The organism is uncultured Aliivibrio sp., assembly GCF_946479765.1.
Taxonomy (GTDB): domain Bacteria; phylum Pseudomonadota; class Gammaproteobacteria; order Enterobacterales; family Vibrionaceae; genus Aliivibrio.
Genome location: NZ_CAMLHO010000017.1, coordinates 1 through 57671 on the forward strand (window position 1 = coordinate 1; position 57671 = coordinate 57671).

Consider the following 57671-nt stretch of genomic DNA (forward strand, 5'->3'; position numbering starts at 1 on the left):
CGTCCACTCCGCCACTATTTTAAAAAGCCCTAATCGAAAGATTAGGGCTTTTTTACGCCTATAGAAAAGTGGATTATGTTGAGTAGACACTGCTAAATTATAGGTAAGCGTCAGGGCAACGACACCTAGCTGCGCTTAATATTCCATGGCAGCAACGCGTCAATATCATTTGGTTTTTCAGCAATCTGCTGCAAGCAGGTTACGATATAATCATGAACAATAAGATTATTCGCTTTTGCTGTTTCAACCAAACTGTATAAAATCGCACTCGCACCGTTATTGCAGGTAAACTGACGTTTGCCTTACCAACCGTGAATGTGATGGATGTTTGCTCTTCCAAGAGCTTAATTTGCCATGTCACTTTAGCGCGAACAAAACTGTTAGATGTTAATCCCAGTTTTTTCTTGAAAGCGTAGAAGCTAGACGTAGGCAATTATGCTGTTGGCAGTAATTTGAAATAGATGACAATGAAATATTCATAATCTGAAAAGTTAAGAGTTTTAGTTTAATCCCTAGAGAAGATCTTAGCTGTAATCAGTTAAACTTTGATTATGAAATAGAGTGATACCGTATCTAATGATAAATCTGTTTAATAGGATTAGTTTTAATTGCATCTAACCTCAATTTATAAGTATAAAAAATGGAGATACATTTTCATGCACCTCCATTTACGATTTAGTCAGGTATTGATTAACTATTTTTCTCTAGTTTTTTTGCTTTTTCAATCATAGTCGTAATTGTTGAGCCTTGAACTAGAATAGAAAAGACAACGACAGAGTAAGTCATAACTAATATGATCTCTCGTACATCGATATTTTTATCTGGAATAACTAAAATACCCGATGGAATTGCTAAAGCCATAGCTAAAGCCAATCCTCCTCGAAGCCCCCCCCAAGTTAATATATTGACTGATAATGGGTTATACGTTCTGAATCGTTTAAAACCAATGTATGAAATAAACACACTTAAATAACGACTTGCGAGTACCAGTGGGATAGATATGATCATTAAAATCCAATCTTCTTGATGGAATTGGAACAGTAACATTGACATACCAATAAGAAGAAATAATACGCCATTTAAAAACTCATCAATTAATTCCCAGAAGTGGTCTAAATGATCCTCACTTTCTTTTGAAAAACCAATATAGCGAGTCCAGTTACCAATCATGATACCTGATACAACCATCGCTAATGGACCTGAAACATGAATAACTTCAGCAAATGCATAACCAGATGTTGGAATCCCGATCGTTAATAATAACTCCATCGAGTGGTCATCGGTTGAACTGATTAAGTAATGGAAAATCAGACCTAAAACTAAACCATAAATTATGCCACCGATAGCTTCTTGCAAAAATAGGGCACTAACACTGCCAACCGTTGGCGTTTCTGAACCGAAAGCAACAGTAAATAGAGTGACAAAAATGACCAAACCAAAACCATCATTGAACAGTGATTCACCTTCAATTTGAGTTGAGATACGTTGTGGTGCATTTAATTTTTTTACAATCGCGAGAACTGCAATTGGATCGGTTGGTGAAATAAGAGCACCAAATAATAGGCAGTAGATTAAATCGAAATTAATGCCAATTAGGTTACATATTCCCCATAGAGCAAAACCTATAAAGAAGGTAGAGAATAAGGTCGCGCCTAAAGCAAGTACGGTAATTTCCCATTTTTGGTCTTTGAGGTTTTGTAACTTTATGCCTAAACCGCCAGCAAACAGTAAGAAACCTAATATTCCTTTTAATAGAAAATCTTCGAAATTTATGTCTGTTAGTGTTTCGGTTGCAATCTCTCTAAGATTAAACCAACCATTATGGCCCGCAACAATTATCCCTAGTGACAGCATCATTGAGCCTGCGGTGATTGCGATAGTTGTTTGCATCTTTCCTATTTTACTATTAAAAAATGCGATTAACATAGCAGCAGCTGCAAGAAAGCAGAGAGTGTTATATACGGACATTGTTTAACCTCTATATATGTTATTAATGTAACAAAATGTGATGAAGGTCATTTTCCACTCAATTTGATAAATATCAAACTTTATTTTTAATTTGTGAAAACAAAACCATTTTGGACGTCTAGAATTCGATTCAATATGTGATAGGATTGTGAGAGGAATGTATTATGGATGAGGCAGTATCGTGGCAGGAAGCAATATAAAAACTCAAATAGAGAAGCAGCTTTTAGAACGAATTCTTTTAATTGATGGTGGCATGGGCACCATGATTCAAGATTATAAATTTGAAGAAAATGATTACCGTGGCGATCGCTTTAGTGATTGGCATTGCGACTTGAAAGGTAACAACGATTTATTAGTTCTTTCTCAACCTCACATTATTAGAGATATCCATTCTGCTTATTTAGAAGCGGGTGCAGATATTTTAGAAACCAACACATTTAATGCGACAACCATTGCAATGGCTGACTATGATATGGAAAGCCTAAGCGAAGAAATTAACTTTGAAGCGGCGAAATTAGCTAGAAAAGTAGCAGATGAATGGACAATAAAAACACCTCATAAACCTCGTTATGTCGCTGGAGTTCTAGGGCCAACAAATAGAACCTGTACGCTTTCACCTGATGTTAATGACCCTGGTTTTCGTAATGTCACATTTGATGGATTAGTGAAAGCATATTCTGAATCTACTCGCGCTCTTATTAAAGGTGGATCTGATTTAATTCTTATCGAAACTATTTTTGATACCTTGAATGCGAAGGCCTGTTCATTTGCTGTTGAATCTGTTTTTGAAGAAATGGGTATTACATTACCCGTTATGATTTCGGGAACAATTACGGATGCCTCTGGCCGTACATTATCAGGTCAAACTACAGAAGCTTTCTATAATGCACTCCGTCATGTAAAACCAATCTCATTTGGTCTTAATTGTGCTTTAGGCCCTGACGAGTTGCGTGAATATGTTGGAGAATTATCTCGAATTTCTGAATGCAGTGTTTCGGCTCACCCAAATGCTGGCTTGCCTAATGCGTTTGGTGAATATGATCTTTCTCCAGAAGATATGGCTGAGCACGTAGCCGAATGGGCTCGAAGCGGCTTCTTAAATTTAATCGGGGGTTGTTGTGGTACAACGCCAGAACATATTCGTCAAATGGCTGCGGCAGTTGAAGGTGTGAAGCCTCGTGTTTTACCTGATATTCCTGTTGCTTGTCGTTTGTCTGGTTTAGAGCCTCTAACCATTTCTAAAGAGTCGTTGTTTGTAAATGTTGGAGAAAGAACTAACGTAACAGGTTCTGCTCGTTTTAAACGTTTGATTAAAGAAGAGTTATACGATGAAGCGTTAAGTGTTGCCCGTGAACAAGTAGAAAATGGTGCACAAATTATCGATATAAATATGGATGAAGGAATGTTGGAATCAGAAGCCTGTATGGTTCGCTTCCTTAATTTATGTGCAGCAGAGCCTGAAATATCAAAAGTTCCAGTGATGGTCGATTCCTCTAAATGGGAAGTTATCGAAGCTGGCTTAAAGTGTATTCAGGGTAAAGGTATCGTTAACTCCATTTCACTGAAAGAAGGCAAAGAAAAATTTGTAGAACAAGCTAAATTAGTTCGCCGTTATGGCGCAGCAGTAATCGTAATGGCCTTTGATGAGAAAGGGCAAGCGGATACTCGAGAGAGAAAGATCGAAATATGTACCAATGCTTATAATATTTTAGTTAATGAAGTTGGTTTCCCTCCTGAAGATATCATTTTTGATCCAAATATCTTTGCTATTGCGACTGGTATTGATGAACACAACAATTATGCTGTCGATTTCATAGAAGCCGTTGCCGATATTAAAAGAACATTACCTCACGCTATGATTTCAGGTGGAGTTTCTAATGTGTCGTTCTCATTCCGTGGTAATAATTACGTTCGTGAAGCGATTCATGCCGTTTTCCTATATCACTGTTTTAAAAATGGTATGGACATGGGTATTGTTAATGCAGGTCAATTAGAGATCTACGATAACGTACCAGAAGAATTACGTGAAGCAGTTGAAGATGTGGTGTTAAATCGTAGAGATGATTCCACGGAACGCTTGCTTGATATAGCGACTGCTTATTTAGAAAAAGCAGTGGGTAAAGTTGAAGATAAATCCGCTTTAGAATGGAGAACGTGGCCAGTAGAGAAGCGCTTAGAGCATTCTCTAGTTAAAGGTATTACAGACTTTATTGTAGAAGATACGGAAGAAGCTCGTGTTAATTCTGAACGTCCAATTCATGTCATTGAAGGACCATTAATGGATGGTATGAACGTGGTTGGTGACTTGTTTGGTGAGGGAAAAATGTTCCTTCCACAAGTGGTTAAATCAGCACGAGTAATGAAGCAAGCGGTAGCGCATTTAGAACCATTTATTGATGCAACTAAAGATGTGGGTTCTACTAACGGAAAAATTCTTTTAGCAACTGTAAAAGGTGATGTTCACGATATCGGAAAGAACATCGTAGGCGTAGTACTACAATGTAATAATTATGAGATCATTGATCTTGGTGTAATGGTGTCATGTGAAAAAATTCTTAAAGTAGCCAAAGAAGAAAATGTGGATATTATTGGCTTATCAGGACTTATAACCCCATCTCTTGATGAAATGGTTCATGTAGCTAAAGAGATGGAACGACTTGGTTTTGATTTACCTTTGTTGATTGGTGGCGCGACCACATCCAAAGCTCATACCGCAGTGAAGATAGAACAACATTACTCTCAACCAGTCGTGTATGTGAATAATGCCTCTCGTGCTGTAGGTGTGTGTACATCATTGCTTTCTAATGAATTAAAACCAGCGTTTGTTGAAAAGTTAGATATTGATTATGAACGAGTACGTGATCAACATAATCGTAAAACACCACGAACTAAACCAGTTTCTTTAGAGCGAGCTCGTGCAAATAAAGTCGATATTGATTGGGTAAGTTACACCCCTCCAGCACCACATAAGCCTGGCATTCATATTTTTGATAACTTTAATATATCAGAACTACGTGAATACATTGATTGGACTCCGTTCTTTATGACTTGGTCACTAATGGGGAAATACCCTGCGATTCTAGAACATGAGGAAGTAGGAGAAGAGGCTAAACGTCTTTATAAAGATGCGAATGATTTATTAGATCGTGTTGAAAAAGAAAAATTATTAGAAGCTCGTGGTATGTGTGCTTTGTTCCCTGCGAATAGCGTAGGCGATGACATCGAAGTTTATACGGATGAGTCTCGTACAGAAGTTCTTAAAGTTATTCATAACTTACGTCAGCAAACGGATAAACCAAAAGGCTTTAACTACTGCCTTTCTGATTATATAGCACCAAAGGAAAGTGGAAAGGCGGATTGGATTGGTGGCTTTGCGGTTACAGGTGGTATTGGTGAGCGTAAACTAGCTGATGAATATAAGGCCAATGGTGATGATTATAATGCCATTATGATCCAAGCGGTAGCTGACCGTTTAGCAGAAGCTTTTGCCGAGTATTTGCATAAAGAAGTTCGCAAAGATATTTGGGGTTATTCACCAGAAGAAGATCTAACGAATGATGATCTAATCCGTGAAAAGTACCAAGGTATCCGCCCTGCTCCTGGCTACCCAGCGTGTCCTGAACATACAGAAAAAGGTACGTTATGGGAGTTAATGAATGTTGAGGAAGCAATTGATATGACGTTAACATCAAGCTATGCAATGTGGCCGGGTGCATCCGTTTCAGGTATGTATTTTTCTCACCCTGATTCTCGTTATTTTGCTATTGCTCAGATCCAAAAAGACCAGGCAGAAAGTTACGCTGAGCGTAAAGGTTGGGATATGTTAGAAGCTGAGAAGTGGTTAGGTCCAAATTTAAATTAATCCTCTTAAATAAATAAAGAAAGTTAGAACACAAAGCCCACTCACTTAATTAGTGATTGGGCTTTTTTAGGTTATTTAGAATAGAGGTTTATTTTTCGAAGAGTTCTTTATGCAAGACTTTTACTGCTTGTTTTGCTTCTGACTCATGAAGTAAAAAACATAAATTATGTTGGCTTGCGCCATAACAAATCATACGTAAGTTGAAATCTTCTAGGGCACCAAAAACTTGCTTAGCATACCCTTTAGAGTTGCTCATTTGATTACCAATAAGTGCGACTAAACACAAATCATGTTCGATTTCGACGGTACATAGCTCTTCTAATTCTTGTTGTGCCTCTGGTGGCAATTCAGGTGCTTTACCATTGGTATTAGTTTGATCTAATGTTAATGCAACACTAACTTCAGAAGTCGTTATTAAATCAACAGAGATTTGATATTTCGCTAATATTTTAAATACTTCAGCAAGAAAACCATAAGCATGAAACATATTGGTACTATGCAGAGTCACCATAGTTTGGTTGCAACGTAAGGTTAAGGCTCTAAATAATGGCGAACTATTTACCTGTTGTTTAATCCATGTACCGCCTTTTTCTGGTTCTTTTGATGAGCCAACAAACACGGGGATCTGATGACGAAGCGCTGGAAGTAAGGTTGATGGGTGTAATATTTTAGCCCCATAATTTGCCATTTCAGAGGCTTCACTAAAACTGATTTCTGGGATGGGTGATGCCTTTGATGCGATTCGAGGGTCAGTTGTGTAAATACCTGGAACGTCAGTCCAAATTTCAAGGCCACTCGCCTTTACAGACTCTGCAATTAAGGCGGCACTGTAATCACTGCCGCCACGGCCTAGAGTAGTTGTATTTCCTTCATCATCAGAGCCAATAAAGCCTTGGGTGATCACAATATACTTTTGACATAAAGGTGACAGTTTTTCTTGAGCTAAACGACAGATTTCATCTAGTTGAGGCTCACCTTTACCAAACTGAGAGTTGGTACGTAGAACACTTCTGATATCAAATCGAACCGCAGAATTACCACGCTCAATAAGAAGTTGAGTAAAGAGATGTGTAGACATTAACTCACCACAAGAAACGAGGTGATCGGTTAGTTTGTCACTAGACTGGAATGAAGCGTCGCCTGCTGCTTTTCTAACATCGGTAAGGATATCTAAAATGGCTTTTTCAGGAATGATAGGATCAGAGAGTTGATCTAATACAGAGAAATGAATCGCTTTCAATTCCTCAATGATGACATTTTTACGCGGGCTATCTTGTACGCCATTTGCTAATTCAACCAATAAATTAGTTACGCCTGAACAGGCACTGATGACAACAAGATGAGTATCTTTATTTTGTTCGATAACATAAGCACTGCGGCTCATTGATTCAAAATTAGCAACGCTGGTGCCACCAAATTTAGCTACATTAATAGGGTTCACTATCCTGTCTCCCGACTACATCCAATGTGGAAATAAATGTGAAGAGCCATAGCAAAAAATAAATAGCTGCTAGAAGCCCTCCACTTAAAATTAAGTGGCAATCGTAAGGATTCAGCCAATACGATCGATAATCTCTTCCCAATTAAGATTATCTCGGCACAACTCTCCCTCACTTATTTGTTTGGGAGTTTGGGCTCCACAAATAAAGCTACCTAGGCAGTGCTCCTCTTCTGTGTATGTTTTATACAACAAAACATATGTTAACAATGTGCTTTTTTATGAATCAAATGTCAATTAATAGTAATGACTTTATTTGTATTTCACCGATTTAAAGTGAATATAAGTATTTTATGGTTATTTTGTATAGTTAAGTCACTCTAATTACTTCGTCTAATTGAGTTTAATTATTATTGTGTCTATTCTTTAAACACCCTATATTTCAAGGAGTGAATGATGCAAAGTTTTATCCCACCAAAAAGAACCCTTATGGGACCGGGTCCTTCTGATATATCGCCACAAGTATTACAAGCGCTAAGTCGGCCAACGATTGGGCACTTAGACCCATTGTTTATTAAAATGATGGATGAAGTAAAAGAGTTATTGAAGTACGCATTTCAAACAAAAAATGAATTTACTATTGCAGTGTCTGCCCCTGGAAGCGCTGGAATGGAGACGTGTTTTGTTAATTTAGTTGAAGCTGGTGAAAAGGTACTTGTTTGCCGCAATGGCGTCTTTGGTGAACGTATGCGTCAGAACGTTGAACGATGTGGTGGAATTGCGATTGTCATTGATGATAAGTGGGGTGAGCCAGTTTCATTAAATAAAGTTGAAGAGGCTCTGCAGCAACATTCAGATATTAAGATAGTCGCGTTTGTTCATGCTGAAACATCTACCGGCGTTTTAAGTGATGCAAAAGGGATTTCAGAAATAGCGAGAAAGTACGGTTGCTTAACGATTGTTGATGCAGTGACCTCATTAGGAGGAGTCCAATTGCTTGTTGATGAGTGGCAATTAGATGCGGTGTATTCCGGTTCTCAAAAGTGCTTATCATGTACGCCTGGCTTATCACCAGTCACCTTTTCGGAAAAAGCGATTGAGAAGATGCAATCACGGACTCAAGTCGTTCAAAGCTGGTTTTTAGATCAAAGCTTAGTTCTTAGTTACTGGAGTGGTGAAGGTAAGCGCAGTTATCATCATACTGCCCCCGTTAACAGTTTATATGCATTACATGAATCTTTATTAATGTTGAAAAATGAAGGTATTGAAAACGCATGGAAGCGACATGCGGTATACCATCAAGAACTTAAGCAAGGTTTAGAAGAGTTAGGGATAAAATTTATTGTTGATGAAGAGTATCGGTTACCACAGCTTAATGCGGTCTATATCCCTGAAGGGGTTAATGATGCAGAAGTTAGAAACCGATTATTAGAAGAGTATAATTTAGAAATTGGTGCCGGGTTAGGAAGTCTAGCAGGAAAAGCGTGGCGTATTGGTTTGATGGGCTATGCGGCTAAAAAAGAGAATGTCGCATTATGTTTAAAAGCGTTATCCGATGTTCTTTAGGTTATAAATTAAAGCCGCTGAAAATACAGCGGCCTTTTATAGTTTACTTTATTTATTTTTGACGTAATTTTTCGTCTAGCTGCACTAATTCAAATTTGTTATTTGGAAAAAGAAAAACGGCTTCCCTTCTTATGTCTTCCGCTTTTTTTTCCTCACCTAAAGCTTGATAAGCAATGATTAGGTTTTTATAAAATGCAGGCCTTGGTTTTGTTTTAATCAGTTCTTTAGACCAAGTGATATAAGGGGTGATTAACTCTGGTTTTTTATTGATGATCCCAATGGATAATTGAGCGGATAATACATCCCAATTAAATCGGTCTTCCCAGATCACAGGATTAGTTATTTGATTTAAGATATCAGGATTCATTGGACGAGTCGTTTCAAACTTAGTTAGCACCCAGTTAGTATGCAGTGTCGAAAGCATATAAAAAGCGATGACAATTGGCAGCACTAATGAGCTGACTCGTAGTGTTATTTTGCTGATATCGCTAATGCGGTGCTTTTTATACTTACAACTAAGTTGGTCTATCCAAAAAAGCAGAATAATGAAAGTAAACCAATGCAGCATAGAATGATAAAACGGATACTCTAATTGACTATGAATAAAAATAGGTGCGATTAGGGCCAATAAGGCAAACTGCGTATCTAGTTTACTTTTTCGGATCTTGAGTAAAACCCCGCCCGCGGCAATTAATAAACCTAGAATAGCAACGACGCCACCCTCAACTCCCCAGTATAAAACTTCATTGTGAGGGTGATCCATCGAGGGTAAACCTGATTTGTAACTTGATGATATTTGGTGCTGTTTTGCGGTATATAAGGTGTAGTCTGCTTCGAAATTCCCATAGCCATAACCTGTAATTGGTTTTTCTAAAAACATATCTAGAGCTTGTGGGAAGGTATATCGTCTTGGGCTTTCTAAGTCAGCTTTTTGGCTAATTAATGACACTTTAGATAAGTTATCTTGAGATAAGTTAAATAGAACAAAACTACCACTAAAGCCAATAATTAATGCGAGTACCCAAGAAAAGAAACGTTGTTTAGTACAATATTTCCACATGTATGGGGTTAATAAGACGAGACTAAAAATAGTAGCAAGCCAACCAGTACGAGACGCTAGAACAATAAGTAGCGGTAAGGTAAATAGGATAGTGGCGTAAAGTAGCGTTAGCGCAATGACATTTTCACGGTATTTTATGGGCTGTCGAGCAAGAAAATAAGAGGCGATAGCAAGACCAGTTGCTAAAAAACTCGCCATAACATTAGGCTGCTGAAAGATACCATAAGGTCGATTTGCTATAACGTTATAGCCAAAGCTGTTACCTTCTTTTAGAAAAAGATATTGGATATAGCCAAAAATAGCCTCGATTAATACAGAGCCGATAATGCACCACAAGAGCCATTGTTTTTGTTTGTTTGAAAAGGTGAATTGTTGCAAAGTAATAAAGAAAAGTAACCCTGCCCATAAGCCTAAGAATTTACCTAGCGCTAATTGGGGTGAAGAGTCATGATAAAATAGGGGGATTGAAAGTAAGCTAACGGCGAATAATAAAACCAAAGTTAAGGTTGAATATTTAATTAGACCTTGTTTTGCTATATGGAATAAGGCTATCGCGATAGCAATGCTTGCTGGTATCCAAGAGGCCGCATTAAACGCAAGATGTAATCCAGATCCGCCCGGATTAGGTTGAAAAAAGTGTGCACAAACAAAGAAAAGAATACTAAGGCTAAATAGGTACGATTTGGTTAGTGGTTTTCTTATTTTTTTTGCTTCTAATTGTGTTCCTTGCGTCAATAGCGTTGCCATGTTTCATTAGTTCCTTGTTACGAGCATGAGATAAAAGTAAAGCCAACAAAATGCTGGCTTTATTCTATCTGATCCAAGTGATAAAAGGCTTAATTTTATTACGTTAACATTGGTTTTAAGAAGCGTGCTGTATGAGACCCCTCGACTAATGCAACGTCTTCAGGGGTTCCTTCTGCGATGATCTCACCACCACCTTGTCCACCTTCTGGTCCTAAATCGATAATCCAGTCTGCTGTTTTTATTACATCAAGATTGTGCTCGATAACCACTATCGTATTACCTCGTTCTCGTAACCGGTGAAGAACATTCAGTAATTGCTGAATATCATGAAAATGCAAACCCGTTGTTGGTTCATCTAAGATATACAGTGTTTTTCCTGTGTCTCGTTTAGAGAGTTCACGTGCTAATTTAACTCGTTGAGCTTCACCACCTGAGAGCGTTGTTGCGGCTTGGCCTAAGCGAATATAAGACAAACCGACATCCATTAAGGTTTGCAGTTTTCTTGCTATGACAGGCACTGGTTGGAAGAAGGTATGAGCATCTTCAATTGTCATTTGAAGTACTTCATCAATACTCTTGCCTTTATATTTTACCTCTAGTGTTTCGCGATTATAACGTTTACTACTACATATATCACAAGGAACATAAACATCAGGTAAAAAATGCATTTCAACTTTAATGACACCATCGCCTTGGCATGCCTCACAACGGCCACCACGAACGTTAAAGCTGAATCGTCCTGGCTTATAACCACGCGAGCGTGACTCTGGAGTTCCAGAAAATAGCTCACGAATAGGGGTGAAAATTCCTGTATAAGTTGCAGGATTGGAACGAGGTGTTCGCCCAATCGGGCTTTGATCAATGTCGATCACCTTATCAAAATGCTCAATCCCTTTGATTTTCTTATATGGTGCAGGTTCTGATGTGGTGGCACCATTTAATTGTGTATGAGCAATCTTAAAGAAAGTATCGTTAATCAGAGTAGATTTACCTGAGCCAGAAACCCCAGTCACACAGGTAAATAACCCGACAGGTAATTTCAAAGTGACATTTTTTAAGTTATTGCCAGTCGCACCAATGAGTTCGACTTGCTTCTTAGGGTCAGCTTTTACTCGTTCGTTAGGCAACGAGATCTTTTTTACACCACTAAGATATTGGCCAGTCAATGAGTTTGGATTTGAAATGATGGCTTGATAGTCCCCCTCTGCGACAATGTATCCTCCATGGATACCAGCTCCTGGGCCAATATCAATAATGTGATCAGCACTTCTTATTGCTTCTTCATCATGCTCTACTACAATGACTGTATTGCCCAAATCGCGAAGGTGGTTCAACGTTTTTAATAGTCGTTCGTTATCTCGTTGATGAAGGCCAATGGATGGTTCATCAAGGACATACATCACGCCAACTAAACCCGCACCAATTTGACTGGCTAAACGAATTCGCTGTGCTTCACCGCCTGAAAGGGTATCAGCTCCACGCGATAAGTTAAGGTAATTTAAGCCAACATTAATAAGGAAATGTAAGCGTTCATTGATCTCTTTCATTATCTTATCGGCAATCTGAGCTTTTTGCCCTTTAAGTTCTAATGAACTAAAGAATGTCACTGAATCTTGAATGCTCATTTCACAAATTTCAGGCAATGTAGTATCGGCAACAAATACATTACGTGCTTCTAAACGTAGACGTGTACCGTGACAGCTTGAACAAGACTGAGTAGAAATGTATTTAGATAAATCATCACGAACAGCGCTTGATTCGGTTTCTTTATAACGGCGATCGAGTGTATTTAAAATTCCTTCAAAAGGGTGACGTTTTACTCGAAGATCACCACGGTCATTACTGTATTGAAACTCAACTTCTTCCGAACCAGAGCCATTAAGAATGATCTTTTGAAATTTCTTAGATAGCGATTTAAATGGAGTGAAAAGATCGAACCCATAATGGTTTGCTAATGAAGTTAGCATTTGGAAATAGTAGTAGTTTTTTTGATCCCAACCTTTAATCGCACCTTCAGCAATACTGAGTTTATTGTCTAAAACAATTCGATCAGCATCAAAATATTGTTGAACACCCAAACCATCACAAGTACCACAAGCACCAGCAGGGTTGTTGAATGAGAATAAGCGAGGTTCAAGCTCTGACATGCTATAGCCACAATGTGGACAGGCGAAGTTAGCAGAGAAAATCAGAGGTTCATTCTTGGTGTCATCCATATAATCGACAACAGCAATACCTCCAGTGAGTTCTAAAGCGGTTTCAAATGACTCTGCTAGACGTTGTTTTAAATCGTCTCTCACTTTAAAGCGGTCAACAACCACTTCAATGGTGTGCTTTTTATGCAGTTCAAGAGTTGGAGGATCGGATAGATCGCAAACATCACCATCAATACGAGCGCGAATAAACCCTTGTGCGGCTAAATTTTCCAATGTTTTAACATGCTCGCCTTTTCGTTCTTTAACGATTGGGGCTAACAGCATGAGTTTTGTGCCTTCAGGTAACTCTAATGCTTTATCCACCATTTGGCTGATGGTTTGGGCGGTTAATTCAACGTGATGTTCAGGACAACGAGGCTCCCCAATACGGGCATAAAGTAATCGTAGATAATCATAAATTTCAGTTGTTGTACCGACAGTTGATCTTGGGTTGTGGGACGTTGACTTTTGTTCGATAGAAATAGCAGGAGAAAGCCCTTCAATGTGGTCTACATCGGGTTTTTCCATAAGCGATAAGAATTGACGGGCATAGGCAGATAAGGATTCTACATAGCGTCGCTGACCTTCAGCATATAAGGTATCAAAGGCTAAAGAGGACTTTCCTGAGCCAGATAAACCGGTAATAACCGTTAGTTTGTCTCGTGGAATAGTTAAACTAATGTCTTTTAGGTTATGGGTTCTTGCCCCTCTAACTTCAATCTTATCCATGGAACGCTCTCTGCTTTAAAGAATAACTAAGTGATAAGTATTGCACAGAGTATTAAAACAGCAAAGAGGCACTGGATAAAAAAACAGGTATAAAAACAATAAAAAATGCCCCATGAAAAACATGAGGCATTATCGTTGTTTGAGGTTATTTAAAAAATTACTTTTTACCCGTAATTTGTTTTGCCAATTCTGCTGATTTTTTATCTTTTAAATAAACATTTTCATAGCAGTAGTTGGTTGCTTCGATGTAACCCTCAACGCTACCACAGTCAAAACGCTTACCTTTGAATTTATACGCAAGAACACAACCAGATTGAGCTTGCTTCAACAGCGCATCGGTAATTTGGATCTCACCACCTTTACCTGGTTCTGTTGTTTCTAGAATTTCAAAAATATCAGGGGTTAAAATGTAACGACCAATAATGGCAAGGTTACTTGGTGCTGTGCCTGGTTCTGGCTTTTCTACCATATTATCAACGCGATATAGGTCGTCTTTGATCATTTCACCAGCAATAACACCGTACTTATGAGTTTCGTTATCTGGTACTTCTTCTACCGCAACAATAGAACAGCGAAATTGCTTATAAAGTGCGACCATTTGTGAAAGAACGCCTTGTTGTTCATTAACGCATAAGTCATCAGCAAGTACCACAGCAAAAGGTTCGTCGCCGACTAGCTCGCGGCCAGTCAGAATGGCATGACCTAAGCCTTTCATCTCACGTTGGCGAATATAGGTAAAGTTAGCTGAGTCAATCAGTTCACGAACGTCTACAAGTAACTCTTCTTTGTTGGTGCCACTGATTTGATGTTCTAGTTCGTAGTTTTTATCAAAATGGTCCATTAATGAATGCTTGCCACGACCCGTAACGACACAGATGCCGTCCATCCCCGCATTAATAGCTTCTTCTACACCGTATTCAATCAACGGCTTGTTTACTATTGGCATCATTTCTTTTGGCATAGATTTGGTCGCTGGTAAAAAGCGAGTGCCGTAGCCTGCGGCAGGGAAGAGACATTTTTTGATCATAACTGAGTCCTAGATAGACAATAATTTTAAAATTAGTAGAAAGGCTCTTACTTGAGCATCATCGTTATTCAGGTAGTTTAGCGATTAAGCTTACTTAAATGAAGTGCTTTAAATGAAAAGAGAGCTCGGTATCATTATTGCTTAGGTAATGTGCATCAATTCTTTAAGTCAGTCTCAATACTAAATGAAAAATTGTGAAAGATAGTTATCCATAGGGCTTAGGGATGAGTTGCGCATTATAAAGAACATAGACGTGCGTCGCATATATCTGATGATGTTAAAAATAGAGAAGATAAAGTCGTGAAGTCGCCTCTAAACCTTTCTTTATTTTAGGACGTTATGAAACGGATCCCAAGTTTAGGGCTATCAGAAATTACCTTGAACGTGTTAGACTGAAGATTATTGTATATAAAACCGGGTGACATAAAGTTCACCTCTAATTCTATCTGGAGCAAACTATGGCCAGCCGTGGTGTTAATAAAGTTATCCTTGTTGGTAACTTAGGGCAAGATCCTGAAATCCGTTACATGCCAAGTGGTGGTGCGGTAGCAAATATTACAATTGCAACGTCTGAATCATGGCGTGACAAAGCAACTGGCGAACAGCGTGAAAAAACAGAATGGCACCGTGTGTCTTTGTTTGGAAAGCTGGCTGAAGTTGCAGGTGAATACTTACGCAAAGGCTCTCAAGTTTACGTTGAAGGTCAACTTCAAACTCGTAAATGGCAAGATCAAAGTGGTCAAGACCGTTTTACAACAGAAGTTGTTGTTCAAGGTTTTAACGGCGTAATGCAAATGCTTGGTGGTCGTGGTCAAGGTCAAGGCGCACCAGCTGGTGGTCAACAACAGCAACAGCAAGGTAATTGGGGTCAGCCTCAACAACCTGCTCAGCAAAATAATTTTGCACCACAGCAGCAGCAACAACAAGCTCCTCAACAACAAGCACCACAGGCGGCTCAGCCTCAATATAATGAGCCACCAATGGACTTTGATGACGATATTCCGTTCTAGCTCCTGCTTTTAAGAGCTAGAGTCTTATCGTTATAAAAAAAACCTCGACATTATCGAGGTTTTTTTATGCCTAAATTATAACGGTATTATTCTGTTATTAACTTTCGGCATGGTATAGAGAAATTAGTGAAATATTTGTACTATATCTAGTGCGTATTTAGAGATGGTTCTAAATTTTATTTATTGAATTGTGTAATGATCCACGATCTGTTTTTTTCAAGGAAGAAGCGTTTAATGAGAAAAACCCCAAGTTTACGTTTAAGTAACCGCCTTATTTCATTTGTTACTTTAATGGTATCTGCCGCGATCTTTATTTTATTTATTGGTGGAGCGATTTCGTTTAAACAAATAGGTAATGAATATCTTGAACATTACCTCGCTGGTGTTGTAAATGTGGTGGATGAAGAGTTATCAGCTCCTGAAGAAGCCGACTCGATGGCTAAATGGTTGCCTAAACTATTAAAAGCAAGCAGTGTGGTGAGTATGGAACTCTCATCCCCAACAGGATTAGTCTATTCTTTTCAAACATTAGCGGCTATGCCTGATGATAGTTTGCTATATCAAAAAACGTTACCCCTTCAAATGAATAAAGGGTATTCAATTACCTTTAAGTCGATACCTCCGTATAGCGCTTTCACCTACTCTTTAGGTGCTTTGTTTTCTATTACAGCGGCTATTGCCGTCATCATTGTTTCATTATTGTGGGGCGTAGTTTGGTTGAGGAAGCAGCTTCATGGTTCAGAATTATTAGAAGAACGTGGACGAATGTTACTTGCGGGAAAACTTGATGATTACGCAGTAGGCAATGACGAAGAGTGGCCAGCAACAGCAAGTTTAGCTCTTGATAGTGTCATTACAGAGCTAAAAGATGCACGAAAAGAACGCAGTCGTTTTGATACCTTTATTCGTACACATACCTTTTTAGATCAGCTGACGGGGTCTGCAAATAGAGTGTTATTTGATAGTAAATTAGAATCAACATTACAAGAGTCTCAGAGCCAAGGGGTTCTATTATTATTACGAATTAATGGATGGGATGAACTCGTTGAAGAGCAAGGGAAATCCGTCGGCGACGAGTTCATTGTTGAGATAGGAAAGCAACTAAACAATTTGATACAGCGTTATAGTGATAGTGTGTTGTCTCGTTATTACCAGTCAGACTTTGCTTTACTTATTCCTCAGCAGTCATTAAAAGAAGCAAAAACCATTGCCTCTCAGTGTTTAAAAATAATAGAGAAAATAACACCACCTAAAAGCCTTGATAGTGATAATTGGTGCCATATTGGCGTTAGCATGTACGTCAGTGGAGAGCGACGAGGTCGTTTGATGGATGAGTTAGATATGGCTCATCGCAGTGCACTACTACAAAATAATAACAGTTGGTCGTTGTTTAAAAAGCAACAGCAATTGACGGAAAGCTTAGGTAGTGTTCGATGGAGAACGTTATTTGATGCAATTTTTGAACAAGAACAATTACTTCTCTATAAACAGTCAACGTTTCTATTTAAAGGTAATGAATTTGAGCCTCTTCATTTGGAGATATTTTCTCGCATTAGAGATGAGAATGGTGTGCAAATTAAAGCCTCTCGTTTTTTACCTGCGATTAAGCAAGTGGGTTACCAAATCAAACTAGACAGTGCAGTGTTAAAGCAAGTATTTCCTTTATTGAGTGATCCTGAATTTTCACAGCATACATTTTCAGTACACCTGCAAGTAAAGAGCTTACAAAATGCAGACTTTATTCGACAACTAAGAAACCGATTATTACAAACACCAAGAGCTCAACTTAAACGACTTAGTTTTGAGTTAATAGAAGGGCAAGTTGTGACGTATTTAGATGCCGTCAGACCGATTGCTAAATTGCTAAAAATCTTTGGTTGTCAGCTGATAGTTGAACAGGCAGGAAGAACAATAGTGAGCACTCACTATATTAAAGATATCAATGTTGATTATATTAAACTGCATCGTAGTTTAATGAAGGACATTCATCTGAGATATGAAAATCAACTGTTTGTAAGAAGCTTACTAGGGGCTTGTGAAAATACGGGCTCTCAGGTGTTAGCGGTAGGCATTGAAAATAAAAAAGAACTTAAGGTATTGAAAGAACTAGGTGTCGAGGGCGGACAAGGTCGCTTTTTTGAAGTTGAGACTGCGTTATTCCACCATAAAGAAAAGCTCTCGATACCGAAGAGAAGAAGTCGTTGGGGAAAATAAAAAGTGTTACATTTTATTTGTTCATGAGTATCAGTAAAAAATAGAATGTTGTATGATTGCGCGCGAGGTACTCTTCTTTGGGAGTATTGTAAATAAAGTAAGAAATTAGACATTCCGCGATAAATGAGAATCGAGCAATAAATGAAGATGATGGATGTATTTAGAAAACTAAAACTATCTCGTTCAGTGAAAGTCACAACATCAATTGTGATATTGCAAGGTGGTATTTATATTGCGAAAACTGACGATGGTAAGCAACTTACAAAGCAAAGCTTCACCCCTATCGATCAGCCTCAGGCGTGGAAAAGTGAGCTTGTAAAAGCGTGTCAAAAAATGGGCTTGTCTGATTGCAACGCGAATGTTGTTATCGGCTCTCATTTATATCAATCTTTTCAAATCGATAACCCTAATCTTCCTAAAGAAGAGCTTATCGGTGCATTGCCATTTTTAGTTAAAGATCTTATTAGTGATCGCGTTTCGGATATCGTTGCAGATGGTATCGAAAGTACTAAAGGCAAGATGCAAGTCTATATCTCTCAAGTAGCGACAATAAAAACGATTATTGAGCTATTAGGCTCCCTGTCGATTCAAATTGTTAACGTCACTCCTGATGAATTAGTATGGAAATACTCAAAGCCGAAGGATAATAGCTTCATGCTATTGAGCCATAGTAGCTCTGCTGAGTTTAAGTTATTGGCTTTTAGTGAAAGACATTTACTGCTTAACCGCTCATTACGTGGCATAAGTGCACCACTAACGGGGGGAATATCAGATAACTTTCAGTTAGATAGTTTAGCGCTAGAGCTACAGCGTTCATTAGATTATTTGAGCGCTCAACTTCATGGCGTGAATATTAATCACCTTTATTTTTGTTGTGATGATGAAGATGATGCACTTTTAGCATTAGAGTTAAAAAATAGACTAGGGGTTCAAGTCGCCTCACTCGTTGTCGATGAAGTAAGGGTATTTCGCACTGGCGAAGTAATAAGTTGGCTTGGTTTATTTAATCAAGCTTATATCAATCTCTATAATGATAGATTAAAGCCAAAAGTGGACTACTTTACCTTACCAAATGTTATCTTAAGTTGGGGGGTTGGTCTTGCTTTAACTGGTGTTGTTTTTGGTTATTATTATTGGCAAGTGAGTCAGTTAGATAGCCAAGTTATGTTGTTATCTTCGCAAGAACGCACTAAAAATCAAGAACTAAGTCGCTTAATTCAGCAGTTAGAAAGTCATAAGCCGTCAGCGGCAAAATTAGCTGCAATTAAACGTTTAAAAGGCGATGTTGAATCTAAGCAAGCGTCACTTAGAATTATTGCTAACTTTGATGAAGGAATGCAAATAGGCTATTCCGGAGTGATGAGCAGCTTAACTCAATTAGGTAAAGGAAACATATCTCTTACCAAGATTTATATCTCGGGTGAAAATGTCAATTTTACGGGCTATGCTCGCACTCCTGAGGTTATACCTAGTTGGGTACAAAGTTTTGATAGTGAGTTACATTTGATTGGTCGAACCTTTGATCAGCTAGAAATTAAAACAGATGAACAAGGCCTGGTGTCGTTTATTTTAAATACGAAGGCAGCAGAGGGTAAATAATGGAACATTGGATAAAAGTTAAAGAGGTCTTTTCTGCGCTTTCACTAAGAGAAAAAATACTAATTACTCTTGTTGGTTGGGTTGCCGTCATTTTTATTTCATCTAACGTGATCATTGAACCAAAGGTTTTGGAACATCAGAAATCTGAACAAGATGTTATTCGTATTACTGATTCAATCTCGTCATTAAAGCAGCAGGTTGAATTAGCACAACGTCGATTACAAAAAGATCCAAATGTGGATATTAATAAACAATATCAAGCACTCACGTTACAGAGCCAAGAGTTGGCTGAGCTATTATCTAATCGAGTAGCTGCTTTGGTTTCTCCAGCGCAAATGGCACAGCTTTTAGAGGTCGTATTACAAAAGTCATCAAAATTGGCGTTGACGTCTATGAGAACGTTACCTTCAGAGCGTTTGCTTGATGAGAACAATAAAGCAGGTTATTACATTCACCCGATAAAATTAGTGTTATCTGGTAACTATTTTGACATTGAAACGTACCTCTCTAACTTAGAAGAGTTACCCGTTAAGTATTACTGGCGAAATTTTCGTTACGAAGTTAAACAATACCCAATCGCCGAGTTGACCATTGAAGTGTATACGCTTGGTTCTAGCAAAGGATTTATTGGCGGTTAATATGAAGAATATGATTTTTCTACTGGTGTTATTATCTACCTCTATTAATGCATCGGATGTATCGGATGCAGTAATAGGGCATGATCCAACAGAGCCTTTACGTTGGGTTAAACCCGTACAAGCAAAGAAAGTAGTGACTAAGAAACGTCAATATTTTCCTTCGTTACAAGCAATTAGTTGTAGCGGAAATAACGATTGTTATGCTGTCTTAGATGATAAGTCTATGAAAAAAGGTGACAAAATATCCGGCTATACTCTATTAGCCGTTAATGAAGAAAGCGTCTCTATTGGTCGTGCTGGTAAGAAATGGCAACTTTCTCTATTTTCACAAAATATTAAGAATTAAGGTTTGTAATAATGAAAGTACGTAATGTCATCATTGGATTCATGGCTGTATCATTAGCGGGTTGCTCAATGGGCCACCGTGATCCTGTTGAAATTAAACAGACCTTAGATAAATCGATTAATGATAATGGCGGTCAGTTACTTGCGGATCTTCCCACATCGGTACAAGCCGATTTAATGCCTGTTTTAAATATGACAAGTGTTGAAATTGAAGAGCCAGTGAAGCGATTTAGAGTTAAGGCTAATGGTGTTAATGCAAAAGCATTCTTCACAAACCTAGTGAAAGGTACGGAATACAGCGTTGTAATACACCCTAATGTTTCTGGGCGTATTACAATGAATGTTAATGACGTCACTTTAGATGACGTGTTGTCTTCTGTTGAAGATTTGTATGGCTATGAAATCGTTAAACTAGACAGGATATTACAGATTTACCCTGCTACTATCCGTACGGAAACAATCCCTGTTGATTATTTACAATTAACTCGTAAAGGTCGCTCATTAACTACCATTACAACCGGTTCTATCACCAATTCTGGTAGTTCATCAAGTGCTAGTGATAGCTCAGACTCAAGTAGCGGTTCATCATCTTCATCTTCTTCTGCGACGGGTGGAACTGAAATTGAAACAACCAGTGAAAGTGATTTCTGGAAAGAATTAGAAAAAGCGGTCTCAGTGATGATTGGAAATGGACCCGGCAGAAGTGTGGTGGCTTCACCACAAGCAAGTGTGGTTACCATTACAGCATCGCCTGATGAACTGCGTAAAGTTAAAACATTCTTAGCCACTTCTCATAAGCGTTTACAGCGCCAAGTTATTTTAGAAGCTAAATTGCTTGAAGTAACGTTAAGTGATGGTTATCAACAAGGAATTAACTGGTCAAATTTAACCTCGTCAATTGGCGGTACAGATATTGTTGTTGAAAAAGTAGCAGCATCAACAACCAGTGTTTTGCCAGGTATGGATGCGATAGGTACTCTACTTGGTGGTCAAACAAATGTGACGGTTTCTGATGGTAATTTTGAAGCAGTATTGAGTTTTATGGATACTCAAGGCGACTTGAATGTTCTTTCAAGCCCTCGTGTTACTGCGGCGAATAACCAAAAAGCCGTTATTAAAGTAGGGCGTGATGAATACTATGTTACCGAAGTATCTAGTGTTACGGGGAGTGGTGATAACTCCAATGCCTCTCCTGAGGTGACGTTAACACCGTTCTTTTCTGGTATTTCATTGGATGTAACACCACAAATTGATGATAAAGGTAACGTGATGCTGCACGTTCACCCATCAGTTATTGATGTTGAGAACGAAATTAAAGAGATTAACCTAGGTGATGTAGGTGGTATTTTAGAATTACCATTGGCAAAAAGCTCAATCCGTGAATCTGACTCGGTTATTCGAGCGAAAAGCGGAGATGTGGTTGTCATTGGTGGTTTGATGAAATCACAAACCGTTGAGCAAATATCTAAAGTTCCATTTTTAGGCGATGTTCCCGTACTCGGTTATTTATTTCGTAACGTGACTCAGGTGACTCAAAAAACTGAGTTAGTTATTTTGCTAAAACCGACAGTTGTTGGTGTTGATACCTGGCAAGAGGAATTAGAGCGTTCGCGTGATTTATTGCAAGAATGGTTTCCTGATGAGTAACAACGGATTTTATGTATGAGAAACACTTTGGTTTAAAGCAGCTTCCTTTTACTTTAACGCCTAACGCCTCTCTTTTTCATGGATTATTGCCTCATTATGAGGCGATACAGACTGTGTTATCTGCGATATCCATGGGAGAGGGGGTGATTAAAGTGACGGGGGAAATAGGTACAGGTAAGACTATGGTTTGTCGAATGTTGATGAGTCAGTTGCCCGTAAATATTGAATTGTTATATCTACCAAATCCAGTAATGAATGGTGCGGAACTACGACAAGCGTTGGCTAAAGAGTTATGGTTAGAGCAAAGTGGAGATGGCGTTACATTAACCGATCGCATTCATGAAAAACTCATCGATTTACAGGCTAAAGGAAAAAGTGCAGTTGTATTTATAGATGAAGCGCAAGCTCTGTGTGATGAAGCGTTAGAAACATTACGGTTGTTTGGTAACTTAGAAACCGATTATACCAAGTTACTTCAAATTGTCCTATTTGGGCAACCAGAATTAGATGAACGTTTGAAGCAATATCATCTACGTCAATTGAGACAAAGAATCACGTTTTCTGCCACTTTACGGCCGCTGAATATGAGTGAAACGGTTGCTTATATTACACATCGAATGACTGAATCGGGTTCTAAAAATAATCCATTCTCACTTTATCAAATGAAGGTCATTTGGCGTGCAAGTGGTGGTGTGCCTCGATTAATCAATCAAGTCTGCCATAAAGCGTTAGTTATCTCTTTTTCAGAAAATCTAGTTCAGGTATCTAAAAAATCGGTATTTAATGCCATTTTAGATACAACCGATACCATCAAACCCAAGTATTATTTTCCCAAGTTTTGGGGTTGGAGAGCGTTGTGAGTGCAACAAATAAAGCCTTATTGAATATTACCAAACAAGATGCAAATGTAGATGGGAAAAAGAGTATATCCCTTGCTCATGTTCCAAATATGGAATCAAAATTTAAAGCTTCTTTCTTTTTTTCTATTGGGGTAATTAGTTCTCTATGTATTATTGGGTGGGCAACCTTAAATAATACAGCAAGCACCATGGTTATCGAACACCCAATAGAGCAAGGTATTCAAATTAACTCAGCGCCTTCGTCCTCACCAACGAAGAAAGTGACCACACAAGAAATTAGCCGCATCTATGCAGAGCAGAAATCAGAAACCCTGCAATCAGAACACATTAATGACAATCAGATTAATCAACAAGCGACAGCAACCGCCAAAGTAAATAATGCACGTCTCGCTAATGTTGATGCAAAATCAAATGACCAAGGCCAATTACAGGTTGAGGAAGTTGAGTTATTACCTTCTGAGCTAGCTCAAAAAAGTCGTGATTCAGCAGAGGTCGCTTTAGGTAACGCCAACTTTAAAGAGGCGATTAAGGACTACTATACCGTATTGAAATATCAACCTCGTGATGAAAATTCACGCAAAAAATTGGCTGCATTACTTTATGGTAAGCGAGATATTCAAGAATCAGCTGCGATATTGCAGCAAGGCATTCGATTAAATAAAGACAGTGTTGATTTACGGTTAGCATTAGCAAGTTTATTACAAAAAGAAGATCAACCAGAAGCGGCTCTTTCTACCTTAGAGTATATTCCGTTAGGCGTATCAGTTGATTATTTAGCGACTCGTGGTGGCTTAGCTCAAAAATTAAAATTGATGGATTTAGCTGAAGAAAGCTATCAAATGTTAGTGACTAAAGACCCTGAAAATGGTCGCTGGTGGTTAGGTATTGCGATTGTGTATGAGAGAAATGCACAGGTAAAAGATGCGCTAAAAACATATAAAATAGCGTTAATGACCCCGGGGTTATCTCGCTCTTCTCAAGTATTTGTGCGCGATAGAATTAAATTATTAGAAACAATGGAAGGAAATGAATAATGCGTCTTAAGTTAAGAAAAAGACTTGGTGATTTATTAGTCGAAGAAAACATTGTTACTGAACAACAGATTGAACAAGCACTTGCAGCACAAAAAACGACAGGTCGAAAACTGGGAGCCTCTCTAATTCAACTGGGTTTCTTGAGCGAAAAACAGATGCTGACCTTTCTATCTCAGCAGCTTGATGTGCCTCTAGTTGATTTAAGCCGTGTGAATATTGATGCAACAGCGGTACAGTTACTACCTGAAGTACATGCACGTCGCTTAAGAGCATTAGTCGTAAGCCAGCAAGGGAATACCATCCGTGTGGCGATGAGTGATCCTGCCGATCTCTCTGCTCAAGAAGCCTTATTTTCTCAACTTCAACAATATGAAATTGAAATGGTTATTGCGTCAGAAAGGCAGCTCGTTGATAGTTTTGACCGTTTCTACCGCCGAACCAAAGAAATCGCCTCATTTGCCGAGCAATTGGACTCAGAGCACCAAGAGAGTGATGATTTTAACTTTGGTATATTAGACAGTGATAATGATGAAGTTACGGTTGTAAAACTGATTAACTCCTTGTTTGAAGATGCGATTCAAATTGGAGCGTCAGATATTCATATTGAGCCGGATGATCAAATATTACGATTACGCCAACGTATTGATGGCGTATTGCATGAAACGCTATTAAGCGAAGTAAATATAGCACCAGCCTTAGTTCTGCGTTTAAAGCTAATGGCAAACCTCGATATTTCAGAAAAACGATTACCACAAGATGGTCGATTTAATATTAAGTCTCGTGGACAATCGGTTGATATTCGTTTATCAACCATGCCAGTGCAATATGGTGAAGCAGTGGTTATGCGTCTACTTAACCAAACGACAGGGATCAGATCGTTAGAATACTCTGGTATCCCTGATCATTTATTGGTTCGTTTACGTAAACAACTTAGTCGCCTTCACGGTATGATCCTAGTGACTGGGCCGACGGGTTCTGGCAAAACAACCACCCTATATGGTGCGTTGAGTGAGTTAAACCAACCTAGTAAGAAGATCATCACAGCGGAAGACCCAGTAGAATATCGTTTACCGCGGGTTAACCAAGTTCAGGTAAACAGTAAGATTGACTTAACGTTCTCTAAAATATTAAGAACGTTTTTGCGTCAGGACCCCGATATTATTCTTATTGGTGAGATGCGTGACCAAGAAACGGTTGAAATTGGTTTGCGAGCAGCGCTGACTGGTCACTTAGTATTATCGACATTACACACTAATGATGCGGTAGACAGTGCATTGCGTATGATGGATATGGGCGCACCGGGTTATCTGGTAGCGAGTGCAGTCCGTGCGGTTCTGGCACAGCGATTAGTTAGAAAAATTTGTACAGAGTGCTCTACTCCAGATCCTCTTGATGACTCACGCTTACAATGGGTGCAAACGCGATTCCCAAATCAAGTATCGGTTCCATTTAGAAAGGGTTCAGGTTGCCAAAGTTGTAATCTAACGGGCTACAGCGGTCGTATTGGTGTATTTGAATTGCTCGAATTAGATCAACCAATGATGGATGCTTTACGTGGTAATAATGCGGTTGAATTTGCTCAAAAAGCGCGTGAAAATCCGGATTACAAACCATTGTTAGCGTCAGCGATGGAACTTGCGATGAGTGGTACCATCAGTCTTAGTGAAGTAATGGTACTTGGTGAAGGAGATAATGCAGCCTCTCATCAGCCAATACTTATATAGGGTAAGATAATGGCTATTTATAAATACAGTGGGCGTAACTCCCAAGGTAAACCGATCTCCGGAACGATTGAAGCCGCCACAGAAGAGGCAGTTGCGGGTCAATTAATGAATGATGGTATTATCCCAATTTCAATTCGTACTGGTGGTCAATTTAAAGGATCGGCAAACTCAGTGGATTGGCAAGCTTGGTTTCAGCCTCCGATCCCGCTTGAGGTTTTAGTTATATACTGTCGCCAAATGTACAGTTTAACCAAGGCAGGGGTTCCTATATTAAGAGCCATGAACGGTTTATCTCAAAACAGTAATAACAAAATTCTTAAGCATGCACTTGAAGAGGTGACGGCAGATCTTACCAATGGTCGTAGTTTATCCGTTGCAATGAAGCAGCACCCAAGAGTATTTAGTTCTCTGTTTGTATCGATGATCCACGTCGGTGAGAATACAGGTCGTTTAGATCAAGCCTTATTTCAATTGGCGAATTATTACGAACAAGAAATGGAAACGCGTAAGCGCATCAAGTCAGCAATGCGTTATCCTATTTTTGTATTGACCTTTATATTTTTGGCGATGTTGGTACTAAACGTTAAGGTTATTCCACAATTTACCTCGATGTTTTCGAGATTTGGTGTCGAATTACCATTACCGACTCGAATATTAATGGCTACCTCCAGTTTTTCTGTTAACTACTGGCATTTTATCCTTGGTGGAGTGGCCGGGATATTTGTGGCTTTTCAGTCGTGGATCAGCGGTGATGTTGGTCGAGAAACGTGGGACAAGTTTCGCCTTAATATTCCAATTGTAGGGGATATTGTTACTCGAGCACAGATGTCTCGTTTTTCACGAACGTTCGCACTTATGTTGAAATCAGGGGTGCCATTAAACCAATCCATCGCACTGTCTGCGGAGGCTCTTGGTAATAAGTATTTAGAGAACCGATTATTAGAAATGAAAAGTGGCATTGAATCAGGCACCAGTATATCAACCTCGGCAGCACAAAGTGGGGTTTTTACACCGCTAGTACAGCAGATGATTGCAGTAGGTGAAGAGACTGGTCAGATTGATGATCTGTTGCTGGAAGTCTCTGATTTTTATGATCGTGAAGTTGATTATGATCTGAAAACACTGACGGCACGCATTGAGCCGCTGTTATTGGTTGTGGTAGCTGGTATGGTGCTCATATTGGCATTGGGTATTTTCCTACCAATGTGGAATATGTTAGATGTAGTAAAAGGGGGCTAATCATGAAGGCAATCCGTATTTCGTGGGTGGCTCTATTTGTTATTCTACTGGCGGTCATTTTATTTCAATGGGGTAAAATGGAACCTGAAGTTGAAGATACAGCGTTGATGATGACAAGTCGTGAGATCCTTTCTTCTGCGAATGAGTTTAAAAATTATTGGGTTGTAGATGGGCAGCCAACACATTTGATGAAGGACGGTATTGAGGTCACCTTTAGTCGTCTAGGTTGGCCTGTGGTTTTTGATGATAATGGTGATCTTGATTGTCAGCAATGGTTGCATCTTTTACTGCCTAAAAAAGATAAGATATATACGGACAGTATAAATATAAATGATGTTTCAAAGAATCAAGCACTGTATCGTTGTGAGTACAGAGCGCCAAATGGTAAAATAATATCCATTATGCTCAACAATGGTGCGTTTAAAGTGAGTATCGGTTTTTTGAATGAAAATTAAGTTGTCGTTTTTTTGACGAACAGTGTGTTTTTTTTTATAAAATCCCTTACAATTCAGAACGAAAATAAGCAATAGAGAGAAGCATTAAGATGAAGCACCAAAAAGGTTTCTCACTGGTTGAGCTAGTGATTGTAATAGTGGTAATAGGTTTATTGGCAACGGTTGCATTACCACGATTTTTAGATGTTAGCCTTGAAGCTAAAAAAGCAAGTATTGAAGGCGTTGCAGGTGGCTATGCAACGGCGGTTCTTTCTGCAAGAGCACAATGGGAAGCGGAAGCTCGTCCAAAAATAGACGATAATAATGCAGTCAGTTATGACGGCACTGAATTTTGGTTAACGGACCCATCTAAGGTTAATCAGTCTGATTTTCGTCCGGGTTACCCAATGTCACCCCGAGAAGATTTAGATGGTAATAACACGGGCCCTTATCCCGCTTCATTAACGGTAGAAAACTGTATTTTATTAATGGAAATGTTACTGCAAAACGCTCCGTATGTAACCAATGACAGTAACGATAATAAAGCGAAATACTTAGCTGAAGTGATGATAGAGAATGGTCGTAATCAGTGTAAATACACTCAGCAAGAGAATGAAGGTCATTTTTTTACTTATGAACCAGAATCTGGTCGAGTAGTCGTGACGCTGCAATAAAAGAATTTACATCTGTGTGCCGATGTTATACAACTCTGCGCATAGAGAGATAAACCTGCTTTTACTCATTATGTTTGAGCAGTAAACGTTTTTAACAATAATGATGGCAACGATCGCGTGCCATCACTTTTATAACAAAAGAGAGAAGTAACATGAAAAAACAAGGTGGTTTCACCCTTATTGAGTTAGTCGTAGTTATCGTTATTCTAGGTATTCTTGCCGTGACTGCTGCACCTAAGTTTCTTAATCTTCAAGGCGATGCGCGTGCATCATCACTGCAAGGCTTGAAAGGCGCGATGTCTGGCGCTGCGGGTATTGTTTATGGTAAAGCGGCGATTGAAGGTATTGAGCGTATCGAAAATGGCGGAAATGGATATAAAGATATCGATGGTATTGCTGTGACATACGGTTATCCAATGGCTTCTTCTGCTGGTATTGGTGCTGCTGTTGTTGGTTTGGGTCAAGATTGGTCTATCGCAGATGATAGTGGAACGGAATTAGTTGCTACGTTTAAGAAGGATACTTTAGACGGAAACCTTGCGGAAATTAAAGCTACAAAATGTTACGTATCATATAAGACTCTAGCATCGGCATCAGCATCAGCTCCAACAATAGAAGTTTTTAATAAATGTTAATAGCTAACGCTTAACACCTAAAAAGCCAGCGACCTCCGCTGGCTTTTTTATATCTAAAATTAACATTATCTTCGTTATCTTTATTAATTCCGTTATCCTAGTAACAGGAAGCAATAAGGTAACTGATGATGACTTTTCCCCGCAAGATATCGCAACAAAAAGCACCCACAAAAATGGCCGGATTCACTCTGGTAGAGTTGATCGTTGTGATCGTACTTTTAGCGATTATTGCCGTTTATGCCTCCAGTAAATACATGGGAACCAGTCGTTTCTCATCCGCGGTTACGCAAGAGCAAGTGATGTCTATTTTGCGCCAAGTGCAAATGACGGCGATGCAAAACAATACCTCAAACAGCAATTCAAGCTCAAATACCTGTGGTTCACTCTTTCTGGCTCCCGATCAATTTGGTGTCGCTCAATCATGCCAGCAACAAGGCATGAGCAGTGCAGTATTATCTGATTATTCTAAAGAGACTAATCGACAACAGCTTGAACTCATCCAGTTAAGTTATGCCTTTACAGGTATCAACGGTGCCGTGTTAGTTTCTGAGCTGTCGTTTGATCTGTTAGGCAGACCGACAATGATCGCATCTTCTGCTACAACATCACTCTGCACTAATCAAGATTGCCGTATCACCATCACCACGCCTACCTCTAATGAAAGTCGCTCTGTATGCATTAATAGTGAAGGCTTTGTGTATCGCTCAAAGCTAAATAGAGGGTGTAAGCTATGAGTAAGATATTTACACTTCAACGAGGGTTTACCTTAATTGAATCGGTGATTGGCATTGTGCTTCTAGGCTTTGCTTTATCTGTATTGGCGATGGGGGTGTTTAGCTCATCAATAAAATCGCATCAAGCCACTTATCAAGCACAAGCCGCCGCATTAGGGCATTCAATAATGACCGATATATTGAGCCGCCAGTTTGATGAGAACAGCGATCCTAATGGTGGTGAATACCGTTGTGGAGAGGTAATCTCCGGTGTGCTAATCCCGAGTTGTACCTCATCAGAAAACTTAGGGCGAGATGGTGTTGAGAGTAATTCAACAACCTTTAATGACGTCGATGATTTTATCGGCTGTTGGGGTGAGTCTGAGCAATGTCGGGTTGGTTTAGTAAATTACGCATTAAACCAATTGATTGATCAAGACAGTGCTGATGAGTATAAAAACGTTACCGTCGAAATTAATGTTACTTATGCAGATGTAGATAATAGAGCAACAGCAATAACTCAGTTCAAAAAGATCGATATTACTCTTTATGCCAGTAGTTACGCGAAATACACCTTTAGTGCCTATCGAGGGAATTACTAATGAAACGTATCAGCGGATTTACGTTAATCGAACTGATCTTAACCATTGTGGTGGTCGGGATTGTGGCGATTGCAGCGAGCAATACCTTGCAGTTAGGTTTTCAAAGTTATAACGACAGTATTGATCGTCAAGATAACCAAATGCAGGCTACATTTGTGATTGAGAAGTTGAGCCGTGAGTTACGTCATGCCGTGCCAAATAGCGTAGAAGTATCAGTGAATGGCCGTTGTATCAGTTTTATTCCTGTTGAAGTCAGTGCTTTCTATTTAGCCTTACCGACATTTAACCAAAAATACATTGATATCGTATTGCTCTCTAATGATGCCTTTAATCTTAACGGTCATAGATTAGTCATTAACCCAAGCTCTCAAGCTGATTTAATTAATGAAAGTAACCACCGATTTGTGAATATTGAATCAATGACGCGATCTGGAGGTATTTCTACAATTAAGTTTCCTAAAGCACTTAATAATCCCGCGTTTATTTCAAGCTCTGTTTCTGAACGTGCCTTTATTTATCGACCAAGTGTCGTTGAGTATTGTATACAGGCTGGCGGGGTGTTTCGTGATGGGGTGCAAATTGCTAACCATGTTACCTCTGGTGGATTTTCTATTGATAACGTGTCGCTCAATCGCAATAGCATGATTAAAATGGTCTTAATATTTGAAAATGATCTTGGTGAGGTAACTCAATATCAACATGATGTGCAGGTGATCAATGTACCGTAATCAAGTAAAGCAAAAAGGTAACCTGCTTATCATGTCTGTTGTTGTCATGGTTGCTGTTGGGTATCTGTCACTAAATTTATTGAAAGTAGAAACCAGTAATCACGATACTGTCTCTAAAGAAGTGTTAGGTACTCAAGCGTGGTTTCTTGCGCATTCTGGAGTTGAGTGGGGGTTAGTGCAGTTATTTCCGTTAGGGCAGTCAGGAGCAGATGATACGATTTGTGATGGTAATATTAGAAATCCAAATATGCAGCTTGATAACAGCGGTTGCCGCACTGCACCACAAGTAGAGTGTGAGCAAACATCAATTCGTTATCAAGATAATGATATTAACTACTTTAAAATTACCAGTACAGCTAGCTGTGGCTCAGGAATAAATGAAGTGACGCGAGTTCAAGAAGTATGGGCAAAGGAGATAGGGCAATGAGAATGTGTTTGAAATGGTCGTTTTTTATTTCTTTATTATTTACAGCTAACTTTGCTTTAGCTGCTTCATCTCTATCTTGTAGTCTTCTTAGTAAAGGTGATTTTTCGGTTCAATTTACCATTGATGATAGCAAGAATGATCTCTATGTTAGCAAATCGAGTTTATTTGGCATAGATAGATTATGGTCAGCTGAAAACAGGCTATCCACTATTATTTATGATGGCGCAATTCAAGATGTTGAAAACTATTACCTTGCACTAAGTTACGATTACTCTGGTAATCAGTTTACTTCCGGAGTTATTACTTATTATAAAAGTCGTGATGGAAATCATTGGAATGAAATAAAAAAAGAGAATGTGAACTTTTATTCTCTTTTTGGTAATCGCATAAAGGTATGGACGGAAGCTGATGAAGATATCACCTCTTTGTCTTGTTCTGATTCGCAATTTATACCAAATCTTGAGATCAATAGAGATCCACAGTTTGAATTTGGTCGATTGAGTGCATCTGCATGCCGTGGTTATCCTGAAGATAATGTAAATTGCACATTAACGTTTAAAAATACATATGATGTTGATAAACCAATGCCTTTGGTTTTTGTTATGCCGACAATAGAGTTAAAAAACACAAATAAGCATAAATCTATTACAGAGCTTCCATCATCATTAATGGTGTCAAATGTCACTCATCAAGGTGCTAATATATTGCAGTTAATTGCACCTCATGAAAAGGCCGATCATGGTGTTAGGTTTAAGCCTGCGCCAATGCAAGATATTGACTATTTTATAATGGAACCAGGAGTCTTAGAGCTAAGTAATGGTTCAAAGATTGTGGCTAATTCATTATTTACATCAAGAACAATTTCTAAAGGAGGTCAGGAGCATAATACAGGAGAAATTATTGATTTTAGCCAGTATGGTTTGTCATCAGATTTTACGTCTGTTCCTGGGGTTTTAGTTGAGCCACAAACTAAGAATAATGCGTCCGCGTGGTTTACTGGTTATGCTGGAGCGGTAGAAAAGAAACAGTTTCGTTTAGCTCTAGAGCGATCTGAAGTAATAAGAAATAATATTGTCGATAGTAAGGAAAAAATAGCATTCGTTGCTGGACAAGGCGCGGGCTTTGTTAATGGCAAGAAATTTTGGCTTGGTCAAGCTGAAACAACAAATACCACAAAAGATGAAATAGATAAGATTTTCAATCCTGTAATCAAGGGCTGTACTACTGCGTATACGGATATATCAGAAGGGAATTTTGATAGCCCTCCTATTTTAGTGGCGACCAAAAACTCAAGAAATGGTGCCAATGGCGGTTGGCTTCGCCGTTGTGATCTTCAAAAAGATAAAGTGTCTTTTATTGTTGAAGAGGATATGGATTCAGATCCTGAGCGAGCTCATGCTGCTGAGAAAGCAGGATTCTTTATGTTTGAAGAGCCAATCAGTTCGCCTGTTTGTGATTTATTTCCAAGTCCAGTTCAAACATGGAGAAATAATGCATTAGCAAAGTTATCTATTTTAAAAAGAGCTAAGATAACAGGTGCTCCTTTGATTTCTGGTCGTCGCTTTGTAGGTTTCTTAGGTAGCGATATTCATGATGACAATAATAAAATAGCTTGTAATGGAACAGAGTGTTCATCTGAACCTGGTTTAATGGTTGATAAATTATCATTAGAATCGTTTAGACCTCCAATGCCTGATTTTGAGACCGTAATTGTAGGAAAAGATGAAATAAAAAAGTATGAATCTGATGAGACAATGGGCTCTTTAAAGATAGATAAAAAAGGTAAAGCAATTTTCAATACGGGTACTTATTGGATTGATAGCATTAATATTCTTGGTGAATTAATTATTCCACCGGGCGAGAATGTGATTATACACACCAAGGGATTTTCTTTAAGTAACGGTGCTTTTTTTGGTATTCAAAATAATGCTCAATTACTTGTTATTGTCCATGACCTTCCATATTCCTATCGGAATGTTTTTAGTTGGGTAAACCTTGCTAATCACTCAAACTTTGAAGGGTTGCTATACAGTGAAAAGGAGGTGTTGATTAATAATCATGCGGTTTTAACTGGAGCTGTAACTGCATCGATTGTTACTGTTTATCATGATGCTCAAATTGTTGGGTCTAACCAATGTTTTGACCCTCCCAAAAGCTACACTTTAAACGTCACCCCACAAATTGATTACAGCTTAACTTGTGAACGTATCCCTGTGAAATTTACAATTGAAGATGATAATGGCCCTGTTCTTGGTTTCAATAAGCCTTTTTCCGTTTCAATTAATGCTAAAAATAATGGCACAGCATGTTGGTCTACATCTGCGGATAAATCAGTCGCAGCAGATTGTTCAATAACGGGGTCAACATTCGTCGATGGTGAAAAAATATTATACCTAGATAGCTCTGACCTAGATGTTTTTGATGTGACGGCATCATCTGATGGCTTAAAAGAAGTAATCAAAGAGCATTTTGAATTTGTACCATTTAAATTTGATATTAATACTGTTCGAGTTATTGCAAATAAATCGCAGAGTTTTGATATCAATGTACTTGCTTGTAATGATGGAACTCCTGATGTTGTCCAAGATTATAATGGTAATAAACACTTAAATGTATCACAGTATATTTTAGATTATCCTAATTCATATGAAGGAATAAGAACGGATTTAGAATTGGCAAGTAAGATAAATCCAAATCAAATCGAACTTACGTTTAATCAAGGTATAGCTACGACTGATTTAACTTATTCAGAAGCGGGCGCTATTAATTTTACCTTGACTGACCCAAACTTTACCTGTCCTGTTAGTTTTGATTGTAATGATTATCCTGTTGACTCTAGTTTATTATCAACAGTCGTAAATGTTGAATCTCGTCCTTGGAAACTTGTTGTTTGTAGTGATATATCTGTCGATGGTAATAGTTTTGGTGGCTCAGCGTTAGTTGCGGCTGGTGAAAGGTTTTCTGTAAAGGTGAAACCTGTGAGGTTCGGTGTAGTAACTGATTTATGTCAGCTACCGGTGACTCAAAATTTCTTTAAATCATCGGCTCCTTTTTCATCTATATCTCCATCATATGAGTTAAGTACTCCAACGGCTGGAGTTAAAGGCACTTTGGCCCCATTGGTACCTATTAATCATGATGTTTACGTAGATGCTGGTAGGAATAGTTATTACGAGTTTAATAATATGACCTATTCAGAGGTTGGAAGTATTCTATTTAAATCTGAAGCTTTAAGTCCTATTTTTTATGATGGGATTCTCGGGGGAGTTGAGTTCGGTGAGCTTTCTATTGGTCGCTTCTATCCAGCCTATTTCACGATTACTGATACCGTGTGGGATTACCCTGAAAAGCAAGGATCTTCTGAAGGAACTTATATCTACATGGCGCAACCTTTTGATGACGTAAACTTTACTGTTACAGCTTATTCGAAGAGCGATTCGACCGTTAGTAATTATGGGTTGTTTGATACAAACTTAAAAGCCAATTTTTTATTAGCAGGTGATTACAATAGCCGATTGAATATCGCACCGTCTGATTTAGATAATGGCCATTGGAGTAGTGCCACTTGGGATACACCTGATTTTTCAAATGGTGTTATTTGGTCAAGAAAAAATGCATCAACGTTGGCTAGTAATGTAACGACAACTGCTGACGGCCCTTTTAATAATGGTATTCATTCGATAACAACGGCATTGAATTTAGCAATAAGCGGTGTTGATCCGGTTTCTTTTGATAAAACCAAAGAAGCACTAGAGCAAGAGTTACTATCTCAACCGAAGGTTCGTTATGGACGCATGGTACTTGATAGCGTTGGGTCCTCGGGCGGCAGTGATGTCAATGTGCCATTGAGAGTTGAATATTGGAATGGTAACACCTTTGTTTTGAGTGATACCGATAATGCCAGTAAGTTTGATGGTTCTAAATACTGTAAGCAAATTATTTGGCCAAACCCCACAGATGTAAGCCCATCCAAATTACGCGGGGTAGGCAATGTAGATGATGGAACTAATAAAATTAACTTGAATGCAGATCCTGATGGTTATACTTTACGTGAGCAAGTTCGATTCTGGTTACGTTTAGCTACTGAGTCTCCACAAAAAGGAGAGTTAAATGTGAACTGTCAGAGTGCCCCGGGGTCGAATGATGTACAACCGTGGTTACAATACAATTGGCGAGGCCAAGGCGATGAAGATCCATCGGCCGTCGTTACCTTTGGTGTCTATCGTGGAAATGATCGCATCATTTTTCGCGGCGAAAGTAACATAATTGGTACTTCTAACTAAAAATTGAATAAAAATCCTGATTTGCTTCAGGATTCTGTAGCAATGCCTTGCTGATTAGGCTAGGCATTGGTACATTTAGTTATATTTATCTTATTCTCACGCTTTCAGGAAATACGAAGATTATGTTTAAGAAACTTCGTGGCATGTTTTCAAACGATCTATCGATCGATCTAGGTACTGCCAACACACTTATTTATGTAAAAGGGCAAGGCATTGTTCTTAATGAGCCATCTGTTGTTGCTATTCGTCAGGACCGTAATGGTTCTACGAAAAGTGTTGCCGCTGTAGGTCATGAAGCGAAGCAAATGCTAGGACGTACTCCGGGTAATATTTCTGCTATTCGTCCAATGAAAGATGGCGTTATTGCAGACTTCTATGTAACAGAGAAAATGCTTCAGCACTTCATTAAGCAAGTGCATGACAACAGCATTTTACGTCCAAGCCCTCGCGTATTAGTGTGTGTTCCTTGTGGTTCTACACAAGTTGAACGTCGTGCTATTCGTGAATCAGCGCAAGGTGCTGGTGCTCGTGAAGTTTATCTAATTGATGAGCCAATGGCTGCTGCAATTGGTGCGGGTCTACCTGTATCTGAAGCAACGGGTTCTATGGTTATCGATATAGGTGGCGGTACAACAGAAGTTGCAGTTATCTCTCTTAACGGTGTGGTTTATTCTTCATCTGTTCGTATTGGTGGTGACCGCTTTGATGAAGCAATCATTAACTATGTACGTCGTAACTACGGCAGCCTAATTGGTGAAGCTACGGCAGAGCGCATTAAGCACGAAATCGGTTCAGCTTACCCTGGCGATGATGTATGCGAAATTGAAGTTCGTGGTCGTAACCTTGCAGAAGGTGTTCCTCGTAGCTTTACGCTTAACTCAAATGAAATTTTAGAAGCTCTGCAAGAACCTCTTTCAGGTATCGTATCAGCAGTAATGGTAGCACTAGAGCAGTGTCCACCAGAGCTAGCTTCTGATATTTCAGAGCATGGTATGGTATTGACGGGTGGTGGTGCACTACTTCGTGATCTAGACCGTCTTCTTACTGAAGAAACTGGAATTCCAGTGGTTGTTGCTGATGAACCGCTAACTTGTGTGGCTCGTGGCGGCGGTAAAGCATTAGAAATGATCGACATGCACGGTGGCGATCTCTTTAGTGAAGAGTAATAACAACTAACGGGTGAGTGGATATGACTCCAATCTTTGGTAGAGGTCCCTCTCTACAGTTTCGCCTGTTTATTGCTGTAATGGTATCGGCTAGCCTTATGCTAGCCGATAGTCGTTTAAATGCATTTTCCGACATTCGTTACTTATTAAATAGCTTTGTATCTCCTATTCACTATGCGGCAAACCTCCCTCGTACCATGTTTGATGGCATGTATGAAAGATTTAATAGCCGTAATAAACTCATGCTTGAAAATCAGAAATTGAAACAAGACATGTTTGTGCAAAACAGCAATTTGTTGTTACTAGAGCAACTCAAACAAGAAAATAGTCGTTTGCGAGATCTGCTTGGTTCGCCGTTTATTCGTGATGAAAGAAAAATGGTTACTGAGGTGATGGCAGTTGATTCAGCGCCTTATACTCATCAAGTAATGATTGATAAAGGTTTAATCGATGGTGTTTATGAAGGCCAGCCTGTCATCAGCGACAAAGGTATTGTTGGACAAATAAATTACGTCGGTGCTCATAATAGTCGTGTATTACTGTTAACCGATTCAAATAATGCCATTCCTGTACAGATTGTTAGAAATGATATTCGTGTAATCGCATCGGGTAAGGGGCATTTAGACAGCATGCAGTTGGAGCACATTCCAACGAATACAGATGTTGAAGTCGGTGACTTATTGGTTAGTTCAGGCTTAGGTGGTCGCTATCCAGAAGGCTATCCTGTTGGTTATATTTCAAATATTGATAATGATAACAAGCGTCCTTTTGCCTCTATCGATTTAAAAACAACCGTTGAATTTGATAAATTACGTTATTTATTATTGGTTTGGCCTACAGATGTGGAAGTAAATAGCAAGGAGATGCCAAATGGCAAGTAGTCATTTAATGCGCGGTAGAATTATTATTTGGCTCTCTTTTTTAATCGCATTGACATTACAAGCGGCGCCTTGGCCTGGTACCTTGGAAGTATTAAGACCTTCTTGGATTATTCTGGTTACTTTTTACTGGGTGCTTGCATTACCTCATCGAGTTAATGTTGGGACTGCCATGCTATTGGGGATCTTATGGGATCTTCTTTTAGGTACTACACTAGGTATTCGCGGCATGACGATGGCGATACTTGTGTATCTTGTCGCCGCTAATTTTAAAGTATTAAGAAACTTGGCGTTATGGCAACAAGCGGCTATTTTCTCAGCGCTAACCTTATTAGGTAAAATATTAGAGTTTATGGGCGAGTTTTTGGTTCATGATGTGTCCTTTAACGCACACTTCTTATGGGCTGGCGTGTTAAACTTTATTTTATGGCCTTGGTTATTCTTACTGATGCGTAGAGTTCGTCGTCATTGGTCTATTCGATAAGGAAGTGTAATGACAACTCAAGTTTTTTTGGCTTCAGCTTCTCCGCGGAGAAAGGAACTGTTAGCTCAATTAGGTTACCAGTTTGAAATTTTATCTGTTGATGTAGAAGAAGTTCATCAAGCACATGAAACCCCTCTTATGTATGTTGAGCGATTATCGAAAGACAAAGCGCAAGCAGGGGTAAGCTCATTAGCTAGTTCAACAGCAATAGAGCAAAGTGAGAATAAACATATCCCGGTATTGGGCTCTGACACCATCGTCGTTATCGATGGTGTTATTTTAGAAAAGCCGAAAGATTTTGAAGATGCTAAGAGAATGCTCTTAGCACTGTCTGGTCGTCAACATCAAGTTATGACTGCCGTTACACTAGCAACACCTGATACAACAAGAACCAAAACAGTCATTACACAGGTGTGGTTTAGAACACTTTCAGAACAAGAAATAGAACAATATTGGGAAAGTGGAGAACCTTGTGATAAAGCAGGTTCGTACGGTATTCAAGGTAGTGGTGGGCGATTTGTCTCGCGTATTGATGGCAGTTATCACGCTGTCATGGGACTACCTTTGATGGAAACAGATCAGCTCTTACACCAATTTTTGTAAAAATTAGTGAGGTGCTCCAATGAGTACAGAGTTGTTAATAAACGTAACGCCAAGTGAAACTCGAGTTGCGATGATTGAAGCCGGTGTGCTTCAAGAGATCCATGTAGAAAGAGAAGCAAGACGTGGGATGGTGGGTAATATATACAAAGGCCGAGTAAGCCGAGTATTGCCGGGGATGCAAGCTGCGTTTATTGATATCGGTTTGGATAAAGCCGCATTTTTGCACGCCTCAGATATTGTTCCTCACACGGAATGTGTCTCTGAAAATGAAAAACGTCAATTTAAAGTGAGAGACATTTCTCAATTAGTACACCAAGGACAAGATTTGGTGGTGCAAGTTGTTAAAGATCCGCTTGGAACCAAAGGCGCTCGCTTAACGACAGACATTACTCTTCCTTCTCGTTACTTGGTATTTATGCCAGGGGCAAGTCACGTTGGTGTATCTCAACGAATTGAAAGTGAAAAAGAACGTAATCGTTTAAAGAATACGGTCTCTGATTACTGTGATGAATTCGGTGGTTTTATTATTCGCACCGCTGCTGAAGGTGCAAGTGAAGCTGAAATCTCGCAAGATGCTGCTTTTCTAAAACGTTTATGGCATAAAGTCATCGAGCGTCGTAAGAAGAGTAAAACAAAATCCATGCTGTATGGTGAGTTGGGGTTAGACCAACGTATCTTACGTGATTTTGTTGGAACAGAGCTTGATTTAATTCGTGTTGATTCAAAACAGGCTTTTGAAAAACTAAAGCAGTTCACAACCGAATTTGTACCAGAATTAACGAAGAAACTAGAATATTATTCAGGTGACAAGCCTATCTTTGACATGTACGAAACAGAGAACGAAATTCAACGTGCTCTTGATCGTAAAGTAGAGTTAAAGTCAGGTGGTTATTTGATTATTGACCAAACAGAAGCAATGACAACGGTAGATATTAATACTGGCGCATTTGTAGGTCGTCGTAATTTAGAAGAAACCATTTTCAATACCAATATTGAAGCGACACAAGCGATTGCACGTCAACTTCGTTTACGTAATCTAGGTGGGATCATCATCATTGATTTCATTGATATGCTTAGCGAAGAACATCGTCGTCGCGTACTTCAGTCTTTGGGTTCAGCGCTAGAAAAAGATCGTGTGAAAACCAATATTAATGGATTCACACAACTTGGCTTAGTTGAGATGACTCGAAAGCGTACACGAGAAAGTATTGAACATATTCTATGTGGTCAGTGTCCAACGTGTGAAGGCCGAGGAGCAGTGAAGACTGTTGAGAGTGTCTGCTATGAGATCTTACGTGAAATAACACGAGTAAACCGAGCTTATGATTCGGATAAGTTTGTGGTTTATGCCGCCGTTGCTGTTGCTGATGCACTGGAAGGCGAAGAATCTCATGCACTAGCTGAACTTGAACTTTTTATTGGCAAACAGGTGAAAATCCAAGCTGAACCTCTGTATATTCAAGAGCAGTTTGATGTCGTAATGATGTAGAGAATAATAATACGTGACCACTAAGTTAATTCGTTTTGAACGTTGCTTGATGGGATTATTGCTGCTGGTATTTTTACTGGCAGCCTTAGTCATAACAAGCTTGCGTCTGTTCCTTCCTTCTTTGAACAAATACCAATCTGAAATTGAAGGTTTCCTTTCTCAAACAACTGGTTTTTCAATCTCCATTGGCGAGCTAGATGGTCGTTGGCGAAATACCAACCCTTCATTAAACCTTCGAAAATTGAAAGCAATAGATCCGATTTCTGGCGATGAAATCATCTCAGTTAAAGAAGTCGAGATCCAATTGAATATCCTTTCTTCTCTTTGGGCCAGACAGCCTCAATTTGCTGATTTACGTATTGATAAGTTAACGGCAGATCTCACCTCGCTAGGTAGTGCGTCATCGAAATCGACAGATGATGACGTTCAAAAGAAAAACGACAGTGAGAATTCATTAGCCAAGCGATTAGAAGATTTATTTTTAGTTCGATTAAACCACTTTTCTTTAAAAGATTCACAAGTGGCTTTTGTTGCGTTGGATGGAACGGATAAAACAATACAAATTGACTCATTACAGTGGCGAAATGAGCGCAGAAAACACCTTGCTGAAGGTGTTGTCAGTGTTATTGGCAGTGAAATTAATCAACTTAAAGTGATCGCAAACTTTAAAGAAAAAGGCACATTTAAAAGTTTAGATGGGCATTTTTATGTTGAAGCAAAAAATATTCAAGTAACACCATGGATAACGGAAGAGATCCAAAAAGAATATGGGGTTACTCAAGGCGAAGTATCAGCAAATGCATGGCTATCATTCAAAGATGGACAACCAGTGGATGCCTTAGTGGAAGCCTCTCCTTCTTATTTGAATTGGCTTGAAGATAAAAATGTCCATCAAGTAAGTGTTGAAGGGGGTGTTTTTGAACTTCAACCGGATGATAAAGGTTGGAAAGTTCTCGCTTCGGATATTCAAATTAAGCACCAAGAAGAGTTGTGGCCTGAAGTATCGGGGACCTTCACATGGCAGCCTGAAAAATGGATTTTAAATATCACTCATATTGATTTGCATAGTGCTTTGGGTTTGAAAACGTTACTTCCCGCTTCTCAAGATAATGTGACTGATTTATTGAATACCTTGGATCCTAAAGGCAGCGTTAATGATGTTCGTGTTGAGTTTGATCATCTTACCGGATTACATTATTCAGCTTCTGTTCAAGCAGCAGGGATGAAGCAATGGGAGTTACTGCCTGGGTTTAATAAATTAGACATTTTAATTGCAGGTGATGCAGAAAAAGGTCAAGCCAAACTCTCATTGGTTGATGATGTTTTACCTTATGGTGAGGTTTTTCAAGCGCCTTTAAATATAACAAATGGCGATGTGACGGCCTATTGGGAAGTTAATGATAGCGGTTGGCGTTTATGGTCGGATTACATCAATGTATCTACACCAGATCTGCAAGCCAAAGGTGAATTTCGTCTCGATTTTCCAAAAGATAAACCCTCAGTCCTCTCTTTTTATGCAGAAGCGGATGCGTTTAATGCCGATCAAACATGGCGTTATTTACCAACCTTAGCGCTAGGGCAAGATTTAACAGATTATTTATCTTCAGCAGTACAAGGTGGCAGTGCAAAAACAGTTCAACTGCTTTGGTATGGTGAAGTCGCTGATTTTCCTTACACTAAATACGATGGCATATTTCAGGTTAAAGTCGGATTAAAAGACGCAAAGTTTTCTTTTGATACGGCATGGCCTCCGTTGACTAACTTGCAATTAGATTTAATGTTCCAGAATGCCTCTATGTTTTTGAGTTCTCATTCAGCGGATCTTATGGATGTACATGCTACCCGTGTTACGGGGCGTATTGCCAATTTATCAGAAGATGGGAAATTAACGATCCGAGCAATAGCTAATGGTTCTGGAAAAGCGGTGCGAGAGTACATGACGGCTACTCCTTTAGTTGATTCGGTTGGTGCTGCGCTAAATAGCATACAAGTAAATAATCGTATCGATGCGTTATTACGACTTGATATTCCCTTTTCTGGTGAAGAAGTAAGGGCGTGGGGTCATGCTGATTTAGCCAATAGCCACATAGAATTACAATCACCAAATATAGTTTTAACCAATGCAAAAGGTCGTATTGAGTTTGATAATGATGTGGTTAAAGCATCAGGAATAAAAGCGTCATTATTAGGCCAGTCAGTCTCTCTTTCATTTAATGGGGAGGCGCAATCTGATTATTACGGTGTTGCGGTTGAAACTAAGGGTAATTGGAAGGTGGCACCACTGAAAGAGTACATTGATTCACCTATGATGGAAAAAGTCAGTGGGAGCTCTGAGTGGAGTTCAAACATTAATTTGCAAGTGGCTGATGTTGGCTTTACTTATCAGATAGAGGTGAATGCCTCATTAGATAAAATGAATTCGACGTTACCTTATCCTCTTGCTTTAAGTCAGGGTTTGAAAGAAAAGGCATTGTTACAAGTCTCTGGTAACTCAGAGAAATTGTCTGGTCGCTTTACGTTGCCAAGTGCCAAATATCAAACAGAAATCAATATTACCGAAGTAATGCCAGTGATCACCGCGAGTCATGTAGTCGTTGGAAGTGGTAATTTTAAAGTGAGCCCTATTGTTGGTCAATCTGCTGTAATTAATACAAAATCCTTGGATATGGATGCTTGGTTAGCTGAACCTATTGTAAATCAGAGTGCTAAAAAAGCATCGAAAACACCAGAGGCGAGTCATTTTCCAGTAATACCGTTACCTACACGTATTCAAGCGAAGGTGAAATCATTACATCTTGCGAGTTTGGATTGGAATGATGTAAATACTAATATTCGAAAGAAATCTCAGGGTTGGTATGCGCAAATACAAAGTCAAGAAGCTGATGGAAAAGCAAGCTGGAAGGATGACGGTAATTTACTGGTTCAGTTAGATAGCCTTCATGTTTATATTCCGAGTTTAGATGAACCTGAAAATCAAAAAGGGTTAAATCAAGCGAAGGGGAATGCCCCGTTAATTTCTGCTTTTGACCGTGAGTTTTTCCGCTTAATGCCAAATCTTGAATTAACGATAAAAGACACATGGGTTCAAGGTTATAAGCTAGGTAAAGTAGATACAAAGCTGCATAAGAAAGAGGGTAGTTTCTATCTTGATAAGCTAAATATCACCAGTGGTGAAAATAAATTAGCGATGTCAGGACATTGGTTGTTGGATAAAAAAGTGAGTCAGTCTACCTTTAAGATGACAGCATCAGGAGAAGATAATTCTGAATTATTAGCGCGTTTTGGGATCAGTTCGGGTATTCAAAAAGCCAATTACAGTATGGATGCGGATCTTGAATGGAACGGATCCCCTTGGAGTATTCAGACAAATACGCTTTCTGGTGATCTTTCGTCGACGCTTGGTGAAGGTATTATCACTGATGTAAAGGGAGCTGCTCGTTTTCTTGGTTTATTTAGTATGGATTCAATTATTCGCAAAATGAAACTCGACTTTAGAGATGTATTTGATGATGGTATGGCCTTTAATTCGATAACTGGCAGCGGAAAAATGCGTAACGGTATTTTTGTTAGCAATAATCTCACAATGGATGCTATTGCTGGTGAAATGATTATTAAAGGCAAAGCAGATTTAAATACACGGTTAGTCGATGCAGAAGTGAGTTTTACTCCTGATATGACGTCAGGCATCCCAATTATTACAGCGTTTGCGGTTGCTCCACAGACTGCAATTATTGTGCTTGCGGTAGCGACGGCAATAGCACCAGTGATTGATGTTATTACTCAGGTAAATTATAAAGTAGAAGGACCACTGGAATCACCAACAGTAAAAGAGCTATCTCGTAGTCAGGGTGAATACCAATTACCTGAAAAAACTGAGAATTAATGACTCTGAGATCCTAGGGAAAGCAAATAATAAGGACATATGATGAGTAAAGTTGGCGTAGTTCAAATGAATTCAGGTGCCGATCCTGATGATAATATTAAGCAACTGACTCTCAAGTTGAAGGGATTGTGGTTACAAGGTGCAAAACTGGCTCTAACTCCAGAGAACTGTATTGTTTTTGGTAAGAAAGAAGATTATGAGCGACACGCAGAGCCTCTTGGAGAAGGGGTTTTACAGCAAGCGTTATCCGATCTTGCTAAGCGTTACCAAATGTGGCTTGTAATTGGGTCTTTTCCTATTCGAAATCCAGATAATAGCTTATCGACAACGTGTTTGGTTTATGATGATACTGGGGAACTTATTGAGCATTATCATAAACTTCATATGTTTGATGTTGAGGTGGCAGATGGTCACCAAAGTTATCGAGAATCTGATACGTTTACGGCTGGTAATGAAATAAAAGTCGTCGATACGCCTGTTGGGAAGCTGGGGCTATCAATTTGTTATGATGTTCGTTTTCCTCAGCTATACAGTGAACTTCGACGACAAGGCGCTGAGATTATTGTTGTTCCAGCCGCGTTTACTAAAGTTACGGGCTATGCGCATTGGGATATTTTATTGCGTTCAAGAGCGATTGAAACTCAGTGTTGGCTATTAGCCGCAGGGCAATGGGGATCTCATGGTGCAGGTCGTGAAACGTGGGGACACTCTATGATTGTTGATCCATGGGGAAATAAGGCCGCGCTTCAAAAAGAAGGGACGGGCGTTATTGTTGCTGATATCGATTTATCACAATTAGCGACCATTCGTAGAAAAATGCCTGTCGCGCAACATGCAAGATTAGATTGCCAATTAAACTAAACTCGGTGTGTATGCGGTTTATTTAAGAAAAGAGTGAGTTTCACTATAAAACACACTCTTTTTTATTCATAATTAGATCCTAGATCTTAAATTCTTAACAAGAGTATCTCGAATGAGTTTGCAAGAAGTAGAACAATCCTTATTGAGTCAAGCAGGGATCGGTCAGCAGGAACTGTCTCAGACCTTAAGCACCATTGCAAAAAGAGACGTAGACTATGCTGATATCTACTTTCAGTCTTGCTGGCATGAATCGTTAGTACTTGAAGACAGTATCATTAAAGATGGCTCTTTTAATATTGACCGTGGTGTTGGTATTCGAGCGGTTGCTGGAGAAAAAACGGGTTTTGCGTACTCTGATCAAATTAACCTTGAGGCATTAACTCAAAGCGCAAAAGCGGCTAGAGGTATTGTTCAGCAAGGTGGTGAAGGTAAGGTTAAGGCATTCTCAGCGCAGTCTATTCCTCAGTTCTACGCGCCTATAAATCCGTTAAATAGCTTGGGTAAACAACAGAAAATTGTATTGCTTGAAGAAATAGATGCTTACATTCGTGCTAAAGAACCTTTAGTTCAGGAAGTATCGGCAAGCATTAGTGGTGTATACGAACAAATGTTGGTTGCTGCTCTTGACGGTACTTATGCTGCGGATGTGCGTCCATTAGTTCGTTTATCTATTAGTGTATTGGTTCAACGTGGTGATAAACGTGAACGCGGTAGTGCTGGTGGTGGCGGTCGTTATGGCTATGATTATTTCTTAACTGAAATCGCAGGTAAATCTATTGCGCTTGAATTCGCCGATGAAGCGATTCGCCAAGCTTTAGTTAATTTAGATGCAGATGCAGCACCAGCAGGAATGATGCCTGTTGTTTTAGGTTCAGGTTGGCCGGGTGTGCTATTACATGAAGCGGTAGGTCATGGTCTTGAAGGTGACTTCAACCGTAAAGGTTCTTCCGTATTCTCTGGTAAAATTGGCGAGCAAGTCACTTCTTCAGTATGTACGATTGTTGATGATGGTACCATGGCTGATCGCCGTGGTTCATTGAATGTTGATGATGAGGGTGTTCCAGGACAATACAATACGTTAATTGAAAATGGCGTATTGAAAGGTTACATGCAAGATAAGTTAAATGCACGCTTAATGGGCGTAGCACCTACGGGGAATGGTCGCCGTGAGTCGTATGCTCATTTGCCAATGCCTCGTATGACCAATACTTATATGCTGCCTGGTGAATATACTCCAGAAGAGATCATATCAACGGTTAAAAAAGGTATTTATGCACCAAACTTTGGTGGTGGTCAGGTTGATATTACCTCTGGTAAGTTTGTATTTTCAGCATCAGAAGCGTACTTAATTGAAGACGGTAAAATTACTCGTCCAGTGAAAGGCGCAACCTTGATTGGTTCTGGTATGGAAGCGATGCAACAAATTTCAATGGTAGGTAATGATCTGTCATTGGATCGTGGTGTAGGTGTTTGTGGTAAAGCAGGACAAAGTATCCCTGTCGGTGTGGGTCAACCAACCTTAAAATTAGACGCGTTGACAGTAGGTGGTACAGAGTAACCTCTGTGTATTAATTTACTGTTATCTGAATATATAAAAAGAGCCAAGCATTAAATGATGCTTGGCTCTTTTTTTATTTGTACTTTTATATCGAAGAATTATAGGTCTTCTGACAAATACAAATCTTTTAATACTTGAAAAATTTCACGGTATGCCTTTGGCGGCTTATTCGATTCTTTTTCTTTTTTTGCTTGGCGAGCAAGTTGACGGAAGCGTTGACGATCCGCTTCTGGGTATTTCACCATTACGTCTTCAATCACAGCATCAGGCGTTTCAATCATACGATCACGTAGGATTTCTAACTTATGAAGAGCGATAGTTGTTTGCGAGTGCTTGTTACGCACTTTATCCAAAGCTGTTTGAATTGCTTCAGGATCTTCTAATCGCATTAACTTGCCAATATATTGTAATTGGCGACGTTTTGCTTCGTTTCTAAAACGTTGTGCATCAAAGATCGCTATTTGTAGGAGCTCTGATAGTGGAAACTTAGCAAGAACCGCAGGTTTTAAACCAACAAGTTCTTCGCCTAATTTTTGGATGTCTTCCATGTCATTTTTCATCTCGGTTCTACTTACCCAGATGATCTCTTCTTCTTCTTCCCAAGGAGCTTTTTGATTTTTACGTGCCATGATCTTCATTCTTTAATGGGTGATTCTCTCTATTTTAGCAAGATAAATAGATAATTGGGCGCAAATTTATCACATAGAGTGTTATTCTAGTAAAAATGTTTATATTCAGTCAGATGTTATGGATGCAAAAGCCCAAATGATGAATCAAAAAATAGAACTTGAAGCCGCAGTAGCCAAAGCGTTAGAAATGGCAACACAACACGCAAGTGCAGCAGAAGTCGCGATTACAAAAACAACAGGTATCAGCGTATCTACTTTGATGGGAGAGGTTGAAAACGTTGAGTTTAATCGTGATGGCGCACTAGGAATTACGGTTTATCGTGGCCATCGTAAAGGCAGTGCATCGACATCTGATTTAAGTGATAAAGCGATTCAGCAGACCGTTGCCGCGGCTTTAGATATCGCAAATTATACGTCTGAAGACCCATTTTCTGGACCTGCGCCAAAAGAATTAATGGCGAAAAATATTCCTGATTTAGATTTGTTTCACCCTGATGATCCAGAGCCTGACTATGCGGCACAGAAAGCGATTGAAGCTGAACAAGCGGCATTAGCGTATCATTCTTCGATTAAACAGAGTGATGGTGCAAGTTATGACAGTCATTATGGTATCAAGGTTTACGGTAACAGCCACGGCATGTTAGCGAGCTACCCATCAAGTCGTCACAGTATTAGCTGTAGTGTCATTGGTGTTGATAAAAACGGTAATATGGAGCGTGACTATAGTTATACCGTTGCTCGCCACCGTGATGACTTATGGGACGCTAAAAAAGTTGGTCTAGACGCCGCTGAACGTACTGTGAGCCGTTTAGATGCTAAAAAATTAAACACTATGAGAGTTCCCGTTATGTTTGCTGCTGATGTAGCTACAGGTTTGATGGGGCACCTTGTGATGGCTATTAGTGGTGCGAATCTTTATCGTAAATCAACCTTTATGCTTGATAAGTTAAACGAAAAGATTTTACCTGAATGGTTTAATGTTAGTGAGCGTCCACATATCTTGAAAGGGTTAGCAAGTAGCCCATTTGACAGTGAAGGGTTATACACACAGGATCGTGAAATTATTACCGATGGTGTATTAGCAACCTACTTACTAACAAGCTACGCTGCTCGTAAATTGAATATGACACCAACAGGCCATGCGGGTGGTATTCATAACTGGTTTGTTAAATCAACAGGTCAAAGTTTCGAACAGATGCTAAACATCATGGATACAGGGCTTTTAGTTACTGAGTTGATGGGACAAGGCGTAAATACGGTTACTGGTGATTACTCTCGTGGTGCTGCAGGTTTTTGGGTTGAGAACGGTGAGATCCAATACCCTGTGTCAGAGATTACCATTGCGGGCAATTTAGCTGAGATGTACCAAAACATTATTGCAGTAGGCAGTGATGTTGAAACGCGTTCACAAATTCAAACGGGTTCTATCTTAATTGAATCGATGAAGATTGCAGGTCAATAATATCGTCTAAAACTATATAAACAAAAGTGATACAAAAAAGCGCGCTGTCATTCAATGATAGCGCGCTTTTTAATACGTTATTTTTAGGTATTACATTAAAACAGTAGCAAGGCCTAAGAACGCAAATAGGCCGATAATATCAGTGATGGTTGTTAACGCCATTCCACCTGCTAATGCAGGGTCAATATTCATTTTCTTTAGAATTAGAGGGATAGTTACCCCTGCGATTCCAGCAATGGTTAAGTTAACAAGCATTGCTGCTGAAATGATGGCTCCAAGCATTATGTCACCTTTCCAAACCATGACGATACCGCCAATGATAGAGGCCCACAAAATACCATTTAGTAGACCAATTCCAGCTTCTTTGAGTAATAATTCTTTTTGGTTACTGTCACCGATATGACCGACGGCTAAACCACGGATCACTAGGGCAACGGTTTGGTTACCTGCAACCCCACCCATTGAAGGGACGATAGTCATTAACACAGCAATAGATGCCATTTGCGCTAATGTTGCTTCGAACATATTAGAAACCGATGCAGCAGCAAGTGCGGCTAATACATTCATACCTAGCCATACACTACGGCGACGAGCTGATTTTACAACGGGTGCAAAGGTATCTTCTTCGTCATCCATACCAGCCATACTCATCATTGAGTGTTCGGCATCTTCTCGGATAACATCGACCACATCATCAATGGTAATACGACCTAGAAGTAAATGGTTTTCATCCACGACAGGAGCAGAAATCCAATTACGACGTTCAAATAGGTTTGCAACTTCACCATCATCAGTATTTACTGGGATGGCTTCATCGGCATCGTCCATGACATCACTAACTAAAATGTCTTGTTGAGTGGTAAGCAATGTCGTTAATGACAAATGACCGATTAAACGACTTTCTTCATCAAGAACATACAGGGCATCGGTTGATTCTGGAAGGTCACCTTTCATGCGTAAATAACGCAGTACCACGTCAATTTCAACATCAGCACGAATGGTGATGAAATCGGTATTCATCATACCGCCAGCGGTATCTTCTGGGTAAGATAGTGCGGTTTCAACACGGAATCGATCGACCGTGTCCATTTGACTTAATACTTCACGTGAAAGGTCACCAGGCAAGCTACGAAGAACATAAGCGACATCATCTGTCTCCATGCCTTCGGTTGCTTCTACAATGCTTTCTGGAGCCATTCTAGAGACGATACCATCTTTAACATCTTCAGACAGTTCGTCAAGTATTTCACCGTAATCTTCAGGATCGGTCAGTTGCCATAATACATTACGGATTTTTCTGGGTGATGCTTCTAATAGATGGGCAATATCCTCGGGTTCCATGTCTTGTAATAAACGACGTACATGGACAAACATCCCACTATCAAGCGCATTAGATACTTCTTGAAGAGTTTGATGGGTTTGATCGAAATCTTGTAGCTCTTGCATGCTCTCCCCCATTTAATACCAGTTTTAACTCGAATTATGAGTATAGATAATCTAGATTAGATAATAGGCTGAATAGTAACGTAATTTAGAGGAGACGATAAGTGAATTTTGTAAGGATTAGGTCAAACTATTGATGTTATAAATAATAACTCATTCATCTTCGTCAAAACCCGCTTCAATAAGATCGCAAATAGCATTAAGAGCTTGCTCAGCATCAGGGCCATTAGCTGAGACATCAACATATTGACCTTGCGCAGAATCAAGCATCAGTAAGCCCATTACACCATCAGCAGTGGCTTGTTTATTCTCGTCATTAGTAAGGGTTATTACCGCATCAAAGCTCTGTGCCATTTCAACTAATTTGATCGCAGCTCTTGCGTGTAAACCAAGGCGGTTTTTTATCAGTAGGTGACGAGATGAAATTGGCATACTTAGCGTCTCTCTAGAGTCTTATGGCGGATCTGAACTTGTTGGCCTTGCTGTGTAAAGTATTCCCCAAGTTGTTGAGTAATATAAACAGAGCGGTGCTGTCCACCGGTACAACCAATAGCTACGGTTAAGTAACTGCGATTGTTTTTTTCTAATGCAGGAAGCCAAGTGGTTAGGAAATCTTGGATCTGCTCTTTTAATTTAATAACATCATCGTGTTTTGCTAAGAAGTCAGCTACTGGTTTATCTAACCCTGTCATCGGTCGTAGGCTTGGTTCCCAATGTGGATTAGGTAAGAAACGGACATCAAACACATAGTCGGCATCGGTTGGTAAACCATGTTTGAATCCAAACGATTCAAATACCATGACTAATTCTTTTGATCCTCGGCCGAGAATTCGAGACCGTAAGGTTTCACTTAAATCATGAATTGATTTGGTGGTGGTATCGAGAACTAAATCGGCTTCTTCTTTAAAGTCGCCTAAGATGGTTTTTTCTAAAGCAACGGCTTGCTCTAAAGAACACTGTTCACCAATTAAAGAGAGGGGATGTAAGCGGCGAGTTTCACTGTATCGCTTGATGAGTTCTTTATCTTCTGCGTCTAAAAAGACAACAGTCACGTCATGAGATTTTTTGATCTCGGCTAACGTGTTTTTTAATAATGACGGGTCTTTAGGTAGGTTTCGTATATCAACACTAACTGCTACATTTTGACTACTGTGTTGGATAGACTCGACAAATTGAGCGAGAAGATCAATAGGCAGATTATCGACACAATAATAGCCTAAATCTTCTAATACTCGCAGCGCAACAGATTTACCTGCGCCAGAGTTGCCACTAACTACCATGAGTTTCATTATGCGACCTTAGCGTTTATTCAGATGTGAAAATTTGATATAAATCTTGGTCGTTTTCGGCATGGCGAAGTTGACGTAAGACGTGTTTATCATTGAGCTTCTCAGCAACGCAAGAAAGTGTTTTTAAGTGTAATTTACATTGTTCATCAGGAACTAATAGAGCAAAAAGAATATCGACAGGGCGATTATCTATTGAATCAAACTCAATCGGTTCTTGGCATTGAAGCAAGACGGCAACAGCGTTGTCACAATTAAAAATACGACCGTGAGGAATGGCAATACCATTACCGATCCCGGTACTACCCATTTTTTCTCGGTTTAATAAGCTTTCAAATAGTTCTTGAGGGTTTTGCCCAATTTTGGGTGCTGCAATTTCACTAATAAGTTCTAATGCGCGTTTTTTGCTTGTGCATTGGACTGCACTTCTAGTGCAATCCAATGAAAGAATGGTGCTTAATTGCATGTTAATGACTACTTAGTTTTTCTTTATGTTTATTAAGTTGGCGGACAAGTTTGTCCACTAAACCATCAATGGCTGCATACATATCTTCTGCGTCAGAATGGGCGTGTATGTCACCTTGATTTACATGAAGTGTTGCTTCGGCTATATGTAATACTTTTTCTAATTTTAGTACTACATGGACATTATTAATATGTTCAAAAAAACGATCCAGCTTTTGGAATTTAGTATCGACATACTCACTAAGGCTATCGGTTAGTTCGACGTTTTGACCTGTGATGTTTATTTGCATAACACTTCCTTTCTGTTAATTAAAGTAAACGCTTACGCTGATTCGACGGGGAAATACCCAAAGATTCACGATACTTAGCTATGGTACGTCGTGCAACTTGGATCCCTTGTTCAGCTAATAAAGTGGCGATTTTACTATCACTTAATGGTTTGGCTTGATTTTCAGCCGCGACCAATTTTTTCACTAGTGCTCGGATTGCTGTGGATGAACATTCTCCCCCAGTATCCGTACTAACATGACTAGAAAAGAAATATTTTAATTCAAAAATACCACGAGGGGTATGCATGAATTTTTGAGTAGTTACACGAGATATGGTGGATTCGTGCATTTCTACATCTAAAGCGATGTCATTAAGTACCATTGGTTTCATCGCTTCTTCACCATATTCGAAGAAATCTTGTTGATGTTCAACTATACAGCGTGCAACTTTGAGCAGTGTCTCGTTTCTGCTCTCTAAACTCTTAATTAACCATTTTGCGTCCTGCAAATTGGTTCGAATAAATTGTCCATCAGGACTGTTGCCTAGGCCTTTACCTAATGCGGCATACTCTGCATTAACTTTTAAGCGAGGCACACTATCTGGGTTAATGGTAACTACCCATTTTCCATTATGTTTAAAGACGGAAACATCTGGAATTACATACTCTGTATTGGTATCAATGACACGATTACCCGGTCTAGGATTAAGTTCCTGAATAAGCGTCATGACTTGTTTTAAGTCACTTTCTTTAAGCTTAGTCTCTTTTGCCAGCTGTCGGTAGTCACGATTACCTAATAAATTAATATGCTTGGTTAAAATCAAGCAGGTTTCAGGTAGCCACGGAGTGTCTGCGGGGTAGGTCGCTAGTTGTAGCATTAAGCATTCAGCAAGATCACGAGAAGCAACGCCTAAGGGATCGAATTGTTGAATTCGTTTCAATACGGCTTCGACTTCGTCCATTTCCACTTCATCATTACCGATGCTTTCTAATACCTCATCAAGGTTAATAGTAAGGTAACCATTGTCATCTAATGACTCAATAATAGTTATAGCTATGGTTCGGTCGATGTCGCTGAATGGCGTTAAATCCGATTGCCATACTAAGTAATCTTGAAGACTTTCGGTGGTTTCACCTTGGTATAGTGGCGTATCATCATCAATAGCGAGTCCTGTGCTACCACTGTTAGCGCTATACACGTCATCCCAGCTTGCATCCATTTCTAGCTCTTCAGAAATATTATTGCTATCAATTACATCGCAACTGTCGGTGATCGATGCTTCTTGGTCTGCGCTTGCGCTTTCTTTTTCTGGTGTTGGTTCTGGAGATAATAAACTTTCAGGCGTGTTTAATGGCTCTTCTTCTACATCAAGAAGAGGATTAGAGTCGAGCGCTTCTTGGATCTCTTGCTGCAGGTCAAGTGTCGATAATTGAAGTAATCGAATGGCTTGCTGCAACTGTGGAGTCATTGCAAGCTGCTGGCCCATTTTTAGCTGAAGAGATGCTTTCATTATTTAGCGATACCTTTATATAGATATAGATTACAACTTAAATTGATCACCAAGATAAACACGTTTAACGTGCTCGTCATTCAATACGTGTTCAGGAGTGCCATTGGCAATCATGCGACCTTGACTCACGATATAGGCATGCTCACATACATCCAGAGTTTCACGAACGTTATGGTCTGTAATTAATACACCTAAACCACGATCTCTTAAATGTTGAATGATTTTTTTGATATCGATAACAGAAATAGGGTCAACTCCGGCAAAAGGTTCATCAAGTAGAATGAATTTTGGATTTGCAGCTAACGCTCGTGCAATTTCTACTCGACGACGTTCGCCACCAGAAAGTGCCATACCATTACTGTTACGGATATGCTGAATATTAAATTCATCCAATAACTCTTCAAGTTTATCTAAGCGTTCTGCTTTTGATAAATTTTTACGAGTTTGAAGTACCGCCATGATGTTATCAAATACAGATAATTTTCTAAAAATAGAGGCTTCTTGTGGTAAGTAACCAATCCCCATTTTTGAACGGTTGTGCATCGGTTGTAGTGAGATATCAACCCCATCAATAGTGATGGATCCTTCATCTCGAGAAACTAATCCTACGATCATATAGAAAGAGGTAGTTTTACCTGCGCCATTTGGTCCTAATAGACCGACAATTTTGCCTGACTCAACGGTCAGGCTTACATCGGAAACCACTTTACGGCTGCCGTATGTTTTTGCGAGATTTTTTGCTTCTAAAATGGCCATAATTATTTTTTATTCAATTGGCTAGGCTGAAGGATAGTTGTAACGCGTTCATTTTTACCACCATCAGCAATCAGTTTTTGGGTTTGCATATTATAAGTGATGACTTTTCCTTGAATAATACTGTCGTCTTGAGTTAATTCAGCATTGTCTGTCATTTTTAGAAATTCTTTTTCTAGCTCATAGCGCAATTTATCTGCTTTGCCTTTAAGAGTCTTACCATCATCAGTAAGTTGGCTAAAGCGAGCTGGCTTACCATATGCTTCTAAAATTTCACGCCCTTCTTGCCCCTGAGGTCGAATAACGACAAGCTTATCAGCAAAAATTTTAATGCTGCCTTGCTTTAAAGTAACATCACCCAGAAAAGTCACTTGATTACTTTGCATATCAAAGTTTTGTGAATCTGAATTGATGTGAATTGGTTGTTCTGTATCGCTGCTTAGTGCCCAGCTTGGAGAGCTAAATAGTAAGCCAGCAAGTAGACTAATTTGTGAAAGCTTCATAGATACCTTGTACATTCTCTAATAGGGTCGTTTGTTGACTAGTAAAGTTACCTTTCATACCTACGCCAGTGGTTTCAAACGTTGGGCCAACAAGATTGACGACATCTTCGGTCATAAAATCTTTTGTAGTGAGTTCTATTGTTAAACTGTCCGTTGTCATGGTTTCAAAAGCCGCGTCTGGCAGTAAATTTTTGACAATGACATTACCGCTTAAATAAAGAACATGCTTCTTATTTAAAACACCAACATCAGAAATTATTTCCCACTCTTTTGTTTTACCATCTTTAAAGACAAAAAGGTGAGGGGTAGTAAAATTGGTCTCGCCTGTTTGAGCAAAGCGCTTGAGTGCTTTTGCATTTATTTGGTAATTTCGAACACCACTTTCATCATAGTTATTATTGCTGGTATTTCTACCTGTAAATACAGGAACTTGCTGATCAGTAATGATTTGTGAGTCATTTTGAGTGTACTCATAATACAAGTAATACCCTGACCAACTGGAGATCATCAATAATATTGCCATGAAAAGATGTTTCAAGGTCATATACTTAAACCTTTGTGCTGCTCTAGTTCACCTTTTGCTTCTAGGATCAGGTCACTGACCTCACGAACTGCACCATATCCACCTTTAATGGTGGTGACATAATTTGCGCGTTGCACCAAAAGTGGATGTCCATCGGCAACACACACTTTTAAGGCAACTTTTTCCATTACTGGCCAATCAATAAGATCGTCACCAATATAGCCTGTGTGCTCAGGTGCTATATTGAGTTTAGTTAAAATATCTTGATATGCTTGTAGTTTATTGTCTTGTCCTTGGTAAATCAGTTTAATACCAAGTGCTGTCATACGGTTTTCTACAATCTTAGAGTTACGACCTGTGATAATAGCAATCTCAACACCTGCTGACATTAACGATTTAACGCCGTAGCCATCACGAGTGTGGAATGTTTTTAGTTCTTCACCGTCATTGCCCATATAAACTAGGCCATCAGAAAATACACCATCGACATCGCAAATCAAAAGTTTGATGTTTTTTGCAATAGTGAATATAGACTCTTCAACATTACCGTAGAGTGTTGGAATGAATTTGGTTGTCATTACATTACCCCTGCTTTTAGTAAGTCATGCATATTTAGCGCACCAACTAAGCGATTATTTTCATCACACAGTAGTAAGCCATTAATTTTCTTATCTTGCATTAAATTCAGACCTTCAACCGCTAATAAATGAGGGTTAGAAACTGCTGGCGAATGTGTCATAACTTCACCAATGGTCTGAGTATGAATATCAACTCTATTATCCAATAAACGACGTAAATCACCATCAGTAAAAATACCAATGACTTTTTGTTCGTGATCAACAATCGCCGTCATTCCAAGACCTTTTTCAGACACTTCAAGCAATGCGGTTTTTATAAGCGCGTCTTTAGTTACCATTGGCAGTTCATCATCTTTGTGCATGATGTCTGATAATAATAGCAGTAATTTTCGACCTAATGCACCGCCAGGATGAGACAGTGCAAAGTCATCAGCGGTAAAGCCTCTTGCTTGTAAAAGGGCGACAGCAAATGCATCTCCCATTGCTAGCGTTGCCGTTGTGCTTGATGTAGGAGCTAAGCCTAAAGGGCAGGCTTCTTGAGGGACGGTAATTTGTAGGTTTACATCAGCCACTTTAGCCATGCTTGATTCAGGTTTACCTGTCATGGTGATAAGGGTAATACCAAGGCGTTTAATTACAGGCAGTAAAGCTAAAATTTCACCGGATTCACCAGAGTTTGAGATGGCGATAACGACATCACCTTTCTCTATCATGCCTAGATCACCATGACTTGCTTCACCAGGATGCACAAAGAAAGAAGGGGTGCCTGTACTTGCTAATGTCGCTGCAATCTTTTTACCAATGTGTCCCGATTTCCCCATTCCCATAACAACCACTTTACGCTTACATTCCAACATTAATTGGCATGCTTTAGCAAAATCATCATTAATATAGTTATTCAACTGGATGAGTGCATTTATTTCAATTTGAAGAACATTTTTTCCTGCTTTGCAGAAATCAAACTGAGTTGCCATCGGGTTACCACCTTAATTTTGGTTTATAGCAGATGCATGAGCTAGATGAGTAGCGTATACAATTATTATGCCATATACCAGAGGTAGTTCAAGAAGGAGTGCTGTCGAATGAGGGGAAGGAGTAGAAAAAACAGATAGGTCATTTACTCATAAAAGGGTAAATCTGACCTATCTGCAATTAAAGGAGTTGCGTGAGGGGTTACATCGTGTAGAAAAGGTAACCTTGGTAAACTAAGAAACAGGTGACTAAAATACCACCTTCAATTCGATTAATACTGCGACTTTTACCTAACGCCATAAGCAGTAATAAAATCGAAACCCCCAACATTACGTAGAAGTCGCGGTTCATTAAATCTGGACTTATTGCTGATGGGTTAATCAGTGCTGGAATACCCATTACCGCTAGAATGTTGAACACATTCGAGCCAATAATATTACCAGCAGCCATATCGTCTTCACCTTTTAAAACACCGGCTACTGAAGCGGCAAGTTCAGGAAGGCTAGTACCTAAAGCAATAATAGTTAAACCGATAACGAGATCACTCATACCAAAGTGTTTTGCAATAACGACGGCGTTATCGATCAGCATATTAGCACCTAGAGGAAGTAAGATTAATCCGACAACAACCCAGAAGAGCGCTTTACGATTGGCTACGCCTTCTGGTATTTCTGATTCTTGTTCCTCAAGTAGAATGTCACCATTTTTTTGTTCACTTTTGCTTATGTAAAGCATAGCGATAATGAAAGCCACAAAAAGAGCGATTAATAATAAACCTTCATTAAATCCAAGGTAATTATTGTACATTATGCCGCCTGCCAATAAAGTAACAATGAGCATTAATGGTAATTCGCGGCGGATAATACCTGAGCTAATAGCAAGAGGCTTAATTAAGGCGGTAATACCTAAAATTAACGCAATATTAGCGATGTTTGACCCAATGACGTTTCCTACTGCG

At 39.3% G+C, this 57671-nt stretch carries 47 protein-coding genes, 1 pseudogene and 1 riboswitch (1 of these 49 running past the window's edge); of the genes and pseudogenes, 29 read left to right on the top strand and 19 right to left on the bottom strand.

From position 1 onward, the window contains the following. Positions 1-125: 125 nt before the first annotated feature. Positions 126-272: pseudogene (locus Q1K78_RS08340) on the bottom strand (transposase domain-containing protein); the annotation flags it as partial. A gap of 418 nt (positions 273-690) precedes the next feature. After that, positions 691-1968 (bottom strand): sodium:proton antiporter, encoded by a 1278-nt coding sequence (locus tag Q1K78_RS08345; protein ID WP_300176720.1) that lies wholly within the window; start codon positions 1966-1968, stop codon positions 691-693. A gap of 181 nt (positions 1969-2149) precedes the next feature. Here Q1K78_RS08345 and metH point away from each other — a divergent pair, with 181 nt between their 5' ends. Next, positions 2150-5830, top strand: coding sequence for a methionine synthase (gene metH / locus Q1K78_RS08350; RefSeq protein ID WP_300176723.1), 3681 nt, complete (start codon positions 2150-2152; stop codon positions 5828-5830). An 88-nt stretch (positions 5831-5918) separates the two neighbouring features. Here metH and lysC read toward each other — a convergent pair whose 3' ends face one another. Beyond that, the gene (gene lysC, locus Q1K78_RS08355) at positions 5919-7271 is read right to left on the bottom strand and encodes a lysine-sensitive aspartokinase 3 (RefSeq protein ID WP_300176726.1); all 1353 of its coding nucleotides are present in this window, start codon (positions 7269-7271) and stop codon (positions 5919-5921) included. A gap of 65 nt (positions 7272-7336) precedes the next feature. After that, positions 7337-7509: riboswitch (Lysine riboswitch) on the bottom strand. A 215-nt stretch (positions 7510-7724) separates the two neighbouring features. Here lysC and Q1K78_RS08360 point away from each other — a divergent pair. Then, on the top strand, positions 7725-8834 hold the full coding sequence (locus Q1K78_RS08360; RefSeq protein WP_300176918.1) for an alanine--glyoxylate aminotransferase family protein: 1110 nt from the start codon (positions 7725-7727) through the stop codon (positions 8832-8834). A gap of 52 nt (positions 8835-8886) precedes the next feature. Here Q1K78_RS08360 and Q1K78_RS08365 read toward each other — a convergent pair whose 3' ends face one another. The 3 genes from Q1K78_RS08365 to galU form a co-directional block, all read right to left on the bottom strand. Next, positions 8887-10641 (bottom strand): PglL family O-oligosaccharyltransferase, encoded by a 1755-nt coding sequence (locus Q1K78_RS08365; RefSeq protein ID WP_300176729.1) that lies wholly within the window; start codon positions 10639-10641, stop codon positions 8887-8889. A 98-nt stretch (positions 10642-10739) separates the two neighbouring features. Then, positions 10740-13565 (bottom strand): excinuclease ABC subunit UvrA, encoded by a 2826-nt coding sequence (uvrA, locus tag Q1K78_RS08370; RefSeq protein WP_300176732.1) that lies wholly within the window; start codon positions 13563-13565, stop codon positions 10740-10742. Positions 13566-13722: 157 nt separating this feature from the next. Further along, positions 13723-14592, bottom strand: a complete 870-nt coding sequence (gene galU, locus Q1K78_RS08375) for a UTP--glucose-1-phosphate uridylyltransferase GalU (RefSeq protein WP_300176735.1) — start codon at positions 14590-14592, stop codon at positions 13723-13725. 458 nt (positions 14593-15050) lie between these two features. Here galU and Q1K78_RS08380 point away from each other — a divergent pair, with 458 nt between their 5' ends. The 26 genes from Q1K78_RS08380 to tldD all read left to right on the top strand — a co-directional run bounded on the left by Q1K78_RS08380 (position 15051) and on the right by tldD (position 46320). Then, positions 15051-15602 (top strand): single-stranded DNA-binding protein, encoded by a 552-nt coding sequence (locus Q1K78_RS08380; protein WP_300176738.1) that lies wholly within the window; start codon positions 15051-15053, stop codon positions 15600-15602. A gap of 234 nt (positions 15603-15836) precedes the next feature. Further along, complete coding sequence (gene csrD, locus Q1K78_RS08385; protein ID WP_300176741.1) at positions 15837-17816, top strand: RNase E specificity factor CsrD; 1980 nt, start codon at positions 15837-15839, stop codon at positions 17814-17816. A 141-nt stretch (positions 17817-17957) separates the two neighbouring features. Next, complete coding sequence (locus tag Q1K78_RS08390; RefSeq protein ID WP_300176744.1) at positions 17958-19415, top strand: MSHA biogenesis protein MshI; 1458 nt, start codon at positions 17958-17960, stop codon at positions 19413-19415. Next, positions 19415-20053, top strand: a complete 639-nt coding sequence (pilO, locus tag Q1K78_RS08395; protein ID WP_300176747.1) for a type 4a pilus biogenesis protein PilO — start codon at positions 19415-19417, stop codon at positions 20051-20053. The genes Q1K78_RS08390 and pilO overlap by 1 nt, the downstream gene beginning before the upstream one ends. A 1-nt stretch (position 20054) precedes the next feature. After that, the gene (locus Q1K78_RS08400; RefSeq protein WP_300176750.1) at positions 20055-20399 is read left to right on the top strand and encodes a type IV pilus, mannose-sensitive hemagglutinin D (MSHK); all 345 of its coding nucleotides are present in this window, start codon (positions 20055-20057) and stop codon (positions 20397-20399) included. Between the two features lie 11 nt (positions 20400-20410). After that, positions 20411-22045, top strand: coding sequence for a pilus (MSHA type) biogenesis protein MshL (gene mshL / locus Q1K78_RS08405; protein WP_300176753.1), 1635 nt, complete (start codon positions 20411-20413; stop codon positions 22043-22045). A gap of 11 nt (positions 22046-22056) precedes the next feature. Beyond that, positions 22057-22905, top strand: a complete 849-nt coding sequence (locus Q1K78_RS08410; RefSeq protein ID WP_300176756.1) for an AAA family ATPase — start codon at positions 22057-22059, stop codon at positions 22903-22905. Then, positions 22902-23939 carry a tetratricopeptide repeat protein gene (locus Q1K78_RS08415; RefSeq protein WP_300176758.1) on the top strand — a complete coding sequence of 346 codons (1038 nt, stop codon included), beginning with the start codon at positions 22902-22904 and terminating at the stop codon, positions 23937-23939. Before Q1K78_RS08410 ends, Q1K78_RS08415 begins: the two co-directional genes overlap by 4 nt. Further along, positions 23939-25663 (top strand): GspE/PulE family protein, encoded by a 1725-nt coding sequence (locus tag Q1K78_RS08420; RefSeq protein WP_300176761.1) that lies wholly within the window; start codon positions 23939-23941, stop codon positions 25661-25663. Before Q1K78_RS08415 ends, Q1K78_RS08420 begins: the two co-directional genes overlap by 1 nt. 9 nt (positions 25664-25672) lie before the next feature. Continuing rightward, the gene (locus Q1K78_RS08425) at positions 25673-26902 is read left to right on the top strand and encodes a type II secretion system F family protein (protein ID WP_300176764.1); all 1230 of its coding nucleotides are present in this window, start codon (positions 25673-25675) and stop codon (positions 26900-26902) included. Between the two features lie 2 nt (positions 26903-26904). Further along, the gene (locus tag Q1K78_RS08430) at positions 26905-27357 is read left to right on the top strand and encodes a type IV pilus, mannose-sensitive hemagglutinin protein MshF (protein WP_300176767.1); all 453 of its coding nucleotides are present in this window, start codon (positions 26905-26907) and stop codon (positions 27355-27357) included. Between the two features lie 89 nt (positions 27358-27446). After that, a complete protein-coding gene (locus tag Q1K78_RS08435; RefSeq protein ID WP_300176770.1) occupies positions 27447-28010 on the top strand; it encodes a prepilin-type N-terminal cleavage/methylation domain-containing protein in 564 nt (187 codons plus the stop codon). 152 nt (positions 28011-28162) lie between these two features. Continuing rightward, a complete protein-coding gene (locus Q1K78_RS08440; RefSeq protein WP_300176774.1) occupies positions 28163-28645 on the top strand; it encodes a type II secretion system protein in 483 nt (160 codons plus the stop codon). A gap of 125 nt (positions 28646-28770) precedes the next feature. Beyond that, a complete protein-coding gene (locus tag Q1K78_RS08445; RefSeq protein WP_300176777.1) occupies positions 28771-29379 on the top strand; it encodes a type II secretion system protein in 609 nt (202 codons plus the stop codon). Beyond that, positions 29376-29960, top strand: coding sequence for a type II secretion system protein (locus Q1K78_RS08450; RefSeq protein ID WP_300176779.1), 585 nt, complete (start codon positions 29376-29378; stop codon positions 29958-29960). Before Q1K78_RS08445 ends, Q1K78_RS08450 begins: the two co-directional genes overlap by 4 nt. Next, positions 29960-30688 carry a type II secretion system protein gene (locus Q1K78_RS08455; protein WP_300176782.1) on the top strand — a complete coding sequence of 243 codons (729 nt, stop codon included), beginning with the start codon at positions 29960-29962 and terminating at the stop codon, positions 30686-30688. Before Q1K78_RS08450 ends, Q1K78_RS08455 begins: the two co-directional genes overlap by 1 nt. Beyond that, positions 30678-31115 carry an MSHA biogenesis protein MshP gene (locus Q1K78_RS08460; RefSeq protein ID WP_300176785.1) on the top strand — a complete coding sequence of 146 codons (438 nt, stop codon included), beginning with the start codon at positions 30678-30680 and terminating at the stop codon, positions 31113-31115. The genes Q1K78_RS08455 and Q1K78_RS08460 overlap by 11 nt, the downstream gene beginning before the upstream one ends. Continuing rightward, positions 31112-35398, top strand: coding sequence for a DUF6701 domain-containing protein (locus tag Q1K78_RS08465; RefSeq protein WP_300176788.1), 4287 nt, complete (start codon positions 31112-31114; stop codon positions 35396-35398). The genes Q1K78_RS08460 and Q1K78_RS08465 overlap by 4 nt, the downstream gene beginning before the upstream one ends. 122 nt (positions 35399-35520) lie before the next feature. Further along, complete coding sequence (locus tag Q1K78_RS08470; protein ID WP_300176791.1) at positions 35521-36564, top strand: rod shape-determining protein; 1044 nt, start codon at positions 35521-35523, stop codon at positions 36562-36564. Positions 36565-36587: 23 nt separating this feature from the next. Then, positions 36588-37445 carry a rod shape-determining protein MreC gene (mreC, locus tag Q1K78_RS08475; protein ID WP_300176794.1) on the top strand — a complete coding sequence of 286 codons (858 nt, stop codon included), beginning with the start codon at positions 36588-36590 and terminating at the stop codon, positions 37443-37445. Then, positions 37435-37926 (top strand): rod shape-determining protein MreD, encoded by a 492-nt coding sequence (mreD, locus tag Q1K78_RS08480; protein WP_300176796.1) that lies wholly within the window; start codon positions 37435-37437, stop codon positions 37924-37926. Before mreC ends, mreD begins: the two co-directional genes overlap by 11 nt. A 9-nt stretch (positions 37927-37935) precedes the next feature. Then, complete coding sequence (locus Q1K78_RS08485) at positions 37936-38529, top strand: Maf family protein (RefSeq protein WP_300176798.1); 594 nt, start codon at positions 37936-37938, stop codon at positions 38527-38529. A 19-nt stretch (positions 38530-38548) separates the two neighbouring features. Next, complete coding sequence (rng, locus tag Q1K78_RS08490; RefSeq protein ID WP_300176800.1) at positions 38549-40018, top strand: ribonuclease G; 1470 nt, start codon at positions 38549-38551, stop codon at positions 40016-40018. Between the two features lie 13 nt (positions 40019-40031). Then, positions 40032-43901 (top strand): YhdP family protein, encoded by a 3870-nt coding sequence (locus Q1K78_RS08495; RefSeq protein WP_300176803.1) that lies wholly within the window; start codon positions 40032-40034, stop codon positions 43899-43901. A 42-nt stretch (positions 43902-43943) separates the two neighbouring features. Continuing rightward, the gene (locus Q1K78_RS08500; protein ID WP_300176921.1) at positions 43944-44762 is read left to right on the top strand and encodes a carbon-nitrogen hydrolase family protein; all 819 of its coding nucleotides are present in this window, start codon (positions 43944-43946) and stop codon (positions 44760-44762) included. Between the two features lie 112 nt (positions 44763-44874). Beyond that, positions 44875-46320, top strand: a complete 1446-nt coding sequence (tldD, locus tag Q1K78_RS08505) for a metalloprotease TldD (protein ID WP_300176805.1) — start codon at positions 44875-44877, stop codon at positions 46318-46320. A gap of 98 nt (positions 46321-46418) precedes the next feature. Here the strand turns inward: tldD and yjgA are convergent, their stop codons facing one another. Then, a complete protein-coding gene (gene yjgA / locus Q1K78_RS08510; RefSeq protein WP_300176808.1) occupies positions 46419-46949 on the bottom strand; it encodes a ribosome biogenesis factor YjgA in 531 nt (176 codons plus the stop codon). A gap of 118 nt (positions 46950-47067) precedes the next feature. Here yjgA and pmbA point away from each other — a divergent pair, with 118 nt between their 5' ends. Further along, positions 47068-48411 (top strand): metalloprotease PmbA, encoded by a 1344-nt coding sequence (gene pmbA, locus Q1K78_RS08515; protein WP_300176811.1) that lies wholly within the window; start codon positions 47068-47070, stop codon positions 48409-48411. 90 nt (positions 48412-48501) lie between these two features. On the opposite strand, the gene mgtE is transcribed toward pmbA, so the two are convergent. From mgtE to Q1K78_RS08575, 12 genes are all read right to left on the bottom strand, one after another. Further along, positions 48502-49857: a magnesium transporter gene (mgtE, locus tag Q1K78_RS08520; RefSeq protein WP_300176814.1), complete on the bottom strand. Its 1356-nt coding sequence runs from the start codon at positions 49855-49857 to the stop codon at positions 48502-48504. 150 nt (positions 49858-50007) lie between these two features. After that, positions 50008-50286: an HPr family phosphocarrier protein gene (locus Q1K78_RS08525; RefSeq protein ID WP_300176817.1), complete on the bottom strand. Its 279-nt coding sequence runs from the start codon at positions 50284-50286 to the stop codon at positions 50008-50010. 2 nt (positions 50287-50288) lie between these two features. Continuing rightward, on the bottom strand, positions 50289-51143 hold the full coding sequence (gene rapZ, locus Q1K78_RS08530) for an RNase adapter RapZ (RefSeq protein WP_300176820.1): 855 nt from the start codon (positions 51141-51143) through the stop codon (positions 50289-50291). 16 nt (positions 51144-51159) lie between these two features. After that, positions 51160-51606 carry a PTS IIA-like nitrogen regulatory protein PtsN gene (gene ptsN / locus Q1K78_RS08535; protein ID WP_300176823.1) on the bottom strand — a complete coding sequence of 149 codons (447 nt, stop codon included), beginning with the start codon at positions 51604-51606 and terminating at the stop codon, positions 51160-51162. 1 nt (position 51607) lies between these two features. After that, positions 51608-51895, bottom strand: a complete 288-nt coding sequence (hpf, locus tag Q1K78_RS08540) for a ribosome hibernation promoting factor (RefSeq protein WP_300176826.1) — start codon at positions 51893-51895, stop codon at positions 51608-51610. A gap of 19 nt (positions 51896-51914) precedes the next feature. Continuing rightward, complete coding sequence (locus Q1K78_RS08545; protein WP_300176829.1) at positions 51915-53384, bottom strand: RNA polymerase factor sigma-54; 1470 nt, start codon at positions 53382-53384, stop codon at positions 51915-51917. Between the two features lie 30 nt (positions 53385-53414). Further along, a complete protein-coding gene (lptB, locus tag Q1K78_RS08550; RefSeq protein WP_300176832.1) occupies positions 53415-54140 on the bottom strand; it encodes an LPS export ABC transporter ATP-binding protein in 726 nt (241 codons plus the stop codon). A gap of 2 nt (positions 54141-54142) precedes the next feature. Then, a complete protein-coding gene (gene lptA / locus Q1K78_RS08555) occupies positions 54143-54640 on the bottom strand; it encodes a lipopolysaccharide transport periplasmic protein LptA (RefSeq protein ID WP_300176835.1) in 498 nt (165 codons plus the stop codon). After that, complete coding sequence (gene lptC / locus Q1K78_RS08560; protein WP_300176838.1) at positions 54621-55184, bottom strand: LPS export ABC transporter periplasmic protein LptC; 564 nt, start codon at positions 55182-55184, stop codon at positions 54621-54623. Before lptC ends, lptA begins: the two co-directional genes overlap by 20 nt. Continuing rightward, entirely contained in the window at positions 55181-55741 is a 561-nt protein-coding gene (kdsC, locus tag Q1K78_RS08565) for a 3-deoxy-manno-octulosonate-8-phosphatase KdsC (RefSeq protein WP_300176841.1), read from the bottom strand. Before kdsC ends, lptC begins: the two co-directional genes overlap by 4 nt. Further along, positions 55741-56715 carry an arabinose-5-phosphate isomerase KdsD gene (kdsD, locus tag Q1K78_RS08570; protein WP_300176844.1) on the bottom strand — a complete coding sequence of 325 codons (975 nt, stop codon included), beginning with the start codon at positions 56713-56715 and terminating at the stop codon, positions 55741-55743. Before kdsD ends, kdsC begins: the two co-directional genes overlap by 1 nt. A 199-nt stretch (positions 56716-56914) precedes the next feature. Continuing rightward, positions 56915-57671, bottom strand: partial view of a calcium/sodium antiporter gene (locus Q1K78_RS08575; protein ID WP_300176847.1) — the 3' portion only. It continues 212 nt past the right edge of the window; the window shows 757 of its 969 coding nt (coding positions 213-969); the start codon falls outside the window, past its right edge; it ends in the stop codon at positions 56915-56917.

Excerpts from the sequence above, each read along its gene's own strand:
- tldD (WP_300176805.1), top strand. The coding sequence starts at position 44,875 with ATGAGTTTGCAAGAAGTAGAACAATCCTTATTGAGTCAAGCAGGGATC.
- kdsD (WP_300176844.1), bottom strand. The coding sequence starts at position 56,715 with ATGGCAACTCAGTTTGATTTCTGCAAAGCAGGAAAAAATGTTCTTCAA.
- mreD (WP_300176796.1), top strand. The coding sequence starts at position 37,435 with ATGGCAAGTAGTCATTTAATGCGCGGTAGAATTATTATTTGGCTCTCT.
- Q1K78_RS08445 (WP_300176777.1), top strand. The coding sequence starts at position 28,771 with ATGATGACTTTTCCCCGCAAGATATCGCAACAAAAAGCACCCACAAAA.
- kdsC (WP_300176841.1), bottom strand. The coding sequence starts at position 55,741 with ATGACAACCAAATTCATTCCAACACTCTACGGTAATGTTGAAGAGTCT.
- Q1K78_RS08435 (WP_300176770.1), top strand. The coding sequence starts at position 27,447 with ATGAAGCACCAAAAAGGTTTCTCACTGGTTGAGCTAGTGATTGTAATA.
- Q1K78_RS08460 (WP_300176785.1), top strand. The coding sequence starts at position 30,678 with ATGTACCGTAATCAAGTAAAGCAAAAAGGTAACCTGCTTATCATGTCT.
- ptsN (WP_300176823.1), bottom strand. The coding sequence starts at position 51,606 with ATGCAATTAAGCACCATTCTTTCATTGGATTGCACTAGAAGTGCAGTC.
- Q1K78_RS08410 (WP_300176756.1), top strand. The coding sequence starts at position 22,057 with ATGTATGAGAAACACTTTGGTTTAAAGCAGCTTCCTTTTACTTTAACG.
- mreC (WP_300176794.1), top strand. The coding sequence starts at position 36,588 with ATGACTCCAATCTTTGGTAGAGGTCCCTCTCTACAGTTTCGCCTGTTT.
- mshL (WP_300176753.1), top strand. The coding sequence starts at position 20,411 with ATGAAAGTACGTAATGTCATCATTGGATTCATGGCTGTATCATTAGCG.
- uvrA (WP_300176732.1), bottom strand. The coding sequence starts at position 13,565 with ATGGATAAGATTGAAGTTAGAGGGGCAAGAACCCATAACCTAAAAGAC.
- Q1K78_RS08450 (WP_300176779.1), top strand. The coding sequence starts at position 29,376 with ATGAGTAAGATATTTACACTTCAACGAGGGTTTACCTTAATTGAATCG.
- Q1K78_RS08440 (WP_300176774.1), top strand. The coding sequence starts at position 28,163 with ATGAAAAAACAAGGTGGTTTCACCCTTATTGAGTTAGTCGTAGTTATC.
- lptA (WP_300176835.1), bottom strand. The coding sequence starts at position 54,640 with ATGAAGCTTTCACAAATTAGTCTACTTGCTGGCTTACTATTTAGCTCT.
- pilO (WP_300176747.1), top strand. The coding sequence starts at position 19,415 with ATGGAACATTGGATAAAAGTTAAAGAGGTCTTTTCTGCGCTTTCACTA.
- Q1K78_RS08465 (WP_300176788.1), top strand. The coding sequence starts at position 31,112 with ATGAGAATGTGTTTGAAATGGTCGTTTTTTATTTCTTTATTATTTACA.
- Q1K78_RS08400 (WP_300176750.1), top strand. The coding sequence starts at position 20,055 with ATGAAGAATATGATTTTTCTACTGGTGTTATTATCTACCTCTATTAAT.
- Q1K78_RS08500 (WP_300176921.1), top strand. The coding sequence starts at position 43,944 with ATGAGTAAAGTTGGCGTAGTTCAAATGAATTCAGGTGCCGATCCTGAT.
- mgtE (WP_300176814.1), bottom strand. The coding sequence starts at position 49,857 with ATGCAAGAGCTACAAGATTTCGATCAAACCCATCAAACTCTTCAAGAA.
- Q1K78_RS08360 (WP_300176918.1), top strand. The coding sequence starts at position 7,725 with ATGCAAAGTTTTATCCCACCAAAAAGAACCCTTATGGGACCGGGTCCT.
- Q1K78_RS08345 (WP_300176720.1), bottom strand. The coding sequence starts at position 1,968 with ATGTCCGTATATAACACTCTCTGCTTTCTTGCAGCTGCTGCTATGTTA.
- Q1K78_RS08425 (WP_300176764.1), top strand. The coding sequence starts at position 25,673 with ATGGCTATTTATAAATACAGTGGGCGTAACTCCCAAGGTAAACCGATC.
- Q1K78_RS08390 (WP_300176744.1), top strand. The coding sequence starts at position 17,958 with ATGAAGATGATGGATGTATTTAGAAAACTAAAACTATCTCGTTCAGTG.
- rapZ (WP_300176820.1), bottom strand. The coding sequence starts at position 51,143 with ATGAAACTCATGGTAGTTAGTGGCAACTCTGGCGCAGGTAAATCTGTT.
- Q1K78_RS08455 (WP_300176782.1), top strand. The coding sequence starts at position 29,960 with ATGAAACGTATCAGCGGATTTACGTTAATCGAACTGATCTTAACCATT.
- lptC (WP_300176838.1), bottom strand. The coding sequence starts at position 55,184 with ATGACCTTGAAACATCTTTTCATGGCAATATTATTGATGATCTCCAGT.
- galU (WP_300176735.1), bottom strand. The coding sequence starts at position 14,592 with ATGATCAAAAAATGTCTCTTCCCTGCCGCAGGCTACGGCACTCGCTTT.
- csrD (WP_300176741.1), top strand. The coding sequence starts at position 15,837 with ATGAGAAAAACCCCAAGTTTACGTTTAAGTAACCGCCTTATTTCATTT.
- Q1K78_RS08420 (WP_300176761.1), top strand. The coding sequence starts at position 23,939 with ATGCGTCTTAAGTTAAGAAAAAGACTTGGTGATTTATTAGTCGAAGAA.
- Q1K78_RS08365 (WP_300176729.1), bottom strand. The coding sequence starts at position 10,641 with ATGGCAACGCTATTGACGCAAGGAACACAATTAGAAGCAAAAAAAATA.
- Q1K78_RS08380 (WP_300176738.1), top strand. The coding sequence starts at position 15,051 with ATGGCCAGCCGTGGTGTTAATAAAGTTATCCTTGTTGGTAACTTAGGG.
- yjgA (WP_300176808.1), bottom strand. The coding sequence starts at position 46,949 with ATGGCACGTAAAAATCAAAAAGCTCCTTGGGAAGAAGAAGAAGAGATC.
- hpf (WP_300176826.1), bottom strand. The coding sequence starts at position 51,895 with ATGCAAATAAACATCACAGGTCAAAACGTCGAACTAACCGATAGCCTT.
- lptB (WP_300176832.1), bottom strand. The coding sequence starts at position 54,140 with ATGGCCATTTTAGAAGCAAAAAATCTCGCAAAAACATACGGCAGCCGT.
- Q1K78_RS08485 (WP_300176798.1), top strand. The coding sequence starts at position 37,936 with ATGACAACTCAAGTTTTTTTGGCTTCAGCTTCTCCGCGGAGAAAGGAA.
- Q1K78_RS08470 (WP_300176791.1), top strand. The coding sequence starts at position 35,521 with ATGTTTAAGAAACTTCGTGGCATGTTTTCAAACGATCTATCGATCGAT.
- rng (WP_300176800.1), top strand. The coding sequence starts at position 38,549 with ATGAGTACAGAGTTGTTAATAAACGTAACGCCAAGTGAAACTCGAGTT.
- pmbA (WP_300176811.1), top strand. The coding sequence starts at position 47,068 with ATGGATGCAAAAGCCCAAATGATGAATCAAAAAATAGAACTTGAAGCC.
- Q1K78_RS08525 (WP_300176817.1), bottom strand. The coding sequence starts at position 50,286 with ATGCCAATTTCATCTCGTCACCTACTGATAAAAAACCGCCTTGGTTTA.
- Q1K78_RS08545 (WP_300176829.1), bottom strand. The coding sequence starts at position 53,384 with ATGAAAGCATCTCTTCAGCTAAAAATGGGCCAGCAGCTTGCAATGACT.
- Q1K78_RS08430 (WP_300176767.1), top strand. The coding sequence starts at position 26,905 with ATGAAGGCAATCCGTATTTCGTGGGTGGCTCTATTTGTTATTCTACTG.